General features: G+C 29.1%; 54 protein-coding genes. 16 read left to right on the top strand and 38 right to left on the bottom strand.

Annotation, left to right across the window (positions count from 1 at the left end):
• Positions 1–136: 136 nt before the first annotated feature.
• A complete protein-coding gene (locus HMPREF9309_RS04795) occupies positions 137–1,834 on the top strand; it encodes a Na+/H+ antiporter NhaC family protein (RefSeq protein ID WP_016646793.1) in 1,698 nt (565 codons plus the stop codon).
• A 194-nt stretch (positions 1,835–2,028) separates the two neighbouring features.
• On the opposite strand, the gene abc-f is transcribed toward HMPREF9309_RS04795, so the two are convergent.
• The 7 genes from abc-f to pstS all read right to left on the bottom strand — a co-directional run bounded on the left by abc-f (position 2,029) and on the right by pstS (position 8,936).
• Positions 2,029–3,981, bottom strand: coding sequence for a ribosomal protection-like ABC-F family protein (abc-f, locus tag HMPREF9309_RS04790; RefSeq protein ID WP_016646792.1), 1,953 nt, complete (start codon positions 3,979–3,981; stop codon positions 2,029–2,031).
• A gap of 70 nt (positions 3,982–4,051) precedes the next feature.
• Positions 4,052–4,873, bottom strand: a complete 822-nt coding sequence (locus HMPREF9309_RS04785) for a phosphate ABC transporter substrate-binding protein PstS (RefSeq protein WP_016646791.1) — start codon at positions 4,871–4,873, stop codon at positions 4,052–4,054.
• Positions 4,848–5,327: a nucleotidyltransferase family protein gene (locus HMPREF9309_RS04780; protein ID WP_016646790.1), complete on the bottom strand. Its 480-nt coding sequence runs from the start codon at positions 5,325–5,327 to the stop codon at positions 4,848–4,850. Before HMPREF9309_RS04780 ends, HMPREF9309_RS04785 begins: the two co-directional genes overlap by 26 nt.
• A complete protein-coding gene (pstB, locus tag HMPREF9309_RS04775; protein WP_016646789.1) occupies positions 5,311–6,096 on the bottom strand; it encodes a phosphate ABC transporter ATP-binding protein PstB in 786 nt (261 codons plus the stop codon). The genes HMPREF9309_RS04780 and pstB overlap by 17 nt, the downstream gene beginning before the upstream one ends.
• 3 nt (positions 6,097–6,099) lie before the next feature.
• Positions 6,100–6,957, bottom strand: a complete 858-nt coding sequence (pstA, locus tag HMPREF9309_RS04770; protein ID WP_016646788.1) for a phosphate ABC transporter permease PstA — start codon at positions 6,955–6,957, stop codon at positions 6,100–6,102.
• A gap of 13 nt (positions 6,958–6,970) precedes the next feature.
• Positions 6,971–7,852: a phosphate ABC transporter permease subunit PstC gene (gene pstC / locus HMPREF9309_RS04765; protein ID WP_016646787.1), complete on the bottom strand. Its 882-nt coding sequence runs from the start codon at positions 7,850–7,852 to the stop codon at positions 6,971–6,973.
• Positions 7,853–7,910: 58 nt separating this feature from the next.
• Positions 7,911–8,936, bottom strand: a complete 1,026-nt coding sequence (gene pstS, locus HMPREF9309_RS04760) for a phosphate ABC transporter substrate-binding protein PstS (protein WP_016646786.1) — start codon at positions 8,934–8,936, stop codon at positions 7,911–7,913.
• 118 nt (positions 8,937–9,054) lie between these two features.
• Here pstS and HMPREF9309_RS04755 point away from each other — a divergent pair, with 118 nt between their 5' ends.
• The 6 genes from HMPREF9309_RS04755 to HMPREF9309_RS04730 are packed head-to-tail and all read left to right on the top strand — an operon-like array spanning position 9,055 to position 15,087.
• On the top strand, positions 9,055–10,266 hold the full coding sequence (locus HMPREF9309_RS04755; RefSeq protein ID WP_081634530.1) for an MFS transporter: 1,212 nt from the start codon (positions 9,055–9,057) through the stop codon (positions 10,264–10,266).
• Positions 10,254–10,919, top strand: a complete 666-nt coding sequence (locus tag HMPREF9309_RS04750; protein WP_016646784.1) for a response regulator transcription factor — start codon at positions 10,254–10,256, stop codon at positions 10,917–10,919. Before HMPREF9309_RS04755 ends, HMPREF9309_RS04750 begins: the two co-directional genes overlap by 13 nt.
• Complete coding sequence (locus HMPREF9309_RS04745; RefSeq protein ID WP_016646783.1) at positions 10,913–12,253, top strand: sensor histidine kinase; 1,341 nt, start codon at positions 10,913–10,915, stop codon at positions 12,251–12,253. The genes HMPREF9309_RS04750 and HMPREF9309_RS04745 overlap by 7 nt, the downstream gene beginning before the upstream one ends.
• A 41-nt stretch (positions 12,254–12,294) precedes the next feature.
• Positions 12,295–13,620 (top strand): MATE family efflux transporter, encoded by a 1,326-nt coding sequence (locus HMPREF9309_RS04740; RefSeq protein WP_016646782.1) that lies wholly within the window; start codon positions 12,295–12,297, stop codon positions 13,618–13,620.
• A gap of 35 nt (positions 13,621–13,655) precedes the next feature.
• Entirely contained in the window at positions 13,656–14,462 is an 807-nt protein-coding gene (panB, locus tag HMPREF9309_RS04735) for a 3-methyl-2-oxobutanoate hydroxymethyltransferase (RefSeq protein ID WP_016646781.1), read from the top strand.
• Positions 14,422–15,087 (top strand): M48 family metallopeptidase, encoded by a 666-nt coding sequence (locus HMPREF9309_RS04730; RefSeq protein WP_016646780.1) that lies wholly within the window; start codon positions 14,422–14,424, stop codon positions 15,085–15,087. Before panB ends, HMPREF9309_RS04730 begins: the two co-directional genes overlap by 41 nt.
• Here the strand turns inward: HMPREF9309_RS04730 and HMPREF9309_RS04725 are convergent.
• The 7 genes from HMPREF9309_RS04725 to HMPREF9309_RS04695 form a co-directional block, all read right to left on the bottom strand.
• Positions 15,077–16,258, bottom strand: a complete 1,182-nt coding sequence (locus HMPREF9309_RS04725) for a PDDEXK-like family protein (protein ID WP_016646779.1) — start codon at positions 16,256–16,258, stop codon at positions 15,077–15,079. The genes HMPREF9309_RS04730 and HMPREF9309_RS04725 overlap by 11 nt on opposite strands.
• A 9-nt stretch (positions 16,259–16,267) precedes the next feature.
• Positions 16,268–17,149 (bottom strand): carbon-nitrogen hydrolase, encoded by an 882-nt coding sequence (locus tag HMPREF9309_RS04720; RefSeq protein ID WP_016646778.1) that lies wholly within the window; start codon positions 17,147–17,149, stop codon positions 16,268–16,270.
• 40 nt (positions 17,150–17,189) lie between these two features.
• Positions 17,190–18,083 carry a cation diffusion facilitator family transporter gene (locus HMPREF9309_RS04715; protein WP_016646777.1) on the bottom strand — a complete coding sequence of 298 codons (894 nt, stop codon included), beginning with the start codon at positions 18,081–18,083 and terminating at the stop codon, positions 17,190–17,192.
• 101 nt (positions 18,084–18,184) lie between these two features.
• Entirely contained in the window at positions 18,185–18,751 is a 567-nt protein-coding gene (locus tag HMPREF9309_RS04710; RefSeq protein ID WP_016646776.1) for a DedA family protein, read from the bottom strand.
• The gene (locus tag HMPREF9309_RS04705; protein WP_016646775.1) at positions 18,751–19,341 is read right to left on the bottom strand and encodes a lipid-binding SYLF domain-containing protein; all 591 of its coding nucleotides are present in this window, start codon (positions 19,339–19,341) and stop codon (positions 18,751–18,753) included. Before HMPREF9309_RS04705 ends, HMPREF9309_RS04710 begins: the two co-directional genes overlap by 1 nt.
• 9 nt (positions 19,342–19,350) lie before the next feature.
• Positions 19,351–20,904 (bottom strand): ribonuclease Y, encoded by a 1,554-nt coding sequence (gene rny, locus HMPREF9309_RS04700; protein WP_034907711.1) that lies wholly within the window; start codon positions 20,902–20,904, stop codon positions 19,351–19,353.
• Positions 20,837–21,454, bottom strand: coding sequence for a 5-formyltetrahydrofolate cyclo-ligase (locus tag HMPREF9309_RS04695; protein WP_155827331.1), 618 nt, complete (start codon positions 21,452–21,454; stop codon positions 20,837–20,839). The genes rny and HMPREF9309_RS04695 overlap by 68 nt, the downstream gene beginning before the upstream one ends.
• Before the next feature lie 70 nt (positions 21,455–21,524).
• Here HMPREF9309_RS04695 and HMPREF9309_RS04690 point away from each other — a divergent pair, with 70 nt between their 5' ends.
• The 4 genes from HMPREF9309_RS04690 to HMPREF9309_RS04675 are packed head-to-tail and all read left to right on the top strand — an operon-like array spanning position 21,525 to position 25,420.
• Positions 21,525–22,103, top strand: coding sequence for a TlpA family protein disulfide reductase (locus tag HMPREF9309_RS04690; RefSeq protein ID WP_016646772.1), 579 nt, complete (start codon positions 21,525–21,527; stop codon positions 22,101–22,103).
• Positions 22,100–22,969 carry a signal recognition particle-docking protein FtsY gene (ftsY, locus tag HMPREF9309_RS04685; RefSeq protein WP_016646771.1) on the top strand — a complete coding sequence of 290 codons (870 nt, stop codon included), beginning with the start codon at positions 22,100–22,102 and terminating at the stop codon, positions 22,967–22,969. Before HMPREF9309_RS04690 ends, ftsY begins: the two co-directional genes overlap by 4 nt.
• Positions 22,969–24,309 carry a DNA repair protein RadA gene (gene radA, locus HMPREF9309_RS04680; protein WP_016646770.1) on the top strand — a complete coding sequence of 447 codons (1,341 nt, stop codon included), beginning with the start codon at positions 22,969–22,971 and terminating at the stop codon, positions 24,307–24,309. Before ftsY ends, radA begins: the two co-directional genes overlap by 1 nt.
• A gap of 46 nt (positions 24,310–24,355) precedes the next feature.
• On the top strand, positions 24,356–25,420 hold the full coding sequence (locus HMPREF9309_RS04675; protein ID WP_016646769.1) for a GGDEF domain-containing protein: 1,065 nt from the start codon (positions 24,356–24,358) through the stop codon (positions 25,418–25,420).
• A 100-nt stretch (positions 25,421–25,520) separates the two neighbouring features.
• Here the strand turns inward: HMPREF9309_RS04675 and HMPREF9309_RS04670 are convergent, their stop codons facing one another.
• The 11 genes from HMPREF9309_RS04670 to HMPREF9309_RS04620 all read right to left on the bottom strand — a co-directional run bounded on the left by HMPREF9309_RS04670 (position 25,521) and on the right by HMPREF9309_RS04620 (position 37,438).
• Complete coding sequence (locus tag HMPREF9309_RS04670; RefSeq protein WP_016646768.1) at positions 25,521–25,958, bottom strand: Dps family protein; 438 nt, start codon at positions 25,956–25,958, stop codon at positions 25,521–25,523.
• Between the two features lie 95 nt (positions 25,959–26,053).
• Complete coding sequence (locus HMPREF9309_RS04665; RefSeq protein WP_016646767.1) at positions 26,054–27,262, bottom strand: glucose-6-phosphate isomerase; 1,209 nt, start codon at positions 27,260–27,262, stop codon at positions 26,054–26,056.
• On the bottom strand, positions 27,249–28,097 hold the full coding sequence (gene galU / locus HMPREF9309_RS04660; protein WP_016646766.1) for a UTP--glucose-1-phosphate uridylyltransferase GalU: 849 nt from the start codon (positions 28,095–28,097) through the stop codon (positions 27,249–27,251). The genes HMPREF9309_RS04665 and galU overlap by 14 nt, the downstream gene beginning before the upstream one ends.
• A 167-nt stretch (positions 28,098–28,264) precedes the next feature.
• Positions 28,265–29,482, bottom strand: coding sequence for a PstS family phosphate ABC transporter substrate-binding protein (locus tag HMPREF9309_RS04655; RefSeq protein ID WP_016646765.1), 1,218 nt, complete (start codon positions 29,480–29,482; stop codon positions 28,265–28,267).
• Positions 29,483–29,499: 17 nt separating this feature from the next.
• Positions 29,500–31,050 (bottom strand): class I SAM-dependent methyltransferase, encoded by a 1,551-nt coding sequence (locus HMPREF9309_RS04650; protein ID WP_016646764.1) that lies wholly within the window; start codon positions 31,048–31,050, stop codon positions 29,500–29,502.
• A gap of 15 nt (positions 31,051–31,065) precedes the next feature.
• Positions 31,066–32,349 (bottom strand): histidinol dehydrogenase, encoded by a 1,284-nt coding sequence (gene hisD / locus HMPREF9309_RS04645; protein ID WP_016646763.1) that lies wholly within the window; start codon positions 32,347–32,349, stop codon positions 31,066–31,068.
• Positions 32,346–33,209, bottom strand: coding sequence for a hypothetical protein (locus HMPREF9309_RS04640; RefSeq protein WP_016646762.1), 864 nt, complete (start codon positions 33,207–33,209; stop codon positions 32,346–32,348). Before HMPREF9309_RS04640 ends, hisD begins: the two co-directional genes overlap by 4 nt.
• Complete coding sequence (locus HMPREF9309_RS04635; RefSeq protein ID WP_016646761.1) at positions 33,199–34,239, bottom strand: OmpA family protein; 1,041 nt, start codon at positions 34,237–34,239, stop codon at positions 33,199–33,201. The genes HMPREF9309_RS04640 and HMPREF9309_RS04635 overlap by 11 nt, the downstream gene beginning before the upstream one ends.
• A 14-nt stretch (positions 34,240–34,253) precedes the next feature.
• Positions 34,254–35,534 (bottom strand): MotA/TolQ/ExbB proton channel family protein, encoded by a 1,281-nt coding sequence (locus HMPREF9309_RS04630; protein WP_016646760.1) that lies wholly within the window; start codon positions 35,532–35,534, stop codon positions 34,254–34,256.
• A gap of 8 nt (positions 35,535–35,542) precedes the next feature.
• The gene (gene fbaA, locus HMPREF9309_RS04625) at positions 35,543–36,607 is read right to left on the bottom strand and encodes a class II fructose-bisphosphate aldolase (protein WP_016646759.1); all 1,065 of its coding nucleotides are present in this window, start codon (positions 36,605–36,607) and stop codon (positions 35,543–35,545) included.
• Between the two features lie 9 nt (positions 36,608–36,616).
• Complete coding sequence (locus HMPREF9309_RS04620) at positions 36,617–37,438, bottom strand: peptidylprolyl isomerase (protein ID WP_016646758.1); 822 nt, start codon at positions 37,436–37,438, stop codon at positions 36,617–36,619.
• Positions 37,439–37,528: 90 nt separating this feature from the next.
• Here HMPREF9309_RS04620 and HMPREF9309_RS04615 point away from each other — a divergent pair, with 90 nt between their 5' ends.
• Complete coding sequence (locus HMPREF9309_RS04615) at positions 37,529–38,161, top strand: endonuclease III domain-containing protein (RefSeq protein ID WP_016646757.1); 633 nt, start codon at positions 37,529–37,531, stop codon at positions 38,159–38,161.
• 9 nt (positions 38,162–38,170) lie between these two features.
• Here the strand turns inward: HMPREF9309_RS04615 and HMPREF9309_RS04610 are convergent, their stop codons facing one another.
• Both HMPREF9309_RS04610 and HMPREF9309_RS04605 read right to left on the bottom strand, forming a co-directional pair.
• Complete coding sequence (locus HMPREF9309_RS04610) at positions 38,171–38,716, bottom strand: hypothetical protein (RefSeq protein ID WP_196799664.1); 546 nt, start codon at positions 38,714–38,716, stop codon at positions 38,171–38,173.
• A gap of 52 nt (positions 38,717–38,768) precedes the next feature.
• Positions 38,769–40,049, bottom strand: a complete 1,281-nt coding sequence (locus HMPREF9309_RS04605) for a M20/M25/M40 family metallo-hydrolase (protein ID WP_016646755.1) — start codon at positions 40,047–40,049, stop codon at positions 38,769–38,771.
• 60 nt (positions 40,050–40,109) lie between these two features.
• Here HMPREF9309_RS04605 and cmoB point away from each other — a divergent pair, with 60 nt between their 5' ends.
• Entirely contained in the window at positions 40,110–41,018 is a 909-nt protein-coding gene (gene cmoB, locus HMPREF9309_RS04600; RefSeq protein ID WP_016646754.1) for a tRNA 5-methoxyuridine(34)/uridine 5-oxyacetic acid(34) synthase CmoB, read from the top strand.
• Here cmoB and HMPREF9309_RS04595 read toward each other — a convergent pair.
• From HMPREF9309_RS04595 to HMPREF9309_RS04585, 3 genes are read right to left on the bottom strand one after another with little or no spacing between them, the layout of a single operon-like run.
• Positions 41,008–41,589: an NUDIX domain-containing protein gene (locus HMPREF9309_RS04595; protein ID WP_016646753.1), complete on the bottom strand. Its 582-nt coding sequence runs from the start codon at positions 41,587–41,589 to the stop codon at positions 41,008–41,010. The genes cmoB and HMPREF9309_RS04595 overlap by 11 nt on opposite strands.
• Positions 41,590–41,607: 18 nt before the next feature.
• On the bottom strand, positions 41,608–42,987 hold the full coding sequence (gene mgtE / locus HMPREF9309_RS04590) for a magnesium transporter (protein ID WP_016646752.1): 1,380 nt from the start codon (positions 42,985–42,987) through the stop codon (positions 41,608–41,610).
• Positions 42,988–43,016: 29 nt separating this feature from the next.
• The gene (locus HMPREF9309_RS04585; RefSeq protein WP_016646751.1) at positions 43,017–44,189 is read right to left on the bottom strand and encodes a peptidoglycan DD-metalloendopeptidase family protein; all 1,173 of its coding nucleotides are present in this window, start codon (positions 44,187–44,189) and stop codon (positions 43,017–43,019) included.
• Between the two features lie 142 nt (positions 44,190–44,331).
• Here HMPREF9309_RS04585 and HMPREF9309_RS04580 point away from each other — a divergent pair, with 142 nt between their 5' ends.
• The 3 genes from HMPREF9309_RS04580 to HMPREF9309_RS04570 all read left to right on the top strand — a co-directional run bounded on the left by HMPREF9309_RS04580 (position 44,332) and on the right by HMPREF9309_RS04570 (position 47,454).
• Positions 44,332–45,054: a plasminogen-binding N-terminal domain-containing protein gene (locus HMPREF9309_RS04580; RefSeq protein ID WP_016646750.1), complete on the top strand. Its 723-nt coding sequence runs from the start codon at positions 44,332–44,334 to the stop codon at positions 45,052–45,054.
• A 3-nt stretch (positions 45,055–45,057) separates the two neighbouring features.
• Positions 45,058–46,437: an FAD-linked oxidase C-terminal domain-containing protein gene (locus HMPREF9309_RS04575; RefSeq protein ID WP_016646749.1), complete on the top strand. Its 1,380-nt coding sequence runs from the start codon at positions 45,058–45,060 to the stop codon at positions 46,435–46,437.
• Positions 46,438–46,638: 201 nt separating this feature from the next.
• Positions 46,639–47,454, top strand: coding sequence for a YihY family inner membrane protein (locus tag HMPREF9309_RS04570; protein ID WP_016646748.1), 816 nt, complete (start codon positions 46,639–46,641; stop codon positions 47,452–47,454).
• Here HMPREF9309_RS04570 and HMPREF9309_RS04565 read toward each other — a convergent pair.
• The 8 genes from HMPREF9309_RS04565 to HMPREF9309_RS09040 all read right to left on the bottom strand — a co-directional run.
• The gene (locus HMPREF9309_RS04565; protein ID WP_016646747.1) at positions 47,401–48,660 is read right to left on the bottom strand and encodes a ComEC/Rec2 family competence protein; all 1,260 of its coding nucleotides are present in this window, start codon (positions 48,658–48,660) and stop codon (positions 47,401–47,403) included. The two genes, HMPREF9309_RS04570 and HMPREF9309_RS04565, sit on opposite strands and share 54 nt — an antisense overlap.
• A 65-nt stretch (positions 48,661–48,725) precedes the next feature.
• Complete coding sequence (locus HMPREF9309_RS04560; RefSeq protein ID WP_016646746.1) at positions 48,726–50,810, bottom strand: RNA degradosome polyphosphate kinase; 2,085 nt, start codon at positions 50,808–50,810, stop codon at positions 48,726–48,728.
• A gap of 99 nt (positions 50,811–50,909) precedes the next feature.
• Entirely contained in the window at positions 50,910–51,353 is a 444-nt protein-coding gene (locus HMPREF9309_RS04555; protein ID WP_016646745.1) for a glycine zipper 2TM domain-containing protein, read from the bottom strand.
• A gap of 52 nt (positions 51,354–51,405) precedes the next feature.
• Positions 51,406–53,205 (bottom strand): ATP-dependent DNA helicase RecG, encoded by a 1,800-nt coding sequence (gene recG, locus HMPREF9309_RS04550; RefSeq protein WP_016646744.1) that lies wholly within the window; start codon positions 53,203–53,205, stop codon positions 51,406–51,408.
• 21 nt (positions 53,206–53,226) lie between these two features.
• Entirely contained in the window at positions 53,227–54,444 is a 1,218-nt protein-coding gene (locus HMPREF9309_RS04545) for a M16 family metallopeptidase (protein ID WP_016646743.1), read from the bottom strand.
• Positions 54,441–55,502, bottom strand: coding sequence for a dehypoxanthine futalosine cyclase (locus HMPREF9309_RS04540; RefSeq protein ID WP_016646742.1), 1,062 nt, complete (start codon positions 55,500–55,502; stop codon positions 54,441–54,443). The genes HMPREF9309_RS04545 and HMPREF9309_RS04540 overlap by 4 nt, the downstream gene beginning before the upstream one ends.
• Positions 55,503–55,570: 68 nt before the next feature.
• A complete protein-coding gene (locus tag HMPREF9309_RS04535; protein ID WP_016646741.1) occupies positions 55,571–56,107 on the bottom strand; it encodes an LOG family protein in 537 nt (178 codons plus the stop codon).
• A gap of 143 nt (positions 56,108–56,250) precedes the next feature.
• A partial coding sequence (locus tag HMPREF9309_RS09040) for a YadA family autotransporter adhesin (protein WP_016646740.1) occupies positions 56,251–57,671 on the bottom strand: 1,421 nt, incomplete at its 5' end.

Below are 57,671 nucleotides of genomic sequence, written 5' to 3'. Positions count from 1 at the left end.
CTCCATTAATTTTTATTCTAAGATTTTATAAAATGTAATTTAGCATAAATTTAATAAAAAAATAATGAAAAAGCAGTTTTTACAAATAAATTTGTTATAATGCGAAATTTATTAAATTAAAAAGAAATGGTTTTACATGAAAAGATTTATTTTTACGATTTTTTTATTTCTTCCAATACTTATGTTTGGAAATGAGTTGGCTGATTTAAACGCTCAAAAATTTGGAATTTTAACACTCATTCCTCCAGTTGTTGCAATCACATTGGCTTTTATTACAAAAGATGTTATTTTTTCTCTTTTTATAGGTGTTTTTAGCGGAACATTTATGATGTTTATAACACAAGATAATATTTTTAGTGCTTTTATAAAGGGTTTTGTAAATGTTTGTAATAGAATGGTTCACTCAATGGCAGATCCTTGGAATGCAGGAATTATTCTTCAAGTTTTAGCGATTGGTGGTGTTGTTGCACTAATTACAAGAATGGGTGGTACAAAAGCAGTCGCTGAGTGGCTTGCAAAAAAAGCTAAAAACCATAAATCATCACAAATTTCAACTTGGCTAATGGGACTTTTTGTTTTCTTTGACGATTACGCTAATGCTCTTATTGTCGGACCTGTAATGCGCCCAGTTACTGATAAATTTAAAGTTTCAAGAGAAAAACTTGCTTTTATTATAGACGCAACAGCTGCTCCTATTTCTGGAATAGCTATAATCTCAACATGGATTGGGTATGAGCTTTCTGTTATAAAGTCTTCTTATGAAATCATTGGAATGACTGATGTAAATGCATTTGCAATATTTCTAGAGACACTTCCGTATAGATTTTATAATATATTTATGATAATTTTTGTTTTTGCTACAGCCATTACAGCAAGAGAATTTGGCCCTATGTATAAAGCTGAGATAAGGGCTAGAACAACAGGCATAACAACATCTAAAAACCATATAAAAATGGATGATATAGAGGATAAATCAATTCTTCCTAAAGCAGGTGTTAAGCTTCAAACATCAAATGCAATAATTCCAATTTTAGTTTTAATGTTTGGTGCTATTTTAGGTTTTTATCTAAATGGCCTTGGAGCATTAGAAGGTGAAATTTTAGAACAAGTCAAAGCTGATCCTTTTTCACTATTTGCTTTAAGAGAAACTTTTGGTAATGCTGATGCTTCGGTTGTGCTTTTTCAAGCTGCGCTTTTTGCAACTGTAGTTGCTATTTTTATGGGTGTTTATAGAAAAATATTTACAATTAGCGAAGCAATTAGTGTTTGGGTAAAGGGTTGGAAAACTATGATAATCACAATAGTTATTTTACTACTTGCATGGTCGCTTAGTTCAATTATTAAAGATTTAGGAACTTCAAGATATTTGGTAGGAATTTTATCAGATTCAGTTCCACTTTGGGTTCTTCCAACAACTATTTTTATACTAGGATCATTTATCTCATTTTCCACAGGAACAAGCTATGGAACAATGGGTATTTTAATGCCACTTGCCATACCTTTAGCTTTTGCAATAGGCGGATACAATGGCTTAACAGAACACGCGCTTCACTCATATATGATAATAAATATTGGCTCTGTATTAACAGGTGCGATATTTGGCGATCACTGTTCACCGATATCAGATACGACAATACTTTCTTCAATGGGAGCAGGATGTAACCACATAGATCACGTCTCAACACAGATGCCTTATGCGTTATTAATAGGTGCAATTTCTATAGTTATTGGCTATTTACCTGTATCTTTTGGACTACCGGTAGTGTTTTCATTGGCACTTGGAGTAATTTTTATATTTATTATCTTAAAAATAATTGGTAAAAAGGTTGAGTAAATTTAGGGTGTAAATTTACACCCTTTAAATTTTAATAATTTAATTATTTAAACACTTTTTTGATTCACTTGCACATTACGATTTAGAAATTAATAAAATCTTTGCTCAAATGATTAATACATTAAAAAAGATAAAAGTCAAAAAATAGTATTATATTTTTATATAAGGATATTAAAAAGCAAATCTAAATAAATTTAGTTTTTAAAACTCTCAGCCAACGCTAAAACTTCAAAATACTCATTTTCCATATTTGTTAAAATTCCCTTTTTTTCTTCTAGTTCTTCAAAAAGAGATTGAATCCCTACTTCTTTATAAATTTCAGGTGTTGAAAGTGCGTGATTTAGCTCTTTTATACGGTTTTCAAGTCTTTCTATTTCAGCTGGATACTCATTTAAAATTTTATTTTGTTTAAAGCTTAGTTTTGTTTGAGTTTTTGGTTGTAAGCTTTTTTGAGCTTGTTGCTCATTTGCTTTTTCTTTGGCATCTTTTTCTATTTCATCAAGCTCTTCGATCTCATCTTCAAGTTCTAAATACTCACTATATGGCATGTATGTTTGATTAATATTTCCGCTATTTTCAAAAATCCAAAGCTTATTTGTAACTTTATCTACAAAATATCTATCATGGCTTACGATTATAACAGCACCTTCAAAGCTCATTAAATACTCTTCTAAGATATTAATTGTAGCAATGTCAAGGTCGTTTGTAGGCTCATCTAAAATTAAGCAATCATACTCTTTTGTAAAAAGTAAAGCCAAAGCTACCCTATTTTTTTCTCCTCCACTTAAAGAGCCAACCTTTTGAGTTAAAAACTCTTTTGGGAAAAGAAAGTTTTTTAAATAGCCATATACATGCATATATCTGCCTCTAACCCAAACATGGTCCCCGCCATTTGGGCAAAAAACTTCTATTAAGCTATCATCGTCGTTAATGCCTTCTCTCATTTGATCGAAATACCCGATTTTTAATTCACCTTTTTTTATAACTCCACTATCAGGCGAAATTCGCCCTAAAAATGTTTTTAAAAGTGTGCTTTTTCCACTTCCGTTTTTTCCTACTATCCCAATCCTCTCACCTTGCAAAACTCTTGTATTAAAATTTTTAAAAAGTGTTTTTCCACCCAATGCTTTTGTTAAATTTACACACTCAAAAAGCATTTTTTTTCTATTTTGCCCAAGTCCACCATGATTAAAACTAACGTTTGCTCTTTCTAGCTCAAGTTTTACTTTTCGTATAATTCCAGGATTTTTCTTTGCAGCTTCTCGCATTTGAATAACGCGTTGTTTTCTTCCTTCATCTCTTTTTAGTCTAGCTTTTACTCCGCGCCTAAGCCACTCTTCTTCACTTTTTAAAGTTTTTATTAAAGTTTCGTAGCTTTTTTGCATAGAAGATAGCATTTCTTGTTTTTTAATTAAATAATTTTCATATCCACCATCAAAACTTTGAATTTCACCATCTTCTATTTCAATACAGCGATTAGCAAGGCGTTCTATAAAATATCTATCATGACTTATAAAAACTATTGTTTGGTTACTAGAAATAATCATTTCCTCTAAAAATTTAACCATATAAACATCAAGATGGTTTGTTGGCTCATCCAGTAAAAGCACATCTGGTTTTTTTAGTATTAGTCCGCCAAGCGCGACACGCCTTATCTCGCCACCACTTAAAGTTGAAATAGCTCTATCTTTAAACTCATCAAGTTCGAAATGCTCAATTACACGAGTTATTTTATTTTCTATATTCCACGCATCGTGTGTATCTATAAATTTGCTAAGTTCGTTTTGCTTTTGTATTAAGTCTTTATTTTGAGGATCATCGGAAAGTAAATTTAAAGTTTTTGTATATTCATCAAGTGCACTATATATCTCTTTAAGCTCTGATCTTATGGCTTGTTCAACTGTAAAATGAGATTTGAAATTTGGAGCTTGTTCAAGATATTGCACATTTATACCATTTTGCGTAACAACCCTTCCCTCATCAGGTGTATAAATTCCAGCAATTATTTTCATAAGAGTTGATTTTCCGCCACCATTTTTTCCAATAATGGCAATTCTCTCTTTATCGTTTATAGTTAAATTTGCATTATTTAAAATACTTTTTGTACCAAATTTCTTTTTTACATCTATTAAATCAACAAGTGCCAATAAATTTCCTTATAATAAATTTTATTATTCTATATCAAATAAGTTAAATTTATAATAAAATAGCTTGATTTTAGTCAAAATAGCTTAATTTATCATCTTTTGGATTGTAATTTTGTTTTATAAATTTAATAAATTTTTCAATATTCTCTTTTTTTGAACTATCTTTTTTATATATAAAGTAACTATAATTTTGCAAAGGGTAATTATCATCTTTTGGATGAGAAATTGTACCTTTATATTGCAAATAAACTGAGTTTAAATTTCGCGTGTAGTAGTAGCTTGCATATCCGATAGAATAAGGAGTTTGTTTTATAAAAAGAGCTATTTCTTTATTTCCTTTTTTTCCAATTCCTAGCTTAAAATTTATAAACTCACTGTTTTGCAAATTCCAAAAATCACTATTGTTTTTTAAAAAAGATGATATTGTAAATGTAGTGCCAGATCCATCATATCTATGAAAAAAAATTATTTTTTCATTTGGCAGATTTAAATTTGGATTTAAAAGAGCTATTTCTTTATCATTCCAAAACTTAATTTTTCCTATAAAAATTTTAGATATCAAATTTGGAGTTAAAACCAAATTTGAAATATTTGGTAAATTGTAACTTATGGAAATTGGACTTTTTATAAATGGTATAAACTCTAAACTATCATCTTTAAAAGCTATATCAACTATTGCAAAATCAGCTTTATTAAGCAAAACTTGTTTTATTCCACCACTTGATCCAATTGGAAAATATGAAATTTCATTTTTAGTTTTTAATTTATATAAATTTGAAAGTTCAACCACTTTATCACCTGCAAAGGTTGCACCATATCCTTTAAGCTCATAAGCATTTAATAAATTTATACATAAGAATATAAAACTAAATTTCACTATTTTTCTTAGCATCGCTATCCTTAATTCCAAAACATTTCATAAAAATAATTTTAACTTTTTGCATAATTTTATCAAACCAACTCTTTTTTTGAAGTAAAATTGAGATATTTATCCCATCTTTTTTTGTATAAATTCTACTAGCTCCATCAAAAACAGAAGTGTAAAACTCATCTTCATCTAAAAGTTTTTCTTCAACTAAATCTTTTGTATCTATAAAAAGATCTATATCAATACCATATTTTTTTCCTAGCTTATTTAGCTCATTTCTTAAATTTACAATATCTTCGTGAAAATCTTTTTTTATCTTTTTTTTAATCACAAAAAGATCTATATCACTACTTGGCTTTGGAGTTCCTTTAGCATAACTTCCAAAAATCCAAATTTCTCTTGGTTTTAATGATTTTAGTTTTTTAATTAACTTATCTTGAATGCCCTTTGGCAAATGAGTATTATCCAAATTTTCCACCTACATACTCTTGTAAAAGTTTTTCTCTTGGGTTTTTAAATATTTGCTCGGTTTTGCCAAATTCTATTAAATCTCCTAAATACATAAATGCTGTATAATCACTAACTCTTAGAGCTTGTTGCATGTTGTGAGTTACAATGACAATTGTGTAGTTTTCTTTTAGTCTATGCATAAGCTCTTCAATAGCTATTGTAGAGATTGGATCAAGTGCTGAAGTTGGCTCATCAAAAAGCAAAATATCAGGACTTACTGCAATAGCTCTTGCTATACAAAGTCTTTGTCTTTGACCGCCCGAAAGTCCGCCTGCATCATCATTTAATCTATCCTTTACCTCATCCCATATATTTGCACCTTTTAAGGCACTTTCAGTGATTTGAGACAGTGTTTTTTTATCTTTTATGCCTTGAAGTTTTAAGCCATATTCAACATTATCTTTTATGCTCATTGGAAAGGCAGTAGGTTGTTGAAAAATCATACCGATTTTTATCCTTAAATTTATCAAATCAATATTGCTACTTAAAATATTTTCACCACAAAAAGAAATTTCGCCTTCGTAGCGATTTCCTGGATAAAGATCATGAATTCTATTAATTGACCTTAAAAGAGTTGATTTACCACATCCTGATGGCCCTATCAAAGCAGTTACTTTTTTATCAGCCACTGGCATGTTAATTTTATTTAAATTTGGTTTCTTGCTTCCTTGATACCAAAATGAGAAATCTTTTATGCTTAAAGCAAGATTTTCTTTAACTTCTGTTATTGTTGCCATAAATTATCCTTTATTTTTCTTTGTTTTTATTAAAATTCTTCCAATTATATTTACACCTAAAACCACAACCGCTAACAAAAACGCTCCCGCCCACACAACTGAGTTTAAGTCTGCATCAGGACTTTGAGTAAATTCATAAATTGTATTTGTCAAACTTGGCATTGGACCAAATGGATTTAAAGTTAAAAAATCCCACGCACCTGAAGTAAATAAAAGCGGTGCAGTCTCACCTGAAACTCTTGCTACAGCCAAAATAACTCCAGTCAAAACTCCATTTTTGGCCGCACGAAATACAATTTGCATTGTAACTTTATACTTTGGTGCACCCAAAGCAAACGCTGCTTCTCTTAAACTTTGTGGAACCAAAGTTAGCATATCATCAGTTGTTTTTAATACAACTGGTATCATCATAACAGCCAAAGCCAAAGCTCCAGCAAATCCATTATAAGAACCAAATGGTGATACCACAACAGCATAAATAAATGCACCAATTACAATTGATGGTGTACTCATCATAATATCACTCATATTTCTTATAAAGTTTGATTTTCTATCATTAGCTCCGCCATATTCACTTAGATATGTTCCAGCCATTAGTCCAATTGGAATTCCTATAATTGAGGCAATTCCTACTAAAATAGTATGTCCAATAAGAGCATTTCTAAGCCCGCCAAAAACAGTATCATCTATAAAAATAGAACTACTAAATCCAGCTATTCCTTTAACTATCAAAGTTACCATTATCCACACTAAAAAAAACAGTCCCAAAACTGCAAAGAAAATAGAGACATAATTTACTATTTTATTTATTCTTACTCTTTTTGCAGCGGCTTTTTCTCTTATGGCTATAAATTTTTTCATTTTGATGCCTTTTTCATTTTATTACCCTTTTCTTTCTAAGTAGTGCAAACTTTGCAACTGCAATCGTAATAAAGCTAATAACAAATAAAATAAGCGCTAAATAATACATCGAACTTTCATAAACTCTCATTCCCATTGCCTCGCCAAATTGCAAAGCAAGTGTTACTGGGATACTTGTTGCTGGATCTGAAATATTATCAGGGATTACAGAAATTCCACCAAGCAAAAACGCAACAGCCATAGTCTCACCAAACGCTCTACCTAAAGCTAAAATAATTGAACCAATAATTCCTGCTTTTGCATATGGAAAAATAACATTTTTTATAACATCAAATTTTGTAGCACCTAAGGCATAAGCTGATTCTTTTAAAATGGCTGGAGTTGTCTCCATACTATCTCTTGTAACTGAGGCAATAAATGGCAAAATCATAATTGATAAAACAAGTCCACCAGTTAAAAGCCCAAGCCCAGTTCCTCCAAAAAGCTTTTGAACAAAAGGAACAAAATATAAAAAACCCCACATTCCATAAACAATAGAGGGAATTGCCGCTAATAATTCAATATTTACACTAAAAAAAGTCCTAACTTTAAATGGAGCAATTTCTGTTAAAAATATAGCTATACCAATAGCAACAGGCGTAGCTAAAAGCATAGCTATAAATGTTGAAACTATCGTTCCAAATATAGCAGCTGCACCGCCAAGACGCTTATTTGCCACATCCCAAGTAGAATCAAATAAAAACCCTAACCCAAATTCACCTATAGCAGGAAGTGCTCTATAAAAAAGTGTTAGAAAAATAATAAGTAAAATAATTAAAACTAAAATTGAAGACAATTTTGCAAAAAATGAGAATATTTTTTCATTTCTTAAAGCATGGCGCTGAAAACCTGTCATTATAAACCTTTTTGTGAGCTTATAGTTCTCTGCGAGAATTCGCAGAGAGTTTTTAAATTTAGTTATTTGGTTGAATGTCGTATTTTTTCCAATACTCTTCAATCATCTTAACAGTATCATCAGGAAGTGGTAAATATCCCAAATCAGCAGCTGCTTTTTTAGCCTTTTGGCTTGTAAATGCCCATTTAAAAAATTTAGTTACTTTTTTACCATCTCCAGCATTATCACTTGGCAAAACGATAAATGTTGCTGCAACTATCGGATATGATTTCTCACCAGCACTATATGCTAAAACATCATAAAAATGCTCATCAATGCTGAAATTTGAGTTTAATGCAGCACGGTCAAAGTTTTCTTTTGTTGGCTCAGCCCAGTCACCATTTTTTGTTTTTAGAGTTGCTGCAGCTAAGTTTTCTTGAACTTTATAAGCGTATTCAATATATCCAATTGAGTTTGGAGTTTGCTTTATTGTCTTTGCAACAAGAGGATTTCCTTGAGCTGGAGTTACTTTTGCGCCCCAATTAATTGTTTTTGCAGCACCATAATTTTTAGCCCACTCTTTATCTGCTCTTGCTAAATAGCTTGTAAAGTTAAATGTTGTTCCACTTGATTCACTTCTTACAACTGGAACTATGTCTGCAGCAGGAAGTTTTAAATTTGGATTAAGCTCTTTTAAGTATGTATCATCCCATTTTGTGATTTTTCCACTAAATATTCCTGCAACTGCTTTGCCATCAAGCTTTAATTCATGATCTTTTATACCATTTATGTTATAAGCTAACACAACACTTCCTGTAACTCCTGGAAATTGTAAAAGTTTTTTATCTTTTAACTCTTCTTTTGTTAAAGCTGCGTCAGTTCCACCAAAATTTCCATTTCTATCAGTTATAGCACTTACTCCTTTTCCACTTCCACCACCACTATAAGTTACTTGATTTTTTGTATCTTTGTAGTATAGTTTTGCCCACTCTTTATAAACAGGCATTGGAAAAGTTGCACCTTGACCTGAAATTTTGTCATTTGCACTCAAATTTGAAAAAACAAATGCCGAAGCGACTGCTAAAATAGCTAATTTTTTTACCATTTTTTATCCTTTTTCTAAAATTTGAAGCAATTGTAAAAAAACTTTATAACTTTTTGGAAACTTTTATAAGGCAGATAAAATTTAGACTAAACTCATAAAATTTAGCTATACTTTCACCATGAATAAACCTAAACCACTTGCCTCTTTAAAATTTAAAAACTTCAAAATTTATTGGATTGGGATGAATGTCTCGCTAATTGGCTCTTGGATGCAAAGTATTGCTCAACCTTGGCTAGCCCTTAGCATTACAAATAATGCATTCTTGGTAAGTTTGGTTGCCGTAGCTCAGTTTTTACCGCCACTTTTTTTAACTCTAATCTCAGGAGCTTTGGTTGATAAATTTGATACAAGAAAACTGCTTTTTATCTCTCAAACAGGACTTATGGTAGTAGCTATTTTATTTACTTTAATGATGACAATTTTTGAAATTTCATTTTTAATGATAATGGTGCTTTCTTTTTTAAATGGAATATTTTTAAGTATTGATGCTCCAGCTAGACAAAGTTTTGTATATGAGATAATAGAAGATGATAAATTTATACCAAACGCAGTTGCCCTAAACTCAATGAGTTTTAATGTGGCAAGAATTTTAGGGCCAGGACTCGCCGGACTTGTAATAGCTAGTTTTGGTATAGAGTATTGTTTTTTAATAAACTCAGTTAGTTTTGCGGCTATTATAGTAAGTCTATTTTTTATAAAAAATAGGAGAATTTTATCAAAAAACAGATCTAAAAATATGCTTTATTCCATAAGAGATGGACTAATTTATGCTAAAAATAATCTTGTTATATCAAGCATGTTATATTTACTTTTGATAATGGCTCTATTTTTACCACATTACAATGTAACAATTTCTGCATTGGCGAAATTTGAACTTAATGGAAATGAGAAGACATTTGGATATTTAATGAGTTTTTTAGGGATTGGTTCATTTTTGGGTGCACTTTTTATAGCAAGTTTTGGAAAACTTAATTTTAAAATGATTTTTGCTGCCCCAATATTGGCTTCTATTTTCTTAATCTTAACAGGATTTAGTTCAAATTTCTATATAAGTGGGCTGTTTCTTTTAATGACAGGATTTTTCTTTGTTGTTGCAAGTTCTAGTATAAACTCAACCATTCAGCTAAAAACTAAAAATGAATATAGAGGAAGAGTTATGAGTATTTATTCACTGTTTTTTCAAGGAAGCATACCATTTGGTGCAATTTATAGTGGTGTTTTAGTTGATGTCTTTAAGCCAAGATATGGAATTTTAATGTGTGCTTTAAGTGCAGTAATTTGCATAATTTTACTTATTAGATTTAAAAAGGTTTTGTTTTGGAAAGTTTAATTGTAGTAATTGATGATGAAGAGGATATGCTAGATCTTCTTGAGTATAATCTTACAAAAGCAGGCTATGAAGTGCTTGGTTTTTTAAACACTTCTAAAATTGAGCAACTTTTAAATGAAGAAAATGTTGATTTGCTAATAGTAGATAGAAACTTACCAGGCGTTGAGGGAAGTGAGTTTATTAAGAATTTAAGACTTAGAGGATATAACAATTCAGTAATTTTTTTAAGTGCTAAAACTTCTATGGATGAACAGCTTGAGGGTTTTGAAGCAGGAGGCGATGACTATATAACAAAGCCTTTTGAAATAAATAATCTACTTGCAAGAATCAAAGCCGTTCTAAAAAGAACAAAGAAAAAAGCAGATATTTATAAATTTAAAGATATTTTTATAAATTTAACAAATGCCAAAGTTTTAATTGGCAACAAAAATGTTGAACTAACTAAATTAGAAACAAATTTACTTGTTGAGTTTATAAAAAATAAAAATATTTTACTCACAAGAGACTATCTTTTAAGCGCTATTTGGAATGATGAAAACTCAAGCGAAAAAACAGTAAATATTGCTATAAAAAGACTTCGTGAAAAAATTGATCCAACAAGAGAAAAAAAATATATAAAATCAATTAGAGGCGAAGGATATATGCTTTGTTAAAAATATATCAAATTTTTTTTATAAATTTCATAACTATTTTTTTGATTATGTTTTTTAGCTTTTCTTACCTTATATACAAGGCTGATAAAGAGAGAAGCTATGAAAAAGCAGTAAATAAAATTGATACTATAAAAGAAATTTTAAGCATAACTCCAGGAAATTTATCAGATGATTTTATAAAAACTCTAGCACTAAAAACAGATACCTATATTGCGGTTTTTGATGAAGATTTGGGTAAATTTACACTAAGTAACAATGAAATAATAAAGCTTGATATTTTTTTAGGACTTAAAAGCGTGATAAATAAAACCGATTTTGACTATATAGATAAACAACCAATAATATATGAAGCAAGTAGCGTTAAAATAGCAGATAAATCATATATAATAGTTGTTGCTACAAACCTAGAAAATAGCTATATAAATTTAAAAAATCTTTTTTTAAAACTATTTTTAATTTTCATTATTTTTTTAATTTTAACATATTTAATAAATAGAACTTTTAGCAAAATTATAGGAAAAGAGATAGTAAATATAAATTTCTTTTTAGATAAAATTTCTAAAAAAGATTACTCCTTTAATATTTCAAACTCATTTATAAAAGAGATTGACTTAATATATAAAAAACTCAATCAAGTTAAAATTGATATAATAAAACTTGATAAAAAATTAAATCAAAAAGCTGCTAAAATTCGTCTTAAAAACACTCAGCTTGAAGGAATACTAAGTGCTATTTCGCATGAGTTTAAAAACCCAGTTGCCATTATAAAAGCTTCATCTGATACTTTAAAAAATGATCCCTTAATGAGTGAAGAGTTTAAAAACAAATTTATAGAAAAAATCATAAAAAACTCACAAAAAATAGTAAATTTAGTTGATAAGATAAAACTCTCCTTTACCCAAAAAGAAATTATTTTAAATATCAGTGAGTTTAACTTAAAAGAGATTGTAAAAGATGTTAAAAACGAGCTTTTAGAAAAGTATAAAGATAGAAACATTTTAATAAGCGGCAACGATACTTTAATAAAAGCTGACAAAATTCTAATAAAACAAGTTATATTAAATCTAAGTGAAAATGCTTTGAAATACTCAAATGATGAAGTTATTTTACAGATAAATGAACACTCTTTTTTTGTACAAGACAAAGGAATAGGAATAGAAGAAGAAAACTTAAATTTAATAACAAAAAGATATTTTAGAGTTAGTAAAAATAACTGGGATAACTCTCTTGGATTGGGACTTTACATAGTAAAGCAAATTTTAAAAGTACATAATTTTAATTTTATAATTAAAAGTGAATTTAATAAAGGCTCAAATTTTGGTTTTGAGTTTTAAAAATTTGATATAATCTTTTTTCATAATAAAGGATAAATTAAATGGAAAAAGAAGTTACTCTTAAAAACTTATTCATACCAATATATCTAAATATGCTTTTATCGCTTTTAACCATTATTATAAATACATACATGATAAGTTTGATAGAGCCTCATTTAGTAGCGGCTATGGGAGCTGGAAATCAAATATTTAATCTAATGGTAAATGTTTTTAACCTTCTAGCAGTAGGTTGCTCGGTTGTTGTAGCTCAAGCAATTGGTGCAAGAAATAAAAAACTTGCCATTAGAAGCGTTCATGTAAGCATAGCATTTAACGCAGCTCTTGGATTAGTTGCTGGGATTTTTGTTTTTAGCTTTGCTAGAGTTATCTTAAAACTTATGCAAATTCCAAGTGAAATTTTTGATGAAAGTTTAATCTATCTAAGAGTTATTAGTGTTGTATTTTTTATAGATGCGGTTGCTATAGTTTTAAGTGCCGTAATTAGATCTTATGGATATGTTTCTTACACAGTAATAGTATCTGTTTTTATGAATGTTTTTACAATATGTGGAAACTATATCGCACTATTTGAGCCATTTGGACTTTCATATTATGGTCTTTTTGGAGTTGGAATTTCAACTGCTTTGGGAAGATTTTTTGGTGTTTTTATACTATTTTTTATCCTAATAAAAGTTGTTAAAATTCCAATATTTATATCACTTTTTTTTAAGGCTCAAAACTATGTCTTGAAAAAAATTCTTTCAATAGGACTTCCAAGTGCTGGAGAAAATTTCATCTGGACTTTTCAATACATAGTAGCTTTTAGTTTTGTAGCAAGCATGGGAGCAAATAGTCTTACAGTTCAAACCATATTTTTTCAAATTTCAGCATTTATATTTTTTGCAAGTAGTGCAATAGGCATCGCAAATGAAGTAATAGTCGCTAGAATGGTTGGAGCTGGTAAAAACGAACTTGCTTATAAAGAGAGTTTTAAAAACTTAAAAATAGGCTTTTTAGTAACTGCTGGATTTTTAATTTTAGTGTTTTTTAATCAAGATTTTATAATGAATTTATTTCATCTAGATAATGATATAAAAAGCATTATGAAGCCTCTTTTTATACTTTCGCTATTTTTAGAAATAGCAAGAACACAAAATGTAATAATGGTAAATGCAATTAGAGCTAGTGGGGATGCTAAATTTCCATTTTACATGGGAGTTATCTTTATGCTTGGAGTTTCACTTCCAGTCGGATATACTTTAGGAATTTATTTAGGAATTGGAATACTTGGTGTTTGGATAGGATTTTTAGCTGATGAGAGTTTAAGAGGCTTGGCAAATACTTTTAGATGGAAAAGTAAAAAATGGCAAGGTAAAAAAGTGGTATAATCGACTTTTTAAGATTATCAAAAAAGGACAAATTTATGGATAAACATGAAAAAAAAGTAACAATTAATTATCTAAAATCACAAAAAGGCAAATCAAAATTAACTATGATAACTGCGTATGATGCACTTTTTGCAAATATTTTTGATGGATTTGTTGATATGATTTTAATAGGCGATAGCTTAGAGATGAACTTTAATGGACGAGATGATACATTAAAAGCCACAATGCAAAATATGATTTATCACACAAAAGCAGTTTGTAGAGGTGCAAAAACCTCATATATAATTGCTGATATGCCATTTGGTAGCATAAAAGATGAAAAATCGTCTTTAAAAAATGCTATTTTATTCTATAAAAAAACAAAAGCTGATGCAGTTAAAATAGAAGCAAACACCATTCCTCTTAGCATTATTAAAACTATTGTAAACAACGGAATTGCAGTAGTTGCTCACATTGGCTTAACTCCTCAAAACTCACGCGATGAGGGTGGATATCATGTAAAAGCAAAAGAAGAAAATGAAGCTAAAATGCTAATTCAAAAGGCAATAGATTTAGAAAACGTGGGAGCTTCGATATTAGTAGTCGAAGGAACAATAGCAAGTGTTGCTGAAAAAATCACACAAAGTGTAAAAATACCAGTTATTGGCATTGGAGCAGGAAACAAAACTGATGGGCAAGTTTTAGTTTTTAGCGATGCATTTGGATTTTATGATAAATTTAAACCTAAATTTGTAAAAAGATTTTTAAATGGAAAAGAGCTTGTTCAAAATGCCTTATTTGAATATATAAATGAGGTAAAAAGTGGCAAATTTCCAGATCAAGAACATAGCTACAATGGATAGCAAATTTATAAAATTTGATGAATTTGACATAAAAGTTACTAAAAAGCGTGTAAAATATGCAAGACTTAGGGTTGATAGAAATGGCGATATACATCTCACTTTGCCAATTTTATTTCCTAAATTTATGGTTTTAGAGTTTTTAAACAAAAATAAAGCTTGGATTGAAAACAGAGTTAATTTTATAAAAAGTAAATCACTTCCAAAAAATAAAACTATGCTTTTAGGTCAAATTTATAGTTTAAAATTTGATGAAAGTTTTAAAAAAACTAAGATTTTGGGTAATGAAATAAGAGCTTTAAATTTAAGTGAATTTATAAAATTTAAAAGAGATTTTGCAAAAAATGAGTATATGAAATTTATAAATTTATATTTGCCAATTATAAATAAACCTATCAATAAACTAACAATTCGCGATATGAAAACCAGATGGGGAAGTTGTAATTTTAAAAAAGGATATATAAATCTAGCTTTAAATTTAGTGGAAAAAAGTCCTGAATTAATCGAATATGTGATTCTTCACGAACTAACTCATCTAATTTTTCCACATCATCAAAAAAGCTTTTATGACTATATTGCCAATTTAATGCCTGATTTTAGAGATAGAGAAAAAAGGCTTAAAGGCTAATATTTTTATTTAATTTATCTAATTCGTTTGAATATTGGTTAACCATATTTATTAAAATGCTGGAGAAATATTCAGGTGTTATATTATTTAACATTATATTATTAGCTAAATTTTCTTTTCGTCCATTATCATTTTTACCTAACCATTTCCATATAACCCACCACTCAGAAACACTAAAACCATTTTTTCCGCTAAACTCTATTTTTCTACAATCAATATTTTCGCATTTTTTATCTTTTTTTATACCATAGTACAAAAATCTCTGTTTGCTATCATCAAATTCAAAACAAAAATATAATTTCCAATCATTTTTCTTTATTATCAAATCCTCGTTATATCTACCATTAATTTTTTTATACTCTATTATAAATTCATCAGATAGCCTTTCTTTTGCTATTTCATATGTTTTTTGAGTAAATTCATCAACTATTTCTTTTTCTGTTTGTTCAAAATCTTCATAAATAGCTTTTGCTATCTCATAATTTTCTTTTATGATATTTCTTACATCTGTACTTACCATCTTGTATTCTCCATATAGTTTTTTTATAACTTTTTCATATTCCGTAATGTAAAAATTTAAATTTGTTAAATTTTCAACTTCATTTTTACACTCCTTTAACCATTTTGTAATTTCTAGCTTGTAAGTAAAAATATGTAATTTTATTTTTTCATCATTGTTTATTAAAAAATTATTTTTTATTTTATAATTCCCTAAACTATATTTATTTGGAAATTCCCTATCTAAACTAAGATATATAACCTCTATATCTTTAAAATTTGCATCTTTATCTATTTTTATAGTTTTTACATATCTTTCTATTTGCGCCTCTTGATCACCTGCATAAATTTTATTTTCTAAAATAACATGTTTATTTCCATCCGTTATATAAATATCTATATGTTTATACTCTTTAAAAACTTCAGCATTTTCATAATTAAAATCTCTTATATCGCAAATTTCTAAAAATTTTTTTAAAAATAAACTTTTTTGATAATGTGTGCCTGCTGGATTTAGAAGAGAATATATAAAACCTGAATGAAGTCTAACTTCATCATTTTGATCTAAAAGCTCGGTAAAAATATTATAATCATTAACTCCGCGAAGCTTTCTTAGCTCAGATTCTTTTTTAGCTATACTAACATCTTGAATTAGCTTATTAAAATTTATCATTTTTATCTTTCAATCAATAAATCTCTTAGTCAAATCACCATAACTATCAATTCTTCTATCTCTTAAAAATGGCCACCAACGCCTTACATTTTCACATCTTTGTTTATCAATCTCAACAACTTCACAAAGTTCACTTTCATTATCACTTCTAAAAAGCTCTTCGCCTTGCGGTCCAAAAACAAAGCTATTACCCCAAAACCTAATGCCATCACTAACGCCACTTTTATCTGGCTCAAAACCAACTCTATTTACTGCAACAACTGGAAGTGTGTTTGCTACGGCATGACCTCTTTGAACACTCACCCAAGCTTCAAGTTGGCGGTATTTTTCATCCTCTTCATCACTATCAAACCAACCAATAGCCGTTGGGTAGATCAAGATTTCTGCTCCTTTTAAAGCCATTAATCTTGCAGCCTCAGGATACCACTGATCCCAACATACCAAAACACCAAGTCTTCCAACACTTGTATTTATTGGCTCATATCCTAAATCTCCTGGTGTAAAATAAAACTTTTCATAAAAATTTGGATCATCTGGAATGTGCATTTTGCGGTATTTTCCAGCTATTTCTCCATCTTTTTCAAAAACAACAGCAGTATTATGATAAAGTCCAGCAGCTCTTTTTTCAAACAAAGATGTTACTAAAACAACACCATTTTTCTTAGCAACATCACTCCAAAATTTAATATCATCTTCATAAGAATTAGCATAATCAAATAAGTTAACATCTTCATACTGACAAAAATACTCACTTTGGTGAAGTTCTTGCAAAACAATTAAATTTGCACCTTTTAAAACTACTTTTTCTATCAAATTTACTGTTTTTTGTCTAGTTTGGTCTTTTGAAATTTCAAATTTTTGTGAAATTATGCCTACTTTTAAATCTTTCATATCTTACCTTTTAAAATATATTTTAAAAATTATAGCAAATTTAATCTTTTTTAGAGTCATCAACTGGATCAAAATGAATATCTATGTCCCACTCAAAATTTGGATAACTGTTTTTTATATAATTAATCAACACTTCACCCTCATCGTGAGCATTTTGTAAAGAAATATCTTTTCTAAAAACCAAATCAATGTTTAAATAAGCTTTATCTACACTTTGCCTAGTTTTTAAATTATGATAACTAAGAATTTGGTTTCTACTTTTTATAAAACCAACTATATTTTCAACTATATTTTTATCAATAGCCCTATCAAGTAGTATATTTCCACCCTCTTTCATGAGCTTTATAGAACTTATGAAAATATAAACACTAACGATAATGCCAAAAAGAGAATCAATTAAAACAAAACCTGTAAAATATATAATTATAAGAGCTAAAATAGTTGCTATATTTGTGTAAAGATCACTTTTATAGTGCAAAATATCGGCTTTTACAATTAAAGAACTTTTTTTCTGCAAATGAAGATAAAAAACTAAAAGTCCAGTGGTTAAAGCCGAAATAACCATAACCAAAATTGCGATATCAGTTTTTATCTCACCTTGAGAATAAAATATATTTTTAACGCTTGAATAAAATATAAAAAGCCCAACTCCAAGTATAAAAAGCCCTTCTAAAAATGCCATTAAAGCTTCAAGCTTGCTAAGTCCATAGTTAAATTTAGAATTTGCTTTATCTTTTGATTTTTTTAAAGCTGCATAGTTTAATCCTGAAATGATAGAGTCAAGCATCGAATCAATCGCCGATGCCATAACAGCAATTGAGCCACTAAAAAGTCCTGCAGTTAGCTTAAATATAGCTAAAACAAAAGCAGTAACTCCTGCAACAAGCGGTGGACTTACTTTAAAAAGTATAGTTTTATTTTCTAAATTTGACATTTTTAGCTTTCCTTTTAATTATCAATAAAATAACTTATTGATAATTATAGGACTAAAATCTTAATTTGTTCTTAATATTTAAAACACTATAGAATAAAAAGTTATTTAGATTTTTTCTTAGTTGCTTGTTTAAAATAAAGTATAATTAAACCAATTATTATAAGTAAAATAAATGGCATAATTAATGGATTTTGCTTTATGAGGCTGAATAAATTTATAAGTATATCACCTGAAAAATAACTTAAAAGTCCAAGACTTAAAGCCCAGATAAAAGCACTTATTATATTTATAATGCTAAATTTATAAAAACTATATTTTGTAAGTCCAATGGCAAGTGGAACTAAAGTTTTTAAACCATATATGTATTTTTTAAATAAAATTATTTTTCCACCATGTTTTTTAAATAGTATTTGAGCTAAGGCTAAATTTCGTTTTTGTTTTTTAAAATATGGCATAATTTCTTTTTTGTTATATCTACTTAAATAAAAAAGAAGAGTATCTCCCAAGGCATTTGAAATAGTTGCTATAATTATAACAAGAGTTAGATTCATGCTTCCAGCATAGCTTAAAACTCCAGCGGCAATTATCGCAACCATACCACCACCAAGTGTGTATAAAAATAAAATAATATATCCATAAGTAGAAAGTGAAGTTAACATTTCACTCATCAATAGACCTTTTTTATAGTTTTTACTAAATTTTCAAATGCATAACTATTTTGATTAAAAATCTTACCAGTATCGATATTTACTACAAATCCACCTATATTCACACCGGCAAAAGCTCCGGCTTTATTAACAAAAGCATAAACATCTTTATCGAATACACTAACAGCTCCAACGCTTGCACTAGCCTTATACAAAGAAACTGTTGCATCCACTCCAAGTTTAATATCTGCATTTATCATAGAATTTAAAATTTCATCATTCATAACAAAAAGCACCATGTAGTTATCTTCATAGCCTATTTGAAAGCCAATACTTCCATTTGATATACTTGCTTCATATGCATTAAAATTTAAGCCATTTTTTATAAGAGCAACCCCGTTTCCATACATTCCTCCAACTATAAAGCCAACTTTTTTAACACTTGGAAATATTAAAATAGCTTTTGAACTATCCACTAGACTTTTCTTATCAACATTTGCCTCTCTCATAGTAAGCTCATAGGCATTTGATGCGTTTAATAAATCCTCATCTTTTGCATGCGAATTTAAAGCTAAAAAAAATAAACTTAAAATAATTAAAATTTTTTTCATTAAAAATCCTTATTTTGCATATTCAGTAACTCGTGTTTCTCTTATAACACTTACTTTTATTTCTCCTGGATATTGAACATTAGCTTTTATATCATCAGCTATTTCTTTTGCAACTAAAACAGCCTCATCATCATTTATCAAATTTGCATTTACCATAACTCTTATTTCTCTACCAGCATTTATTGCGTATGCTTGCTTTACCCCATTTTTACTAGTAGCTATCTCCTCAACCTCAGAAACTCTTTTTAAGAAACTTTCAAGCACTTCGCGTCTAGCTCCAGGTCTTGCAGCACTTAGCGCATCAGCTGTACAAACTGCAGCACACTCTATGCTTTGTGCTTCCTCATGTCCATGGTGAGCATATATCGCATTTATAACAACTGGGTGTTCTTTATATCTTTTACAAATTTCAGCCCCTAAATCCACATGACTTCCCTCATATTCATGAGTTAAGGCTTTACCAATATCATGTAAAAGTCCAGCGCGTCTTGCTAAATTTTCATCTCCACCAGTTTCAGCTGCGATAATTCCAGCTAGATGAGCAACTTCAAGACTATGAGCAAGAGCATTTTGTCCATAACTTGCTCTAAATTTAAGCTTTCCAATTAATTTTATGATTTCTGGATGAATTCCGCTAAGTCCTAAGTCCATAACGATATTTTCACCCTCTTCTAAGATGCTTGCTTCAAACTCTTCACATACTTTTTTATGAATTTCTTCAATTCTAGCGGGTTGAATTCTTCCATCTTCAACTAATAGTTCAACAACTCTTGTTGCAATTGCTCTTCTATAAAGGTTAAAGCTACTTAAAATAACTGCGTGTGGGGTATCATCGATTATAACATCAACGCCTAAAACCATTTCTAGGGTTTTTATATTTCGCCCCTCTTTGCCGATAATTCTACCTTTTAAGTCATCATTTTTTATATCAACAACATTTATAAGTCGCTCTGCTGCATACTCACCGGCAAATCTAGTTGTGGCTTGAGCTATGATATAGTTTGCTCTTTTTTTTGCCTCTTTTTTTGCTTCTTCTTCATATTTTCTGACAATATGGGCAATGTCTCCGCGGCTTCTTTCTTCAACTCTTTTTAAAATTTCATCTCTTGCCTCTTCTTCTGTTAGACCTGCAGAATGTTCTAAAACTTTTAATGCCTCTTCTATTTTGGCTTCATAGTTTTTCTTTAATAGCTTTCCCTCATCATACATATTTTTGGCATCTTTATGAAACTCTTCAATTTTTTTAGTATTGGTATTTAGAGTTTGCTTTTCTTCAACAAGTTCTTTTTCTTTTTTATCAAGTTCAGCTGTTTTTGAATCAAAATCTTTTTGAATTTTTAAAACTTTATCTTCATACTTTTTTTTAGCATCAAACTCAGCTTCTTGGATAGTTAATTTTGCATCTTTTAAAATACTTTCAGCTTCATATTCAATAGCTTTTGCTTTTGCTTTTGCCTGCTCTACAAAGATATTATAATTTGCTTCATTTATTTTTTTAGATATTAGATATCCTGCACCAACTCCCACTGCACCGGCTCCTAAGCCTAGAATTATTTCTATCATTTTTTCCTCTTATTATGTAATTTTTCTTTGGAGTTAAGTAAATATCACATTTAATATCATGTTTTTGTGAAATAATCTCTTTTATATACATATCACAAATCTCCACAAAAATAATTAAAGGCTTATAGTTAAGACTGTCAAAAAATCTATCATAAAAGCCCATTCCATGACCAATTCTAGCCATTTTTCCATCAACTCCAATAACTGGAACTACAGCTAAATCTATTTTTTTCTTAAAAACATTTTGAGATCTATTTTCCAAGATGCCAAAACGAGACTTATAAAAAGGTCCTCTTAATTTTACCATTTCAAAGCTAAGATTTCGCATAAGCGGGATAAAAATTTCATTACTTTTTACTAATTTTCTTCTTAAAAGCAGCAAATTAGGCTCATTTGCCGTTGGCATAAAAAATAAAATTTTCTTAGAATTTGTTGTTTTAATTATCTTTTTTAGATTTCTTAAAATTTCATAATGGCTACACTTAGCTTTTGTTTTGGCAATAAATTTAAGCTTTTTTTTAGCTTTTTTTCTAAATATTTCTTTTGTCATCATTTAACGGTTATTTTATTAAATTTATGTATAATTTTAGATTAAAAAAGATTTTAAATAGAGGAATTTTATGAAATTTATCAAATTTATAGTACTATTTTTGATTCTTTTTTTTGCAGGTTGCGATAAAAAAGATGATAAAAAATCAACTTCCATGTTTAAAGATAGCAATAAAACTTTAAATTTAGAACAAAATGAAGCTATTTTAACAACCAACCTAGATGCGCCAATTACAATTAAATTTAATAATGATGATCTTATAAGCGTTACTAAAACTGACGATGGAGTAAATATAGAAAATAGCGATAAAGCTACAATTTTTTTCTTTTTCACACCTTGGTGTCCTCCTTGCTTGGTTCAAATACAAGTACTTAATAACTTAGCTAATAAATTTGAAAACGATATCAATATTTACGGAATTGTTGTAAAAAATGATGAAAACCCAAGCGAAAATAAAATAAGTCTAGAAGATATAAAGTTTCAAATAAGTCAAAGCTTGGAAAATGAAACTTTGATGGATGCAATAGGTGGAATTAAAAATATACCTTTTATGAGTGTTTATAAAAAAAGTGGAAAGCACTATAAAGACTATTTAGGTATAATACCCGAAGAAATGCTTGAAATAGAGATTAAAAAGGCTATAAAATGATAAATTTTTTTAAAAAAGGTTTGCAAAAAACAGTTGAAGCAATGAAATCTGCCAAACCTAAAAATGAAAAAATTTCAAAAGATATTTTAGAAGAAATGCTTCTAGAAGCGGATGTGGATTATGAAATAGTTGAAGAGATAATTTATTATCTTCCACCACAAGATGAAGTTTCAAGAAAAGATTTAGAGCGTGTTTTAAATACATATTTTATGTATGAAGATAAAAATATATCAAAAGAAAAACCTTTTGTTGAGTTAATTTTAGGTGTAAATGGTGCCGGAAAGACAACATCAATTGCAAAATTAGCAAATTTGTATAAAAAAAGTGGAAAAAAGGTAATTCTTGGAGCTTGCGATACTTTTAGAGCAGGAGCTATCGAACAGCTTAGACAATGGTCAATAAAACTTGATATTCCTATAGTTGCATCAAATCAAGGTCACGATCCAGCAGCTGTTGCATACGACAGCATAAGCTCAGCAGTTGCAAGAGGATATGATAATGTTTTAATTGACACAGCAGGAAGACTTCAAAATCAAAAAAATTTAGCAAATGAGCTAGAAAAAATAGTTAGAATTTCATCTCGCGCCATGCCAAGTGCACCACATAGAAAAATTTTGGTTCTTGATGGAACGCAGGGAAATAATAGCGTTAAGCAAACTTACGCTTTTAATGAAATTGTAAAACTTGATGGGGTAATAATTACAAAGCTTGATGGAACTTCAAAAGGTGGAGCACTTTTTGGAATAGCAAGAGAGCTTGAACTTCCGATTTTATATATCGGAGTTGGTGAAACAATGGATGATTTAGTCAAATTTGATGCAAAGGAATTTGTAAATACGCTTTTGGATGGGATTTTTGAAGAATAATGGCTAAAAAAAAGACAGTTTTTGAATGTAGTGCATGTGGAAACAAACAAGCCAAATGGATGGGAAAATGTCCTGAATGTGGTGCTTGGGATAGTTTTGTAGAACTAAATGAAGAACAAATTAAATTTATAGAAACTTCTTCAAAAATAATAACTACTCCAAATAAAGCACAAGAAATTTGTGATATAAAAATAGAAGATGTTAAAAGAGTCTCAACAGAAGATAAAGAGCTTGATTTGGTTTTAGGTGGTGGGATAGTAGAAGGCTCGCTTGTGTTAATTGGTGGAAGTCCTGGGATTGGCAAATCAACGCTTTTGCTAAAAATAGCTTCAAATTTGGCAAAAAAATCTTTAAAAGTCCTCTATGTAAGCGGAGAAGAAAGTCTTAGTCAAATAAAACTAAGAGCAGATAGGTTAAATGCTGTTTCAAAAAATTTATATCTTTTGGCTGAAATTTCACTTGAAAATATCAAAAATGAACTTTTACAAAATGAGTATAAATTTCTAGTTATAGATAGTATCCAAACTCTTTATAGTGATGCTATCACATCAGCTCCAGGATCTGTTTCACAAGTAAGAGAAATAACATTTGAGCTAATGCGAATAGCTAAAGAAAAAGGAATTTCTGTTTTTATCATAGGTCACATCACAAAAGAAGGCTCAATTGCAGGTCCTAGAGTGCTTGAACACATGGTTGATGTGGTGCTTTACTTTGAGGGGGATTCTAGTAAAGAATTAAGAGTTTTAAGAGGATTTAAAAACCGTTTTGGCTCAACAAGTGAAGTTGGCATATTTGAAATGAGCGATAAAGGCTTAATAAGTGCAAAAGATGTAGCAAGTAAATTTTTTACAAGAGGATCTGCTGTAAGTGGAAGCGCAATAACAGTTATAATGGAAGGTTCTCGCCCATTAATAGTAGAAATTCAAGCCCTAGTTTGTGAAAGCTCATATCCAAAAAGAAGTTCAACTGGATATGATAAAAACAGACTTGATATGATAATAGCCTTACTTGATAGAAAAATGGAAATTTTACTTGGACATTATGATGTTTTTATAAATGTAATTGGCGGTGTTAAGATAAGTGAAACTGCTGCAGATTTAGCCGTAGTTGCGGCAATTGTAAGTAGTTTTAAAAATCGTCCAATTAGCAAAGAGAGTATATTTTTAGGCGAAGTTAGCTTAAATGGTGAAATTCGTGATATTTCAAACCTAGATCTTAGAGTAAAAGAAGCTAAAATGCAAAATTTTAGAAATGTTATAGCCCCATCTTTGCCAATTGAAGAAAAAGGGATAAAAATATTCAAAACAAAAGAAATAAGGCAAATTTTAGATATGATGTAAATGTTTTATGGTATAATATCTTAATTTATAGCAAAAAGGTTATGTTATGAAAAAAAGTGATGAAATCATAAAAGATATACAAAATAGAAACAATAATTATTTAATTATGATAAATGACTTTGGTGTAAGCTTGGCTAAAAATAGCTTATCATTTTTTGAAGTTCAATCTTTTTTTAAAAATTTAGCAAATTATGCAGCACATCAATTTGATGATTTAAGACAAATTTTTGATGAGTTTGAAATAGACAAAAGACAAGTTGAATCTCATATTAAAAATCAAAAAACATTTTTAAATGAAGTCAATTATATGTGTTCATATATAAATGATGATATTTACAAAATAAAATCACTTTTTAATTTTTTGATATTTTGGTCAGAAATTGAAGTAAGTAACCAAAATTTCTTACTCTTTAAGCAAGTTGAACTTATAAAAAAAGGAATGACTCCAAATGCTGCTTACGAGCTAATGAGCCTTTATGATAATACAAGCTTTGCAAGAACTATTAATAATTTTATAAATACATTAATTCAAAAAAATGATGAACTTTCACAAAGCAATGCGGCACTACAAATAAAACTTAATAAAACAACAAAAAAATTGGATGCTTTAAATAAAGAACTTGATGCTTTTCCAGTAACAGATTCAGTTACAAATTTACCAAATAGAACTCAAGCTTTAAAGGCTTTAAATATTTTATTTAAAGAAGAAAATAAAAATGCGGGGGTATTATTGTTTTCTCTAACAAGTTATAATGACATGATAGATCAACTTGGATACGAAGTAACAAATAATATATTTTTAGCAATCATAAGAATTATAAAAAACTCAATGCGAAGTGATGATTTAATTTACTCTATGAAAAAAGATGAACTTATGATAATTTCCCAAAATTTAAATGAAGCAAGTGCAATTAATATATCAAATATACTAATAGAAAGAATTACAAAAAACACCGTTTTAAATACACTTCTTGGAAGCTTTGATAAACTTAGTGTAAATATTGGCATAGCCTTATTTCAATCAGTTTCAGATATTGATGATTTACTAATTTTAGCAGATAGAAAACTTAAAAATGCCAAGACTATGGGAAAAAATAGAATTGAAATTTAGATAAATTTTATAAAAAATATTTATTGAGATACAGCTTAAAGTGTTTTAATAAATAAAATCCTAGAAAATATAAAATTTGGTGCATTTAGCACCAAATTTATTAAGCAAGTGTTGCAGAAAGCATCCAAAGAGTTTTTTCGTATTTGCCAATGTAGTCATCGCAAATCGCTCCTGTTGCTCTATCTCCTGCCTCATCACTTAATTTTGCTAATTTTTTGAACTCACCTAGTAGATACTCATAATCTTTTTTAATTAATTCAACTACTTCTTTACAAGTAAAAGAATCTTTTTTTACTTTTGGAGTTTTTGATTTTTCAATTATATCTTTTGGACAAACTATTGCTTTTCCACCAATTTGGATAGCCCTTTCGGCTGCCTCATCAAATAATTCACCCATATCATCATAAGCTTCTTCAGTATATTTATGGATATCTAAAAATTGGTTTCCTTTTACATTCCAGTGATAATTGTGAAATTGAATGCTTAAAGCTAAAGCGTCTGCTTGAATTTGGTTAAGTTGTTCTACGACTTTATTCATATTATTCTCCTTTATTAAAATAAATTATGAGAATGATTATACTCTAAAAAGTTAAACAAATAGCCTTAAAACATAAAAATATTTAAAAATAAAAATTATTTAGAAATTAAAGTTTTTAAAATTCTTTTACCAATCTCAACCCCTGGTTGATCATAAGTATTTATATCAAGCATAACCCCAACTGCGCTTGTTAAAAGCATATAGTAATAAAGCAAATATCCAACATGCCACTCATCAAGCTTGTTTAATTCTATTAAATCAACGCTAATTCCCTCATTTATCACAGCTTGCATTGTTGACTCACACTGGAGATTTAAAATTTCACTCATAGAGTATCCATTTACAAAATCGCAGCTTTCTAGATATTTTAAACCTAAATTTATTTTATTTTTATCGATTTCTTCTTCTAAAACTCTTATAAAAGTTACAGTTTTATCCTTTATGCCATCCATAATAAGCTGTAAAAATGAGTGCTGATCCCTACTTCCAATCAATGCAACAGGTGTTAAACCAAATCTTTTATACTCTTTTTTCTTACCAAGACTTTCAGCCCAAAGTTGCACATACCAATTATTAAAGCTTTTAAAACGATCCAAGTAACTAAAAAGTACATTTATTTTTGCTTTTTTATGTGTTGCGTAATGATATGCTTTTTGCAAAATAGTATCATCTTTTTCTATAAAAAACTCATTTGCACATTTTGAAGCACCATTTAAAAACTCTTTTACATCGTATCCTAAAATCTCTAAAATAACAGTTGTTGATGGACTTAAAACACTAAATCGCCCACCTACGTTTGATGGTATATTAAAAACTTTAACATCAAGATCTTTTGCGAGTTTTTCCAAATTTGAACCATGATCTGTTATAAAAACAAAATTTTTACTAAAGGTTTTAACCTCAAATTTGGAAATAATTTTTTTAAATATAGTAATTGTTTCTATTGTGGTGCCTGATTTTGAAACAATAAAAAAAAGTGTTTTATCAAATTTTAAAGAATTTACAATATTCGAAAAACTATAAAAATCTAAATTATCTAAAAAATTTATTCTTATTTTTTTATTTCCTAAAAGTTTGCAAACTGCCTTTGTTCCAAGTGATGACCCACCCATCCCAACAACAACCAAATCATCAAATTCTTTATTTTTTATAAATTCTTTAACCTCATCTAAAACATCAAGTCCAGTTTTAGGAAGATGGAAATAGCCAATATTTCCCTCTTTAAATTCTAAATTTATCCGTTTTGCATACTCTTCAATTAAATTTCTATCAACTTTACTGAATTTTAAACTATTTACCACCATTTGAGCTTTTACCATTTTTTAATTTATTATAAAAATAATTTGTCGCCTCAACAAAGCCATCCAAAGAGCCACAATCAAATCTTTTACCTTTAAATTTGTATGCTAAAACAATGCCTTCATTGGCCTGCTTTAAAAGTGCATCTGTTATTTGAATTTCACCATTTTTACCAGGTTTTGTAGCCTCTATAAAATTGAAAATATTTGGCGTTAATATATATCTTCCAATAATTGCAAGATTGCTTTTTGCCTCTTTAGGATCTGGTTTTTCAACCATGTTATTTACTATTAATAAATCATCTTCAATATATCTTCCCTCGATAATTCCATATTTATCTGTGTCTTTATTATCCACTTCCATAACAGCAACAATCGAAGCGCGGTATTTTTCAAATACGCTAAGCATTTGAGCCATTACTCCCTCGCCATTTTCATTTATACATAAATCATCAGCTAAAACTACACCAAAAGGCTCATCTCCAACTAAAATTTTACCTTTATTAATGGCATCTCCTAGCCCCCTCATCTGTCTTTGTCTGGTAAATGAAAATCTACAATTTTGCATCAAATCTCTAACTTCTTTTAGCAAATGCTCTTTACTTGTGCCTGAAATTTGATCTTCAAGCTCATAGCTTAAATCAAAATAATCTTCCAAAGCTCTTTTACCGCGCCCTGTTACAAAAGCCATATTGCGCATTCCAGCCTCTAATGCCTCATCAACTCCGTAATGAATTAGTGGTTTTGTAAGTATAGGTAACATTTCTTTTGGAAGTGATTTTGTAGCTGGCAAAAATCTAGTTCCATAACCAGCTGCTGGAAAAAGACAAGTTTCTATCATGATTTAACCTTTTTAAAATATATTGTTTAATTATATCAGATTTATAATTCAAATTTGATAAAAAATGAGCTACTTTCTAAGCTCATCATCTTGTTTTTTAGAAATATGATAATAAAATAAAGCTACAATTATAAATAAAATAATAATTAAAAAAGTCATTTTTATCTTTATAGTGGCGTGTAGCCTGTCTTTTGAATTATGAGTTTTGCTTCACTACTTTTTAACCACTCTAAAAATTCTTTAACGCTTTCTTTTTTATTTTCTTTTAGTGTTACTGCATAAAATTTACCAACAAATGGATAAGTTTCATTTAAAATGCTTTGCGAGTTTGGATAAACTCCATTTATTTTAAGTAGTTTTATATCCGAGCTTTTTATCATTTCTTTAGTAAAATACAAAAATGAAAATCCTAAAGCGTTTTTATAATTTTTATAAGTTCCAACACTTTTAACTATGCCAACCATATCACCAACGACATTTGTAGAAGGTGCTTGCATAAGCTCTTTGCCAGCCATTATCTTTTCAAGCATAGTTTGAGAACCTGAGTTTTTATCTCTTTGAAATGCTAAAATTTTAGCATTTTTTCCACCAACTTCTTTATAATTTGTAATTTTGCCTGAATAAATTTTAACGACCTCATCAACGCTTAAATTATCCAAACTATTTTTTGAATTTACAAAGAAAACAAAAGCCTCTTTACCAATTTCTAAAAACTCCATAGTAACATTTTTATCTTTTGCCAAATTTAGCTGTTCGTTAGAAGCACCTGCAACAAAAATAATATCAACTTTTTGATTGATTAAATTTTCATACGCTCCAGTTGTAGTTGAACATTTTGCTATGCTATCTTCAGCATGGCAAGGATAATATTTTAAACTAGAAGGATAAATGCTTTCAACAAAAGCAGCATAAATTGGGTAAAGTGCAGTTGCACCATCGATTAACGGTGGATTATCTTTAAATTTAAAATCACTTTTTATAGAGGCCAAATTTGGATTGTGTAAAGTTATTTTATCTTTTAAGTTTGACTCACTTAAATGCATTAAATTTGGATTATTAATGTCAATGAATGGGACAAATTTACCTAAATTAATCCTAGTATTAACCTGTTTTACATGCAGATCTTTTTCTAAAAAATATGTATAAACTCCAAAAGATAAGGAAATCAAAAGGCAGATAAAAAGCGGTTTTTTATAGTTTTTACCAGTATCTAGGAGGTTAAAGAAAAATTTCATAAAAAATAACCAAATAAGTAAAATAATTAAGGCATAAACAATACCTTCATAATCACCACTACTATAAACAAAAACATAAAGCCCAAAAAATACAAAACAAATTCCAAAAGATAAAATTCCAGCAATTATTAAAATCAAAAGTTTTATCAAATTTATGCCTTTTTATGCTACTCTAAAATACCAATATTAAACAGAGTATCAATTTTTTCTTTGGTATATCTTTTTGCCATTAAATTTACCATTTTTTTAGAATTTACAACACTTCCTTCTAGGACAAATTTAAATTTACCACTATTTTCAAGTTTTATAAGCTCATTTACAAGATCATTTTCATCTTTTTTACCATCAAATAAAGGTAAAAAATCATAATCTACATCTTTGTTAATTTCTATATTGTCATAAAATTTATTGAAAAACCCAGTGGTGTGACCATTTGTTTTTGTAAAATCTAAAAGTTTTAAAAATATAGTATTTAGTTTTGGTTTTTCTTTTATGCTCTTATCAAAAGTTACTTTTTCAAAACTAAATGCTAACTCTTTTGAGATTATGAGATATGCTAAGTTTAAATAAAAATTACTAACATCATCATCACTATGAGTTTTTCTATACTCTTTCATAAACTCAGCAACATTTAAATTTGATGGATATATTGCGCTTAATTCTTCAAATAATTCAAACATATTTTTAGGCATAAAAGCACCACTTTTTAAATTTATATATAACCCTTTATCTGCGTCATATTTAAAATTTCCACTTACAAATAAGCTATCTAAATCTTTAAATTTAATGTTAAAATTTGTATCTATTTTTTTTGAAAACTCATGTTTTACAAACAGGCTTCTTCTAAAAGTCCTATCAATAATAAAATCAATAAATTGCTCAAACCTAACTCTATCACCATTACATTCACTATTTAAAGCTTTTTTTAGTTCATCTGTAATTGGTGGAAAGATAGAGTTTTTAAAATTTGCTTCAGATAAAAACTCTAAATTATGTTTTTTAGCACTATTTACAACTTCATAAAAATAATTTGGCCTATTTGTCTCTTCAAAATACTCATGTAAAATATAACTTTTACTTCTTAATTTTAAATCATCATAATACTCATCAATAGCTGTTTTTGCGATGCCTGGAACTGAATTATTTTTAAGAAAAGCTAAGGTATCAAAACCAAGCTCAAGTTTTAAGTCTGGGTTATTTTGCTCTTTATCTTCCATTCTATAAAGCATAATATCTCTTAAAATTTCTTTTCCTTTCCAGCCAGGATAGGTATTATAAGATAAATACGCAACACCATTTGGTGCTAAACACTCATCAAAAATTTGTAAAATTTTGTCTTTTATATCATAACTTACCCAACTATAAACACCATGAGCTATGATATAGTCAAACTCACCAAAGCTTTTATCAATATCCAAAATATTTTTTTCATAAAATTCTATATTTGCAATATTTAATTCATTTGCTAAATTTTTAGCTTTTTGAATATGAATACTTGAAATATCAACGCCTACAACTTTTGCATTTTTATGATTTAATGCAAAAGGTATGATATTTCCTCCCATTGAGCATGCCAACTCTAAAACTCTAGCAGAGCCTATTTCTGGCATCTTTAAACCGTATAAAAGTCCTGCTAGATATGAATTTTCAGGTAAACTTTCTTTATAAACTTTTGACATATAAGGCACATCATCGTATGATTTTTTAACATCTTGCATAGTCTTTTTTCTCCTCTATTTTAGTCTTTTTTTAACTGAGAGTTTGTGAGCCTCTAAGCCTTCAGCCTCAGCCAAACTCATGCAAATTTCTGAAATTTCATTAAAGCCTTTTTCACTCATTGAAATTATTGAACTTCTTTTTAAGAAATTATATACCCCAAGTGGAGAGAAAAATCTAGCACTTCCACCAGTTGGTAAAGTATGGTTTGGTCCAGCTGCATAATCACCCATTGCCTCAGGTGTAAAATGTCCTAAAAATATCGCTCCAGCGTGTCTTATGTATGGTAAATAACTATTTGCATCAGTTGTTTGAATTTCTAAATGCTCAACCGCTAAATCATTTATTAATTTTATAACTTCACACTTATCTTTTGCTACTATGATAGCAGCTTTTTGCTCAATGCTTTTTTTAGCAATTTCATATCTTTTTAAATTTGGTAAAATTTCATAAATTTCATTTTTAACTTTTTTGGCTAAATTTATAGAATTTGTTACTAAAAAACTACTTGCAAGTTCGTCGTGCTCAGCTTGAGAAAGCATATCTATAGCTACTAAATGTGGATCTGAGCTATCATCTGCAATAACTCCTATCTCGCTTGGTCCTGCTATCATATCGATATTTACATCGCCAAAAACAAGTTTTTTTGCAGTTGCAACAAAGATATTTCCAGGGCCAGTTATAACATCGACTTTTGGAATAGATTTTGTACCATAAGCCATCGCTCCAATCGCACTTGCACCGCCAACTTTAAAAGCTTCTTTTATATCAAGCAAATACATTGCAGCAAGCAAAAGATCATTTACTTTCCCACCAACTGCTGGAGTGCAAACTACTATTTCTTTAACACCAGCTACGATAGCTGGGATTACATTCATTAAAAGTGAGCTTGGATATGCTGCCTTTCCTCCAGGTATATAAAGACCTGCTCTATCAACAGGTGTTATTTTTTGACCTAAAATAGAGCCATCGTTTTCAAAATTAAGCCAAGATCTCTCAAGCTGTTTTTCATGGTATGACTTAATCCTATTTTTAGCTTTTTTAAGAGTATTTTTCATATTATCATCTAAGTCATCATAAGCTTTTTTCATGCTTTCTTGTGTGATTTTAAGATTGTTTTTTACTTCCCATTTATCAAATTTTAAAATTTGCTCTTTTAGGGCATCATCACCATCAGTTTTTACCTCGTTGATGATGTTTTTAACTATTGCCTCAACACTATCCATATCCAAATTTGATCTATTTACAAGTTTATTAAACTCAAAATCAAAATCTTTGTCCATACTATTTAAAAATTTCATAATAATCCTTTGTATTGATATCTTTTTATTTGTGAAATATTTCCTAAAATTCCGCCTTGATGAATGTATAAAAGCGGATTTTTAAACTCATTTAAATTTGATAAAACCGTTAAAAAACCAACTGGATCATAAATAAGATCAAATTCTACACCAGTTTCATTAAAAAGTTCTTTATAAATTTCAAAAAGCTCTTTTTTTGGCTTTGCGAAATGATACTTTCTTGAAGGATTTAAAATAGTTAGGTTTTTTAAATTTCTTAAATTTAAATTTCCAAGCTGTTTTTTAAGATACTCTTTATCCCCAGCACATGGGCATGTAAAAACATCAAACTCGCTATTTTTTGCTAAATATCCTGCACTTGTTCCAGTTCCACTAGGCAAAAAAATATCAAATTTAATATCATTATTTTTAGCAAATTGACTTATATCTTTGGCTTGGGAAATAAAACCAATTTCTGCTTCTTTTTGAGCAACTCCCTCTTCGATAAAAATAGTTTTTTTATCAACTAAACTAAGAGCAAAATCACGACGATTTGGTGATATAAAATACTCCATTCCATTTTCTAGTGCAAACTTAAAATTTCCAACTGGATTTTTAGCTAAATTTGAGTTTAAATAACTTATCACATATTTAAACTTTAACCCTTTAAGCTTTGCAAAAACTGAAAGTGAATACATTGCATTTGATTGAGAGGAGCCATTTGAGATAATCGTATCATAATGGCTTAAATCTGCATGTAAAAAATACTCTAATTTTCTTGCTTTGTTGCCGTTAAATTCATCACATAAATCACGTCCAAGCAAATCATCTCTAAGTAAAAAAAAATCTAAATTTTTAAATTTTACCTTTTCAATTTTCATATTCTAAAATCTTTTGAATTTCATTAATTGTATTTTTATTAGATAATACAAATTTTATCTCAATTCTTCTACTTGCATCTTTATCTTCAACACCATCTTTCATCACTGGCGACATAAAGCTTCTTCCACTTGCTAAAAGATATTTTTTTAACCTTTCATCTTCGTTCCAAGAGGCTATAAACTCCATAACCGAAAATGCTCTAAGCTGAGAAAGCTCAAGATTAAAAAGATAACTTCCATCACTATCTGTGTGTCCTTCAATGATAATTGTGTCTAAATTTTCTCTAATTTCATCGTTTTGCATTAAAACTTCGAAATATTTGCTTAGGGTATTTTTAAGACTTTCTTTTGCTTCATCTTTTAAAGCATATGATCCCTTATCAAACAAAACAGATGATGAGAGTCTTAAAGCTCCAGTATTTGGATCGATACTTACGTTATTTCCAAGTTTTTCTTTAATATCAGCTATAACTCTTACGCTAATCCCACTTAAATTTTTTATACGATTTTTTGTAATATTTAAATCATTTAAAATTTTGTTAATACTTGCATCTTTTAATGAAATTTGCTCCATTAAATAAGCTATTTTAAGCTCATTTTCATTTAGAGTATTATTTAAGTCTTTATTTAAATCACGCTCTTTTTCATAATCTCCATAAATTTGATGAAGAGTTGCATTAAGATCTGATTTTTCATCTTTTAAGCTATCAATTATTTTTTTTAAACTCTCCATTTCAACTATAAAAAGTGAGTTTTTTTCTTTTAATTTGTTAGTTTCTATATCAAGCTCATTTAATCTATTGCTAAAAATTTTATTTAACTCCTCAAGCTCTGAGTTTTTTTGCTCTTGAGTTTTTAAACTCGCAAGTGTGCTTAAAAAGTCAGCTTCTTTTTCTTTAAGACTGCTTTGAGTTAAAACATATTTTACAATAATTCCACCTATTAAAAGTATAAAAACAAATAAAAGCCCCGCCATAAGATCGGCATACGCTATCCAAAAAGTATCATTTTGCTCTTTTTTTATTTTCATCTGTTTTTCTTCTTTTATTTTTTAGAGTCTTTTTTCTCCACATTATCAAGTGAAATTTTAAGCTCTTCTATAATATTTGTATTAGTATTTTTTTCTTTTTTTAAGCTACCCACAACTTTTTTTATCTCATCAACGCTTTTTATAACACTTTGTTTAAATATGTTTTGTGTTTCATTTTGCTCGTTTAAAATTTTCTTGTTAAAATTTTCCAAGCTAGTCTTAAACTCCTCTAAACTATAAATAAGCTTATCGGCTAAATCTTGCAAATTTATATCACGCTTATCATTAAACGATAAAAGCTTTTCAAACTGTACTGACAAATTTACATAAATTTCATTTGTATCATCGACTAATTTAGAAAATGAGTTTAACATCTTTTCAAAGTCTTTATTGATATTTTTTGAAATTTCACCAATATTTGTAAATAGCGAAATTGTTTCGTTTAAATTTGATGAAGTTATTTTTAAAGAGTTTTTTTGCAATTCAAGCATCTCTTCAAATGTGTGAAAATTCTCTTTCATAGCGGTGCGTAAATTTTTAGTAAATTCAGTATTGAAAACAGTTTCAAAACTATTTGCGACTTTTTCATTTTGATTTAGTATTTCACTCATAAGACTTTGCGAAATTTCATCTTTTTCCCAAAAGAAATTCTTAGTCACATTTTTATATCTATAAATAATACTTTCAAATCTACTTAAACCTTTTTTTTCAAAATATATCCACCACAAAGCCAAAAATATACCATAAATAGAAACATAAAAAGCTGTTCCAACTCCTCCTAGAAGCTGAGCTATTTCTGCTTCAAGTGAGTTTATATTGGTTGATGAAAAATGTGGCATTGAGATGGCTATACTTATAAAAGTTCCTAAAATTCCAAGCATAGGAAAAACGCCAGCTGCAACAGAGGCGTAGTTTTCATTTCTTAAATTATTTGTAAAGCTATCGCTAAAACTCTCAAAAGGTGCGTTTGATTTTTTTCTATTTCCAACGACCATTAAATGGCTCATTATGTATTTTTTAAGCTCATCTTTGAAAATATCACTTCTGCTTTCAAATAAACAACATCCATATTCTGCATTATGCCTTGCAAAAATCAAAGCTATGAAAAGTAAAAATCCAAGCATAATGATAGAGTGAGATTCTACTTTTAAGCTTATATAATTTAGATATCCTGATAGAAAAATTAAAAATACTAAAACAGGAATAAAAACTATTTTTATATAAACTCCAAAAAGAGATCTTTTAGACTCTTTTAATAGACTAAACTCATCAGTTATTTCATTTTTACTTTCCATATTTTACCTTAGTTTTTATTTATACAATTTAAATCTTCAAAGGCTTCCATCAGTCTTTTTACCATACTTTCCTCACCAGCTCTTAACCATTTTCTAGGATCGTAATATTTTTTATTTGGGCTATGTTCACCTTCTGGATTTCCGATTTGTCCTTGTAGATAATCTCTATTTTTAAGTTCATATTCTCTAACACCATCCCAAAAAGCCCATTGAGTGTCTGTGTCGATATTCATTTTTATAACACCATAACTTACGGCATCTTTTATATCTTTTATATCACTTCCACTACCACCGTGAAATACAAAATTTACCGGCTTATCGCATTTTGTATTGAATTTTTCTTTTACAAATTTTTGGGAATTTTTTAAAATTTCAGGTCTAAGCACTACATTACCAGGCTTATATACACCATGAACATTACCAAAACTTGCCGCGATTGTAAATTTATCGCTTATTTTACCAAGTCTTTCAAATGCTTGAGCAACATCTTTTGGCTGAGTATATAAAAGTGCATTATCAACATTTGTATTATCAACACCATCTTCTTCTCCACCAGTTACTCCAAGCTCAATTTCCAAAGCTATGTCTAATTTGCTTAAAACTTTAAGATACTCTTCACAAGTACTTAAATTTTCATCCAAACTCTCAACACTTAAATCAAGCATGTGAGAAGTAAAAAGTGGTTTTTTAAAAAGCTTAATATTTTCCCTGCTAGCTTCAATCAAAGAATCAATCCAAGGAAGAAGTTTTCTAGCAGCATGATCAGTATGTAAAATCACAGGAATGCCATAATGTTTTGCTAGCAAATGAACATGTCTTGCTCCGCTTATTGCTCCCAAAACATCGGCTTCTTGGCAGGTTTTTCCTGCCACAAAACCTGCTCCGCCATTTGAAAACTGGACTATTACGGGTGAATTGACTTTTTTTGCGCTTTCTAAAACTGCATTTATAGAATTTGTTCCAACTACATTAACAGCTGGTATAGCAAATCCCTCACTTTTAGCGTAATTATAAAGCTTAATCGCTTCATCGCCACCTAAAACACCTGCATTTACAACATCTAAAACACCCATTTAAAATCCTTATTTTTTATTTTTATATTCAATTTTTGCTTTTGATTTTAAATCTTTTACTTTTTTCTCAAAATCTGCTTGAAATTTCTCTTGTCTTACAATGCTTTTGATATAGTCTTTAACTTCAGCTAGACCAAGTTGTTTTTTATCTTTTGCATCATTTTTAAGTATTACGTGATAGCCAAATTGTGTTTTTACAGGAGTTTTAGTAAGCTCACCTTTTTTAAGCTTATTGGCTGCTTCACCAAACTCAGGAACCATTTGCTCTTTTACAAAATATCCTAAATCTCCACCATTTTGTTTACCACTTGGATCAATACTTTTTTCTTTTGCAATTTCAGCAAATTTTTTCTTTAACTCATCGCCTTTTAGCTTGCTTAAATCAGCTATGATTTTTTTAGCATCATCTTCTTTTTCAACTAAAATATGGCTAGCTGCAATAGCTGCTGGCTCAATAAATTTATTTTTATTTTTATTATAAAAATCCTCTATTTCTTTATCGCTTACTTTTGTGTTGTTAAGCTCTTTTGCTTGCCAAGCTCTTAAAGCAATATCATCTTTTACAATTTCAAGCTGTTTTTTATAAAGCTCATCTTTTTCAATACCACTTTTTTTAGCTTCATTGATTAAAACTCTTAAATCAATTGCTCTATCAATTACTTGATTTTGAATCTCAGCTGGAAGAGCTTCAAAATTAACTCCTGGCATTCCTGCAAGCATAGGTGCAAGATCAACATCAGTGATGTCCTTTCCATCAACTGTTGCAAAAACTTTAGCATTTAAACTCATAGCTACTGCTAAGCTTAAAGCTGTAAATAAAACTTTTTTCATATAAAACCTTTCTTAAAAAATTAAATTATTATATCTAGTAATAGTAAAGAAATGTTGAATTTTTGTAAAATTTAGGCTAAAATCTTTGGAATGAGAACCAAAAAAGAGATAAATTTAATAAAAGAGTTATTTTTAAAGCATTTTGATAAACCAGTTACGGAACTTAAATTTAAAAATCTTTATGAGTTGGTAGTTTGCGTTATGCTCTCAGCACAATGCACTGATAAAAGAGTAAATTTAATAACACCTGCTTTATTTAGCGAATTTCCAGATATCAAGTCTTTATCAAAAGCAAATTTAAACTCGCTTAAACTTCTTATAAACTCATGTAGTTTTTTTAACAATAAAGCCGAAAATTTAATAAAAATGGCAAAATCTGTTATGCAAAATTTTGGCGGTGAAATTCCACTAAATAAAAAAGATCTAATGAGCTTAGCTGGAATTGGACAAAAAACAGCAAATGTTGTTTTAATAGAGTTTAAAGGTGAAAATTTAATGGCAGTTGATACGCATGTTTTTAGAGTTTCGCATAGGCTTGATTTAAGCAAGGCAAAAACGCCAGAACTTACAGAAGTTGATCTAGTAAAAGCTTTTAAAACTGAGCTTAACTACCTTCATCAAGCGATGGTGTTATTTGGAAGATATACCTGTAAAGCGGTTAAGCCAAATTGTAAAGAGTGCTTTTTAAATGAAATTTGTAAAAGCAAAGATAAGATTTTATAACAAGACTCTTTAAAAGTAACAACCTCCGCCAGTTGCACCTTGATCACTTTCAATTATAACCTTATCTTTTACCAAGTGACAATCCATATCTTTTCTGATATTTTCAAGCTCACTAGCCGTAAAAGACTCATCATAAATATTTAAAATTTCTGCACCAATAAAAAATCTACTTATTATAAAGTTAACTCTATTTCCAAATTTTCCAACACTTAAATAATTTAGCGATTTTAATTCTTTTTTAATTAGTTCCAAATCCTTATCGCTAAAATATTTGTTTAATAGTTCTTTTGATATTTTATCATCATAATAATACTGTGTGCTATTTGCATCGCCAACAACAAGCCTTTCAACTTTTGAATAATCTCTACTAAACTCTATATCTAAAATTTGATTTTTTTCTGCGATATTTTTATATAAATTTACAAAATTATAAATTTTAACTTCATTTTGATAAAAATAATCTATGCTTGATTTTTGAGATTTTCCACTTAATGGTAAAGAAGAATAAACTACCAATGCAAACAATAAAATAATCACTAGGGCAAAAAAATACAAAAGGAGTTTTAAAACTCCTTTGATTAAAAAAATGATTAAATTTTGTCCATTTTTAAGCATTTTTTACAATTTCATCAACCACTTTATAGATTAAATCAGCAGATTTTATTTCTAGTTTTTCATTTATGCTATGTGGTGCAAAAATATTTGGTCCAATAGAAGCAACCTTCAAATCAGGCTGTTTTGCTAGAAAAACTCCACATTCAAGTCCAGCATGAACAGCTACAAATTTTGCATTTTTATTATATTTTTGCATATTTTTTAAAATAAATTTAGCAAATTCGTTTATTTCTGGTCTCCAAGGCGTAGTTTGATTTTCAGTTTTTGTGTCAAAATTAAAACTTTTTGCCAAAGTCAAGGTTTCAAATTTGGAGTTTTCAAGTCCTTTTGCACTCATTGATCTTGCAAAAAATAAAACTTCGAATTTATTATCTACTTCTTTTGCGGTTGAGAGATTTATACTATCTTCTGGAGTATTAACTTCTGTATTAAAAGCCCTTACTCCTTGTGAGAAAATACAAAGCATATTTAAAAGATCATCACTAAATTTATAAATTTTACTCTCTTTTTTACCTATAAAATCAGCTTTTATAAAATTTGGAATTTCTTTTAACTCTTTAGAAAATATAACTTTTGCATCTACTTTTGCAGCAATAGAGTTTCTTCTTTCTCCACCGTTAAAATAGGCTATTTTGCCACCATTTTCTTTTATAAATCTAGCCATGGATTTAATAGCATTAGGAATATTTTCATGTATTTGTATGCCACTATGTCCGCCTGGAAATTTATCATTATCATCTATTTTTAACTCATATAAAAAACCATTGCAGTCTATTTTCTCTAAATTTCTAAACGCATACATATCAACGCTTCCTGCGCACCCAATTGATACTTTATCATCTTCTTCGCTATCTAAATTTAGTAAATTTGGACTTTTTATAACTGCGTTAAATCTTGCAACACCCCAAAGCCCAACTTCTTCGTTGTTAGTAAAAACAACTTCAAAATTATCATATTTATCCATCATACTCATCATCATGGCTACTCCGATACCATTATCGGCTCCAAGACTTGAGTTTTTTGCCATTAAAAAACCATCTTTTTCAAAAGTTTGAATATTTGGAGCTTCACCTACACAAACCATATCATAGTGACTTTGCAAACAAATTCTTGGATTTCCTTTGAAAGCATGTATATTTCCAGCCTCATCAACGCTTACTTTAAAGTCATTTTTTTCACAATGTTTTATTAAATATTCTTTCATTTTATCAGTTTCAAAACTACCATGAGGAATCTGACAAATTTCGTCAAAATACTCCATATAACTTTTCATTTTTTAGTCCTTTTAAATAAAAATTAAGGTATTATACCCTAATTTATTTAGGATTTAATGATGAATTTAGACGAAATACGAGCAGATAAATTTAAAGAATTAGATTTAAAAATTTATAAAAATATTTGGGAAAAAGTTTCAAATTTAAACACTGATTTTGATATAAAATGTAAATTTGAAGATATTGTTGATATTGAAATTTTAGATAAAAAAGTAAATTTAGATGAAATTTTACAAATAGCTCTTATGCTTAAACCTTGGCGAAAAGGTCCTTTTAAAATTCATAATAAATTTGATGAAATTTTTATAGATAGTGAGTGGCAAAGTTTTATTAAATTTAATACTTTATTACCATTTTTAAATTTAAAAGATAAAGTTGTTGGTGACATTGGATGTAATAACGGATATTATCTTTTTAAAATGCTTGAAATGAATGCATCAAAGCTTGTGGGGTTTGATCCAAGCATTAGAACTTTTTTACAATTTGAGTTTTTAAATAAATTTATAAAAAGCAATATTAAATATGAGCTTTTAGGCGTAGAACATCTGCCTTTTTATGAGCATAAATTTGATACTTTATTTTGTCTTGGAGTGATTTATCATAGAAGCGATCCAGTAAAAATGTTAAAAGATATAAAACTTTCTTTAAATAAAAACGGAGAGATTTTTTTAGATACAATGTATTTAGAAATGGATGGTGAGTTTGCTTTGGTGCCAAAAAATAGTTATTCAAAGATGAGCAATGTTTATTTTATCCCAACTATTAAGGCTTTGCAAAATTGGTTTGAAAAAGCTAAATTTAAAGATTTTGAAGTACTTACCACAAAAACAACTGATTTAAACGAACAAAGAAAAACTAAGTGGATAGACGGCGAAAGCCTAGGGGATTTTTTAGATCCAAACGATAGCTCTAAAACTATCGAAGGCTATCCAGCACCTAAAAGAGTTTATGTTAGGGCTAGTATTTAAATCTATCAAAAAACCACATAAAACAAAATGCTAAGCTTGCTGGTTTTGGGATATTTTCATCATAAATAAACTCTTTTGCCTCTTTTATAGGCAGATAAAAAATCTCTATTTTTTCATCATCTATACCACCTCCAGCAGACACCTTCACTTCATCTGAAACCTCGGTATAAAAAAATGTCTGTTTAGATGCCGCAGTTCCTAAGCTACCATAAAATGAAGCTATTTTTTCTACACTATCAACCCTGTATCCGCACTCTTCTAAAATTTCTTCTTTTATTGTATCTTCTTCACTTAAGTTTTTATCCATTATGCCAGAACAAAGCTCATAGCTTATTCCATTTTCGCTTAAATTAATACTATCTTTTTCACATTTTAACAAAAGTGGAATGCGAAGCTGTTTCACAAGAACAAAAGCTTTTTTATCTGCATCAAACAGAAGAACTGAAACACTATCATGAACACTTATACATTCCCATTTTAATAGTTTTTTATCAAGCTCATACTCAACTAAAAATGGTTTTATAAATTTAGGATTTTTCAAACTTTTTATATTTTTTATTTTATAACTCATTTTAAATTTTTGCAAATTTTATAAAAGTATCCAAGACGCAAGCGCTAAGAAACTAAAAAAGCCAATTATATCAGTTCCTGCTGTTAAAATAACTGATGAGCCAACGGCTGGATCGATATTAAATTTCTTTAATGTTAAAGGGATTATAGCTCCTAAAAGCCCAGCGCAGCCCAAAGTTATGAACATAGCAAGAAATATAACAACTCCAAGCATAGGTTTATTAAACCAAATATATGCGATAATGCCAACTAAAAAGGCAAAAGTAATTCCATTTATCAAAGATATCGTAAACTCTTTTTTAATAACTTTTTTAGCATCTTTAAACTCAATATCCCCCAGTGCTAAACGTCTAACTGTAACAGTTAATGCTTGCGAGCCAGTATTTCCTCCAAGAGAAGCGACTATTGGCATTAAAACAGCAAGTGCTACAAATGATTCAATAGTTGAATCAAAAATTCCTATAATAAAAGATGATAAAAATGCAGTGATTAGATTAAAACCTAGCCAAACAGCCCTTGATTTACTAGCTTTTAATGCACCATAATCATCTTCTTCAACTTCATCATCAACACCAACAAGGTTATAAATTTGTTCAGTTGCACTTTCTCTTACAAAGTCATGAATATCATCAGGCGTAATTCTTCCAAGCAAAATACCATTTTTATCAACAACTGGCAAAACTGATAAATCAAAATCTTGGAAAAGTATAGCTACATCTGAAATTTTATCTGTATCTAAAGCAAATTTTGGCTTAAAAGCATCAGGTTTTGCACTTTTAACAACTTCATCTATAGTTAGACTGAAATTATAAATTATAAGATCCGATAGTGGGATACAGTATTTTAAAATTCCTTTTTCGTCAACTGCACAAAGCTGATAAGCCATCTCTATTTCGCCACTGTGTCTTAAGTCTCTTAATCTGTCAACCGCCTCCATAACAGTTTCATTTAAATTTGCTTTAAAAACTTCAAGTTGCATATAGCTTCCTGCTTCATCATCCTTATAGGCAGAAAGTTTTAAAATATCTTTTTTATCTTCATCGTCAAGTTCATTAAATATTGTTTTAGCTTTTATTTCATCTATGTCTTTGATATAGTCTAAAAGCTCAAATTGATCATCACTTTCAAGTTCTTCTATAGCATTTACAAGTTTTTCTTTTGGAATGTTTTCAAGAACGTCTTTAAGCATATGCTCAGGCATTTCAATCGCAGAAGTCGAAAGACTTTCTAAATCAAGCTTGTGTAGATATTTATAATATAAATCTTCATCTTCTTTTTTTAATATTTTTAAACATTCAGCTATATCATCAGGGCTTAACTCTTCTTTATTTAAACTACTTAAATGTTCATCAAGTCTATTTTGTGCTTCTAAAAGCTCTTTATTTTCTATATTTTCCATATTTGCCCTTTTTTATAATTTTATAACCACTAAAACTCTATAAAATTTTCAAAATCAATAAATTTGGAAGGATTGTGATATCCGCCCATTGCTATTTGTAAAATTTCATTTTGAGATTTTATATATTTTTTAAATCTTTTCTTCTCTTCTTTTTCAAGTTCTATATTTTCCTTAGCAACTTTTACAACTTTTTCAAAATCCATTGCTTTGTTATTTTTATAAAGTCCAAGATGCAGGTGTGGTCCTGTACTCATACCTGTATTTCCAACAAAAGCAACGATATCTCCTTGTGAAATTTTTCTTCCTTTTTTCATTCCTTTTGCAAAACCGTTTAAATGAGCATATAAAGACTTATAGCCATTTTGATGTTGAATTTCAAGTGTTTTACCATATCCGCCCTTAACTCCAACAAAAACCACAGTTCCACTTCCAACTGCTTTTATAGAAGTTCCTCTTGGAGCTGCGTAATCTGTGCCAAGATGAGCTCTATATCTTTTTAATACAGGATGATATCTTTTTGGAGTAAATTTTGATGAAACTCTAGCTCCTGGAATTGGAAGTTTAAACAAAAAATTTTGACTTATTTTACCATTTTCATCATAAAATTTAGATTCGAAGTAATAAATGTAATTGCTTTTTTTATTTTCTTCTATCATAGCTGATAAAATTTGAGGACTTCCATAAGGTTTTCCAAGTCTAAATCTTTGAGTATAATTTATAGCGATTTGATCACCTTTTTGAAGACGCGAAAAATTTACTCTTCCTTTAAAAGCATTTGTAAAAGAAGCAGCAAGCTTGCCATCTCCAGTTGCATTGTTTATGTCTAAATATGGCATGGTTTCGACAGTTAAACCCAAAGTATTATCTGTTTGTGTAAAAATTGTTGGAGTAAAAGTAAGATTAAATTTATTTTTTTCATCTTTGTAGATGTGAATTTGAAGCTCTTCTGTTATTGGTATTAAAATTTGTTCTAAATTTCCATCTTCATCTACAAGTTTCTCACACTCTATATCAGCACCTATTTCAGTGGCTAGTTCTTTGTCATCTTGCGATAAATCATAATAAAGACTTAATGGTAAGTTTGAATCTTCTAAAAAATGTAAAAATGTTTTTCCGTTTGGCCAGTTAAATTTTTGCATAGTGCTAACATTTGCAAACAAGCTTAAATTTAAGATAAAAAAAATAAATACTTTTTTAAACATAATTCCTCTTTTTTGAAATTTTGACTAACTTTTTATAATACTATATTTTTTTTGACAGCTGGTAAATGATTAAAAATTTATACTTTCTCAAACATTAACTAAAAATTTAGTATAATGATTTAATTTTTTTCAAGGAGTAATTTTGAGATATCTTATAACTATTTTTGTTTTTATACTTTCACTTGCAAGTGCGGCAAATTTTTCCATGCCAACCTATACTTCAAATTTGACATCTGTAAAAAATGGCTACGGTAAAGTTATCGATAGTCCTGATATTATAATTGGAAGTAGCGGAATTGTAATGCATACTTTTAATAATGGTGAAAGTTCAATCATCGCAAGAGCAGTAGTAACTGATAAAAGTGCAGGTTTTGCAACTGTAAGATTTGAAGTATTTCAAGCTCTTAGCCAGCCAGCTCTTCCAGTTCCTGGAATTTTACCAAAAGTTGGTGATAAAGTTATACTTAATTATCTTTACAATAGAGCAGTAATTGTCGTTCCAAATGAAGAAATTTACACTCAAATTATAAACTCATTTCCAAATATTCATTTTATAAACCCAGATCTTGCAGCATCACACTTAAATGCTTATAGAAAGCCAAATCCTTCTAGAGATGATTTTAGAAAAATTTGTGCTCAAACTGTTGCGGGGCTTATTTTTATAGCTATGGATAAAAAGGCAGTTTTTGCTGATTGTGGAAGTTTTAAAATACTAAAAAGCTTTGAAACAGGCGAAGTTAAAAACTATCAAGTGCCATTTTTTAGTAATGTTTATGGCATCTCACCTGCTTGGTGGAAGTGGGATAGTGCTTATATAGCAAATTATAATAAACATTATAAATTTTTATTAGATATTAAGGACTAGGCTTTGGAACAAACTCATATAAATTTTTTTAAAAAACTTTTAGGCGAGGATAATGCTTATTTTGATGAGGCACATAAGCTTGCATACTCTTATGATGCCACAAGAAAAGTGTTTAAGCCAGATGCTGTTTTATTTCCAAAAGATGAAAATGAAGTAAGTAAAATTTTAGCATACTGTAATGATAACTTACTACCAGTTATCCCAAGAGGTGCTGGAAGCGGCTTTACAGGTGGAGCATTGGCAGTTAGTGGTGGAGTTATAATTTCATTTGAAAAACATATGAATAAAATTCTTGAAATAGATCTTGAAAATATGGTCGCAGTTGTTCAACCAGGTGTTATTAACATGGACTTGCAAAAAAAGGTTGAAAAACTTGGACTTTTTTATCCGCCTGATCCTGCAAGCCAAACATACTCTACAATAGGTGGAAATGTAGCTGAAAATGCAGGTGGAATGAGAGCTAGTAAGTATGGCATAACAAAAGATTATGTTATGGCTTTAAGAGCTGTACTTCCAAATGGAGAAATTATAAGAGCTGGTAAAAAAACCATAAAAGATGTAGCAGGATATAACCTAGTAGGCATTTTAACAGCAAGTGAGGGAAGCTTGGCTGTAATTACAGAAATTACTCTTAAATTAATAGCAAAACCAAAGCTTAAAAAAACAGCTTTTGGAGTTTTTAAAAGTGTAAATGAAGCTATGAATGCAGTTTATAAAACTCTTTCAAGTGGAGTTAAGCCAGTAGCAATGGAGTTTTTAGATAATTTAAGCATAAAGGCTGTTGAGGAAAATTTCCACAAAGGGCTTCCAAAAGATGCTGGGGCTATTTTAATAACTGATGTTGATGGGGATTTAGAAATTTCACTAGATAAAGACTTAGAAATTATAGAAAAAGTATTTAAAGAAAATGGTTGCTTTAATTTTATAGTTGCAAAAGATGAAAAAGAAAGTAACGACTTATGGTTTTCTAGAAGAAATTGCTCTCAAGCAATTACATGTTATGGAAGTTTAAAAATAAATGAAGACATCACAGTTCCTCGCTCAAAACTCCCTGCTCTTTTAGAAAAAATAAATGAAGTTTCTAAAAAATATGATGTTTTAATCCCTTGTTTTGGGCATACTGGCGATGGAAATGTGCATACAAATGTAATGGTTGATAAAGATAATGAAGATGAAGTTAAAAAAGGATATGCTGCTATTGAGGAGATTTTTAAGATTACAATAGATCTTGGAGGAACTCTAAGTGGAGAACATGGTATAGGAATTTCAAAAGCACCATATATGAAGCTTGCTTTTAGTGACGCTGAAATGGAGCTTTTCAGAGCTATTAAAAAAGCTTTTGATCCAAATAATATCTTAAATCCAAATAAAATGGGGCTTTAAATTTAGTCCCATTTTAAATTTATGAGCAAAATGAAATTTAATAAATTTACAAATTTTACTTTTTAGCTTTTTATTTTCGCTGCTAGCTAAAAGTTCGCAATTTATTTTTAATGCTGTATTTTTAAATAGATGCTTTTAAATACAACTGGTGCAGTGCTTGGAGCTATGTTTATAAGCGTTTTATTAAATTAAAGGAAAAAAATGATAAAAAAAATAAAAGATTTTTATAATAAATTTTATGACAGAGATTTAGTTCATTTTGCCGCAAGCCTTAGTTTTTATACTATGCTTTCTATCATTCCACTTTTACTTTTATCATTTACGATTTTTACCCAACTTCCAAGTTTTGATGAGTATTTAGATAGGATAAAAGGTTTTATTTTTGAGAGTTTGCTTCCATCACATCAAGAGATAATTTCACAATATTTAGAGCAGTTTTTATCAAATAGTTTAAATTTAGGACTTATTGGTTTTGTTGCGATTGTATTTTCAACAACAGCTTTTTTTGATAACTATAAATATGTAGTTAAAAAGCTAACTACATCTTCGGCAAGTGGGTTTTGGCAAGATTTTAGCAAATACTGGACTTTGATAACTCTTGCTCCACTTGGACTTGGACTATCATTTTATTTAACAGCTAAATTTCAAATTCTACTTAATCAAACAGATCTTACTAAATGGATAAATTTAGCCATTTTTTTACCATATATCATTATTTGGGCGATTTTTGCCATAGTTTATAAAATATCAATCAACAAGCAAACTTCTAATAAATTTATTTTATTTTCATCATTTATAACAAGCCTTGCATGGAATGCCTCGAAATTTGCTTTTATAAAATATACTTTTTATAACAAAACTTACACCAGTATTTATGGCTCATTTAGTATTTTACTCTTTTTTCTTTTATGGATTTATATAAGTTGGATTATATTTTTATATGGATTTAAAATTTATACCCTCTTAGATGAAAAAAATGGGAACGATACCAAAAATGGGGAGCAAAACAGCTACTAATCTACTTTTAATAGCTACAAAATTTAGTAAATTTAAACTATAAAAAAGCATTGGTGGTATGAAAATCTTATAAGTTTTAATATTGTAGTTTAAAAAATTAAGCAACAACTCATCCATTAAATTTCCAGCTCCAAAAATATGCAAAAATAAACTCAATGGATAAAAAATAGTAAAAATATATCCTATTGGAATAACTGCAATTTGCGAAAAAGCAAAAGTGTTAAAATAATAATAAACAGGTATATTCATCGCAAAAAATACATAAATATTAAAAACTAAAATATGTTTTAAAATGCCTATTTTAGTGCTTTTAAATAAATTTTTAAAGTGATGCAGATACAAATAAATATAAAAAACTCCAAGACAAGAAAAGTAAAATCCAATCGAAAAAACCAAATTTGGCATAAAACAAATGCTTATAATTATCGTTAAAAACAGTGTCCAAAATGAAAAAACCTTTAAATTTTTAACTAAAAATAAAAACGCTAAAGCACTCATTAAAAGTGAGCGTAAAAATGCAGGTGTAAAATCAAGTAAAAAAAGATAAAAAACCATTAGTAAAAACGCCACTAAGCTTATATCAAAATACCTACTTCTATAAGGGAAAAATCTATTTTGAAAAAAACGATATATCGGAGTTATAAGTAAAAAAATAGTTGTAAAAATTATGCCAAGATGAAACCCGCTAATCGAAACAACATGAGCAATCCCCCACTTTGTAACATCGTTTCTTAACTCCTTTGAAATGGGCGTTGCAAGATAAAGTGTAGAGTAAAGTTCTTTGATTTTGTCATTTTCATGCTGATTTGAGATGAAATTTATTAAATTATTTTTAAAATTTGGACTATTTTGTAGTTTTTTTATATTAAAACTTTTTAAATAAAAACTTTTTTTAATATACTCTTTAAATGTTATTTTATCAGTTATAACTCTAAGCTTAATATTATCATATCTCTTTAGCTCATTTTCCTTTTTTGTAGTGGTGTAAAAGCTAAAATCATCATTTTTAAGCTTTAAAACTCTGTAAGTCTTATCATTTTTTGTTTTTAAATATGACTGCTCCACTACAGCTTCAACATATCTAAATTTCAAAGCTTTGAAATCTTTAAATTTATAAAACTCATAACTTAAATTTAACCCAAAAATTATAAAAGCAACTATAAAAAATAGTAAAAGCTCTTTTTTTGAGTTAAATAAGTTATTCATTTTGTTATTTAATAAGTCTATTTTTAAATTCTAATCACAAGATAAAATTTAAAAACTTTTATTATCTAGCTATCCTCTAAAAGCTTACTTACTAAGATATTGCTTGTATCTTTATGTTTTCTTATGTTTTTAGCAAGCTTGTTATAATACTCTTCTAAAAACTCTTGGCTATTTAGAGGATTTTCAGAAGTTAGCTTTACATACTCTCCATCATTTTGAAGCTCAAACGCTAAAGATGTGTCATTTAACTGAACATTTAATATATCAATCATCTTATTTTTTAAGCTTTCATTAAAAATAGGAGTCATCAACTCAAGTCTTCTTTCTAAATTTCTAGGCATCCAATCAGCACTTGAGATATAAATTTCAGGACTTGAGTGTTTAAAATAAAAAATTCTTGCATGTTCTAGGTATTTACCAACTATAGAAATTACTCGTATATTTTCACTGATTTCAGGAATTCCTGGTCTCAAACAACAAATTCCTCTAACAATAAGCTCTATTTTTACGCCTGCTTTACTTGCACTGCTTAAAGCTTTTATCATATCAGAATCAACCAAAGCATTCATTTTTGCAATTATATGCCCATCGCTTCCTTTTTTTTCTTCTACTTTTATCATCTCAATTAAGCGCTCTTTTATCTGCATTGGCGACATAGAAAGCGTTTGTAATACTCTATTTTTATTATATCCTGATAAAATATGGAAAAAAGTTGTAGTATCTTTGGCAAATCTCTCATCAGTTGTAAAAAAACTTGCATCTGTGTAAATTTTTGAACTACTTCCGTTATAATTTCCAGTTCCAAGATGCATATAAAATTTTAGTTTATCACCACTTTTTCTAATTATTTGTGTTGATTTTGCATGAACTTTAAATCCTGGTATTCCATAAACCACATGAGCTCCAGCACTTTCTAGTGATTTTGCCCAGTGAAGATTATTTTCTTCATCAAATCTTGCTTTTAACTCAACCATTACAGTTACTTGCTTGCCATCATTTGCGGCATCTATTAAAGAAGCTACTATAGGAGAGTTTTTTTCAACTCTATAAAGTGTCATTCTAATTGATACGACATTAGGATCTTTTGAGGCTTCTTTGATGAGCTGTTCAACTGGGTTAAAACTTTCATAAGGATGATAAATTAAAATATCGCCTTTATCCATTGTCTCAAAAATTGACTCATTTTCATTAAAAGGTGGCAAAATTTTTGGAGAATACGGCGGAAGTGCTAGATTAGAAAAATTTTTATTCCCAACAACTCCCCAAAGACCATCAAGTGAAAGTGGTATATCATACTCAAAAATATCTTTATAAAAAACATTTATATGCTCATTTAAAAACTTAGTTATATCAGCATCTGCATTTTTGGCTATTTGAAGCCTGACAAATGCACCTTTTCTGCGAAGTTTTAGTCCTTGTTCAAGTATCATCATAAAATCATCAGCTTCTTCTTCCTCTATTACAATATCGGCATTTCTTGTAACCCTAAAAGGAGCTGAACTAATTAGGCTATAGCCTGGAAAAATTTCTTCTGCATGACGATGAACAATTGTTTCAATTGGTGTATAAGTATCAGTGCTAACTTGAACAAATCTTGGAATTACTCTAGGAATTCTTATCATTCCAAATTTAAAGCCTTGAGAGTCGTTTGTGTCTTTTAGCTTAACAGCTAGAGCAAAGCTAAGGTTGTTTAAATGTGGAAAAGGATGAGTTGAATCAACAGCTATTGGCACGATGATAGGCAAAATATTTGAGAAAAAATACTCATCTGCTTTTTGTCTTAACTCATCATTTAAATCATCATAATTTTTAATATAAAAACCCTCATTTGCTAAAGCTTCAATGGTTTGTTTATAATAAATTTCTAAGCTATTTTTCTCATCATGCAAATACTCTCTTATTTTTCTAAGTTGATCAAGTGGTGTCATCTCATCACTTCCACTAGCTGTAATACCTGCTATGAAAAGTTGTTTTAACCCAGCTACTCTTATCATATAAAACTCATCTAAATTTGTTGAGTAAATCGCTAAAAATTTAAGCTTTTCAATAAGTGGAATATCTTTTTCGCACTGAGCCAAAACACGAGTATTAAACCTAAGCCAAGAAAGCTCTCTGTTTAAAAAAATAGAACCATTTTTTAAATCTTGCATATTTAACCTTTAAATTTTTATATGTAATTATAGCTTAATTTTTCATCTGTTTTATAAAACATATTTGTAAAAATTTGAGTTAATTTAAAATAATAAAATTTATTTTACTTCTATTCTTATTTTAGATTGTTTTTCTTCTGTGATTTTTGAGTATTGCTTTCCTTTGTAATATCCTATATTTCTATATCCTACAAGTACTTTTCTATCAACTTTTTGCTCTTTATACTCACAACCACTTTTTTGGTTTCCTTTGATATTTCCCTCAACCCTATTTCCTGCGTATCCTCCAGCTATAGCTCCTGCAACGGTTGCTAGTTTTTTACCACTTCCACCGCCAAATTGATTCCCCACAACTCCACCACCAACCGCTCCAATTGCTGTTCCTAAAAGATTGTAGTCGCTTATAGAGTTATTGCAGTTTTCAACATACTGAGTATCAGCTTTCATCTCATAAATAGGTTTGTGCTCTACAACATCTATAACCACACTTCTTGCAAACGCAAATCCTACAAAAGCCAATGATAATAAAATAATTTTTCTCATAAAATCTCCTTTTTATTTAAATTTTAATCTATTATAATTTAAATTTTTAAATTTATCTTAAAATTTCTAATCTTTTTTTAGCCGCGTCCGCAATATCTTCTTCATAATCATAAAATTTAAATGTCGCACCATGCTGGATACTTCCATCAAGCAAATCCCCACTTTGGCGGTTTTTAAGATCAATCCCAGCAACTTTAAATCCATCCAAAGTTTTAGCAAATTCTAAAAGTCTTGAAGGTGGCTCTTTTAATTTTGTAAAAAGATAGCACCAACCACTTCCTCCATTTCTCCCAACCCGGCCACGAAGTTGATGTAAAGTCGCAAGTCCCATCCTCTCAGGCGCAACTACAACAATAATGCTAAGTCTAGGAAGTGAAATTCCAACTTCAACAACCGTTGTTGTTAAAAGCAAATCCCCTTTATCTCTAAACTCTTTTAAAATTTCTTCTTTTTCTTTATCGCCGCCGTGAGTTAAATAGACATTGTTAAAATTTTTATACCAGTAAGTGCTTCCTTCATTTAAGCTTTGATAGTTTGAGCTTTGGCTTTCTTCAACAAGTGGATATACGATAATTGCCTGTTTTCCTTTATTTATCTCATCTTTTATATGCTTTATCATATCAAAAAAACCATCTTTATTTATAATAATTGTTTTTATATCTTTTTTAAATGGCATTTGCTTTAAAAAGCTTTGTTCTACAATGTTTGATTGTATTAGTGAAAGCGTTCTAGGGATTGGCGTGGCGGAAAATTGTAAAAAATGAGCTTTAAATTTGCCATCTTTTGTGAGATTATTTATCTTTTGTCTTTGATTTGAGCCAAAGCGGTGCTGTTCATCAACCATTATTAAATTTGCTTTTGGAAGTGGTTGAAAAAGCAGTGCGTGAGTGCCAATTATCAAATTTATATCTTTAAAATCTAATTCTTTATCTCCACTTTTTACAAGCATAATTTTCATAAATTTTGGTAAAAGTTTTAAAGCTTCATTATAAATTTGCTCAGCTAAAATACTAGTTGGAGCCATTAAAACAGCAGTTTGTGGATAAATCATAAGAGAAGCCCCAAGCATAATTAAGGTCTTTCCACTTCCAACATCGCCCATTACAACTCTTCTTTTGGCCACGCAACTTAAAAGATCGTTTTTAATATCATTTAAAGCATTAATTTGATCATTTGTTGGAGTAAAAGGCAGAGTTTTTATCCAAGAACTTATATCATAAATTTCTATTTTTTTAGCAGGGAAATTAAACTTTTTTTTACTAAGTTTTTTCATATAGTTAAAAATTTCTATAAATTTAACCATTTTTAAAGAGTTGTTATCTAACTCCAAATTTTTAACAAGCTTTATGCTTTCTTTACTTTTTTGATGAAGACTTAGTAAAAACTCAGCTTCAAACTCATTTAAGCCCTCACTTAAAAGCCCATCTTTATTTAGGTATTTTTCTATTAAAGATGTGATTTTATCATCTTTTAGGCTAAGTTTATATTTTGGTAAAATTTCACCTATTTTTGTTATAATTTTTGGATTTGTAAATTGCCAAGTAGAGTTATAAAAAGAGCTTTTTCCAGTAATATAGATTTTTTTACCATTTTTAAAAGCACCATAATGCCATGGTCTTGCATTAAAAATAATTATTCTAATGTCTAAATTCCAAGTTATGCAAAATGCAGTTATGCTTAAAAAACTTCCTTTATTAAGCATAAATTTACACTCAATTAAAACTGTATTATCGCCCTCGTTTGGAACCTCGCTCAAAGTTAAATCTTCAAAGTTTTTAGGCAAAATTAAAGCTAAATCAATAATAGTTTTTACTCCAAGTTTATCAAGCTCTTTTTTGTCTAAAACTTCCATTTTTCTTACTTTTATCTATTTTTAACTTCCACTAACCACTGAAAAACTTAAATTTAAAATTTCATCATGAGCTTTTATGAATTTGTTTAAATCATCTAAATTTAAAGCTTTTATTTTTTCTAAGGTTCTTTCAAACTCACCAAATTCCTCGCCCATATAAAACTCTTTTTGCTTGATATTTATACGACCAAACATAGTTTCTTTTTGTAAAACAACACTTCCAAGCAAGAAATTTTTAGCATTATTTAGCTCATCTTGGCTAACTCCATCTTTTACAAATTTTAAAAACTCAGATTTTATAACCTCGATGGCATCATCTTTGCTTTCATTTTTTGTTTGCATATATCCCCAAATTTTAGAGCTACTTAAACCAAAATCAACTCTTGCATAAATAGAATAAGCAAGCCCTCTTTTAACGCGAATTTCTTCCATTAGTCTACTTCCAAAACCACTGCTTCCAAAGATAAAAATTGCAACATTAGCTTTAAAAATCTCATCTTTTTTTACATTATATGGTGCACCAAAATAAATATAGGCTTGTTCTACTTGCTTTTTTACAAAAGAGAGTTTTTGCTCATCGCTTGTTTTTATAAAAGGAAGATTATTTTTATTTCCATTTTTAAAACAATTTAAAAGTTCATTTAAATCTATATTTTCTTTTATATCTCCAGCTAAAACAATAAATAAATTCTCTAAAAATAAAGCGTTAAAAAACTCTTTTACTTCATTTAAGCCAATCTCATCAATACTTTCTAAAGTCCCAATTTGTGGATATTCTAAACTTGTATCTTCATATAAAAGTCTATTTAGCTCAGTCCTTGATAAATAGTCAAAATCTGTATTATTTGAAGCGATTTCACCTTTTATTAAAGTTTTAATCTTATCAAGTGTTTTTTGTGTAAAATTTGGATCTTTTAGTAGACTTATAAGCAAATTTAAACCGTAGTTAAAATTTTCTTTTAAAGTATTTATCTCAAAACCAAATGTTTCAAAACCTGAAAATACACTTAAATTTACAGCCTTTAACTCAAGTAAATTTGCAAACTCGCTAACTCCAAGCTTTGAAGTTCCTTCATTTAGCATTTTAGCTACTAAATTTGCTAAGCCTGGGAATTTGTCATTTGCCACGCTTCCACTTGCTTTAAAGATGAGTTTAAAATTTACTACTGGCATAGAATTATCAAACTCATAAAGCAAAGGAATGTTTAAATTTTTATACTTTAAATCTATTTTTTTCATTTGTAAATTTCCAATATATCATAATTTGTATTTCTTTTAGCAGGGATTTCACCCACGTCTTTAATTAAATTTATTAACTCATCTGCATTCATTCTAAAATTTGCTCCCGCGGCTTTTACAACATTTTCTTCCATCATTGTTGAGCCCATATCATTTGCTCCAAATTTTAAAGCAAGTTGCCCGATATAGCTTCCTTGTGTTACCCATGAACTTTGTATATTTTTAAAATTATCTAAAAAAAGTCTTGAAACTGCAAGAAGTCTTAAATAATGGTTCGATGAAGCTTTCATAATTTCAGGATGCTCTTTTAAAAGACGAGTATTTTTTCCTTGAAAACTCCATAAAATAAAAGCTCTAAACCCACCAGTAATATCTTGCAAATCTCTTAAAAATTTCCAATGCTGCACTATCTCACGAGTTGTTTCAACTGTACCAAACATCATTGTAGCTGTTGTTTTCATACCAATTTCGTGTGCTTCTTTATGGATTCTAAGCCAAGTAGCGGTATTACATTTTTTAGGTGCTACTATGTCTCTAACCCTATCGCTTAACACTTCTGCTCCGGCTCCTGGTATTGAGTAAAGACCTTTTTTTTGAAGTCTTAATAAAACTTCTTTTGTTGAAATTTTGCTAATTTTTGCAATATAGTCAATCTCAATAGCAGAAAATCCATGAATTGTAATGCTTGGATAATTTTTAGCGATGTATTCTACCAAGTCTTCATACCAGTCAATTTTAAGTTTTGGATGAACGCCACCTTGAAATAATATCTGCGTTCCGCCTATTTGAATCAATTCTTCTATCTTTTTACCAATTTCTTCGAAACTTAAAACATAAGCATCATCTTCATTTACATGGCGATAAAACGCACAAAATTTACAATCCACCCAACAGGCATTTGTATAGTTTATGTTTCTATCGATTATAAAAGTTGTGATTTTGTCAGGATGTAAAGAAAGCTTTTTTTCATAAGCCATTTTACCAAGCTCCCAAAGCTCAGCATTTTCTATCAAATTTACAGCTTCATCTACGCTTAATCTTTTATTTATATCTAACATTATTTACACTATAACCTTTTAAAATTTAGTAAAAAATATTATATCAAATTTAGGCTTAATTAATATTTCTAAGCTAAATTTTGTAAATTTTCAATTAGTTTTTTATAATCACTCTCAACTAATACCATATCTAAAAACTTTTTATCTATAAAACCCTCATCGCTTTGAAATTTGACAAACTCAAAAAGCTTATCGTAAAATCCATTTAAATTTAAAAAGCCAATTGGCTTTTTATGATAGCCAATCTGTGCGTGAGTCCATACTTCAAACGCTTCTTCAAGTGTTCCAAGCCCACCAGGAAGTATTATAAAAGCTTCACACATATCATTCATCAAAGCTTTTCTTTCATGCATTGTTTTTACAGTTATTAGTTTTGTTAAATTTTTAGTTGCTAGCTCTTTTTTAAGCAAAAGCTCAGGTATTATGCCAGTTATATTTCCATCACTACTTATAACACCATCAGCCAAAGCTCCCATAAGACCAATTCCACCACCACCATAAATCACATTATGGTTATTAAAAGCTAGATATTTACCAAGTTCAAAGGCTATATTTTTAAAGTTTTCATTTCCTATTTTTGAGCCACAAAATACAGTTACGTTCATAATAATTTCCTTGAAATAAAAAGAAATATTATACCAAATTTTGATATTTTAAAATTTAAAAGATTATAAAAATTTGAAAGATTAAAGTATATTTATAAGTTTTCATAGCGCTTCAAATTTGAAGCGCTATGTTTAAAAAAGTATTAGTTAAAGAAGTATCCTATAGATCCACCAATTGTGGTATTTTCTTGACTATCATAACTAACACCGCCTTTAAATACCCATTTTCCATCATCACTCATTCCTGATAAGCCAATTGCTGTAGCACTTTCGCCTTTGTGGTGACCTACACCAATTGCGATTAAAGATTTTCCAGGGACAGTTGATTGAGGAAGCATACCAAGAGCAGTTGCAGATGCGATGCCAGCTCTTGTTTCATCTCTAAGATCATTCATATCACCATAAACATTAGCTAAGCGATTATTTAAATAATTTAGATTAACCGCATCAGTTCCTTTTACAGGATTTGCGACATTACTTATAGTTCTTTCATGTCCAGGAGCTCCTACTGATACGGTATTGCTTCTACCTTCATCAATTGATCCGCCACCTATAGAAACTGAGTTTTTACCTTTTGCTTCAGGTCCTTTTTTAGCCCATTTATCTTTTTTATCACTTTCTTTTACAACACTAGCACTAGCAGCTACATTTTTTAATTGTCCCACAGTAGCAGCATCACTAGGATCTTCACCAGGAGCTACATTTGTTATTTTATTACCACCATTATTAAGACCTTTATCGGTAAGCGATACTGTTTTATTTGCATCTGGTGATGTGATAGTAAGTCCACCTTTATTAAGTTTGGTGTTTCCTACTTTTATACTGCTATCGTTTTTATCTATCACAACACCACCAACTGTTACTGTATCAAACTTAACATCTTTTGCTGTAGAAACTTTATAAATTTTATTTCCTTTTGTTCCATTTCTTTCACTAACTATTATATTATCACCAGCTTCTACTTCTGTATTGTTTTTAGCTATACTGCTTTGCAAATTCTTGGTAGCTGCTTGAAGTTGATCCTCTGTGGCAGCTCTACCTGATGTGATATTATTCTCATCCCATATTGTATTTGCAAGACCTGTGATAGTTCCACCATTAACAGATATAGATTTATTGCCATCTTTGCCTAGAGTTATTTTAGCTCCTTTGCCTCCATTAGAAATAGATGTAATGTCTTGTAGCTCTTTAGCTAAAGCAACAGTTAAATTTCCATCTGCTGTAGCTTTTGTTTTAATGTTTGTATCGCCACCTATAGTTAAAGTTTTGTTGTTGGCATAGATACTCTTCTCTACTCCATCATCTCCTTTAATCTTGTAACTTCCTAGTGTGCTACCTATTGTGCTGTTTATGTCATTTTTAATGTTAGTTTGAAGTGATAAAAGTTGTCCCTCAGTGGCAGCCCTACTTTTATCATCGGTTGCTCCATTCCAATCTGTGTTTGTAAGACCTGTGATAGTTCCTTTATCTCCGTCTATAGTAACTGTATGGTTGCCATTTTTATCAGCTATATTTATAGAGTTACTTGCAATTGTAACATTACCATTTTTAATCTCTTTATCTG

The organism is Campylobacter ureolyticus ACS-301-V-Sch3b (assembly GCF_000413435.1).
Lineage (GTDB): Bacteria > Campylobacterota > Campylobacteria > Campylobacterales > Campylobacteraceae > Campylobacter_B > Campylobacter_B ureolyticus_A.
Note: the sequence above shows the minus strand (reverse complement) of the source record. Positions and strands in the feature narration are given on the sequence as shown.

Bases quoted from the DNA above. Each gene is read 5' to 3' on its own strand.
- HMPREF9309_RS04795 (WP_016646793.1), top strand. From the start codon at position 137: ATGAAAAGATTTATTTTTACGATTTTTTTATTTCTTCCAATACTTATG.
- HMPREF9309_RS04785 (WP_016646791.1), bottom strand. From the start codon at position 4,873: ATGCTAAGAAAAATAGTGAAATTTAGTTTTATATTCTTATGTATAAAT.
- pstB (WP_016646789.1), bottom strand. From the start codon at position 6,096: ATGGCAACAATAACAGAAGTTAAAGAAAATCTTGCTTTAAGCATAAAA.
- pstA (WP_016646788.1), bottom strand. From the start codon at position 6,957: ATGAAAAAATTTATAGCCATAAGAGAAAAAGCCGCTGCAAAAAGAGTA.
- pstC (WP_016646787.1), bottom strand. From the start codon at position 7,852: ATGACAGGTTTTCAGCGCCATGCTTTAAGAAATGAAAAAATATTCTCA.
- pstS (WP_016646786.1), bottom strand. From the start codon at position 8,936: ATGGTAAAAAAATTAGCTATTTTAGCAGTCGCTTCGGCATTTGTTTTT.
- HMPREF9309_RS04755 (WP_081634530.1), top strand. From the start codon at position 9,055: ATGAATAAACCTAAACCACTTGCCTCTTTAAAATTTAAAAACTTCAAA.
- HMPREF9309_RS04740 (WP_016646782.1), top strand. From the start codon at position 12,295: ATGGAAAAAGAAGTTACTCTTAAAAACTTATTCATACCAATATATCTA.
- panB (WP_016646781.1), top strand. From the start codon at position 13,656: ATGGATAAACATGAAAAAAAAGTAACAATTAATTATCTAAAATCACAA.
- HMPREF9309_RS04725 (WP_016646779.1), bottom strand. From the start codon at position 16,258: ATGATAAATTTTAATAAGCTAATTCAAGATGTTAGTATAGCTAAAAAA.
- HMPREF9309_RS04720 (WP_016646778.1), bottom strand. From the start codon at position 17,149: ATGAAAGATTTAAAAGTAGGCATAATTTCACAAAAATTTGAAATTTCA.
- HMPREF9309_RS04715 (WP_016646777.1), bottom strand. From the start codon at position 18,083: ATGTCAAATTTAGAAAATAAAACTATACTTTTTAAAGTAAGTCCACCG.
- HMPREF9309_RS04710 (WP_016646776.1), bottom strand. From the start codon at position 18,751: ATGAGTGAAATGTTAACTTCACTTTCTACTTATGGATATATTATTTTA.
- HMPREF9309_RS04705 (WP_016646775.1), bottom strand. From the start codon at position 19,341: ATGAAAAAAATTTTAATTATTTTAAGTTTATTTTTTTTAGCTTTAAAT.
- rny (WP_034907711.1), bottom strand. From the start codon at position 20,904: ATGATAGAAATAATTCTAGGCTTAGGAGCCGGTGCAGTGGGAGTTGGT.
- HMPREF9309_RS04695 (WP_155827331.1), bottom strand. From the start codon at position 21,454: ATGACAAAAGAAATATTTAGAAAAAAAGCTAAAAAAAAGCTTAAATTT.
- HMPREF9309_RS04690 (WP_016646772.1), top strand. From the start codon at position 21,525: ATGAAATTTATCAAATTTATAGTACTATTTTTGATTCTTTTTTTTGCA.
- ftsY (WP_016646771.1), top strand. From the start codon at position 22,100: ATGATAAATTTTTTTAAAAAAGGTTTGCAAAAAACAGTTGAAGCAATG.
- radA (WP_016646770.1), top strand. From the start codon at position 22,969: ATGGCTAAAAAAAAGACAGTTTTTGAATGTAGTGCATGTGGAAACAAA.
- HMPREF9309_RS04675 (WP_016646769.1), top strand. From the start codon at position 24,356: ATGAAAAAAAGTGATGAAATCATAAAAGATATACAAAATAGAAACAAT.
- HMPREF9309_RS04670 (WP_016646768.1), bottom strand. From the start codon at position 25,958: ATGAATAAAGTCGTAGAACAACTTAACCAAATTCAAGCAGACGCTTTA.
- HMPREF9309_RS04665 (WP_016646767.1), bottom strand. From the start codon at position 27,262: ATGGTGGTAAATAGTTTAAAATTCAGTAAAGTTGATAGAAATTTAATT.
- galU (WP_016646766.1), bottom strand. From the start codon at position 28,097: ATGATAGAAACTTGTCTTTTTCCAGCAGCTGGTTATGGAACTAGATTT.
- HMPREF9309_RS04650 (WP_016646764.1), bottom strand. From the start codon at position 31,050: ATGCAAGATGTTAAAAAATCATACGATGATGTGCCTTATATGTCAAAA.
- hisD (WP_016646763.1), bottom strand. From the start codon at position 32,349: ATGAAATTTTTAAATAGTATGGACAAAGATTTTGATTTTGAGTTTAAT.
- HMPREF9309_RS04640 (WP_016646762.1), bottom strand. From the start codon at position 33,209: ATGAAAATTGAAAAGGTAAAATTTAAAAATTTAGATTTTTTTTTACTT.
- HMPREF9309_RS04635 (WP_016646761.1), bottom strand. From the start codon at position 34,239: ATGAAAATAAAAAAAGAGCAAAATGATACTTTTTGGATAGCGTATGCC.
- HMPREF9309_RS04630 (WP_016646760.1), bottom strand. From the start codon at position 35,534: ATGGAAAGTAAAAATGAAATAACTGATGAGTTTAGTCTATTAAAAGAG.
- fbaA (WP_016646759.1), bottom strand. From the start codon at position 36,607: ATGGGTGTTTTAGATGTTGTAAATGCAGGTGTTTTAGGTGGCGATGAA.
- HMPREF9309_RS04620 (WP_016646758.1), bottom strand. From the start codon at position 37,438: ATGAAAAAAGTTTTATTTACAGCTTTAAGCTTAGCAGTAGCTATGAGT.
- HMPREF9309_RS04615 (WP_016646757.1), top strand. From the start codon at position 37,529: ATGAGAACCAAAAAAGAGATAAATTTAATAAAAGAGTTATTTTTAAAG.
- HMPREF9309_RS04605 (WP_016646755.1), bottom strand. From the start codon at position 40,049: ATGAAAAGTTATATGGAGTATTTTGACGAAATTTGTCAGATTCCTCAT.
- cmoB (WP_016646754.1), top strand. From the start codon at position 40,110: ATGAATTTAGACGAAATACGAGCAGATAAATTTAAAGAATTAGATTTA.
- HMPREF9309_RS04595 (WP_016646753.1), bottom strand. From the start codon at position 41,589: ATGAGTTATAAAATAAAAAATATAAAAAGTTTGAAAAATCCTAAATTT.
- mgtE (WP_016646752.1), bottom strand. From the start codon at position 42,987: ATGGAAAATATAGAAAATAAAGAGCTTTTAGAAGCACAAAATAGACTT.
- HMPREF9309_RS04585 (WP_016646751.1), bottom strand. From the start codon at position 44,189: ATGTTTAAAAAAGTATTTATTTTTTTTATCTTAAATTTAAGCTTGTTT.
- HMPREF9309_RS04570 (WP_016646748.1), top strand. From the start codon at position 46,639: ATGATAAAAAAAATAAAAGATTTTTATAATAAATTTTATGACAGAGAT.
- HMPREF9309_RS04565 (WP_016646747.1), bottom strand. From the start codon at position 48,660: ATGAATAACTTATTTAACTCAAAAAAAGAGCTTTTACTATTTTTTATA.
- HMPREF9309_RS04560 (WP_016646746.1), bottom strand. From the start codon at position 50,810: ATGCAAGATTTAAAAAATGGTTCTATTTTTTTAAACAGAGAGCTTTCT.
- HMPREF9309_RS04555 (WP_016646745.1), bottom strand. From the start codon at position 51,353: ATGAGAAAAATTATTTTATTATCATTGGCTTTTGTAGGATTTGCGTTT.
- recG (WP_016646744.1), bottom strand. From the start codon at position 53,205: ATGGAAGTTTTAGACAAAAAAGAGCTTGATAAACTTGGAGTAAAAACT.
- HMPREF9309_RS04545 (WP_016646743.1), bottom strand. From the start codon at position 54,444: ATGAAAAAAATAGATTTAAAGTATAAAAATTTAAACATTCCTTTGCTT.
- HMPREF9309_RS04540 (WP_016646742.1), bottom strand. From the start codon at position 55,502: ATGTTAGATATAAATAAAAGATTAAGCGTAGATGAAGCTGTAAATTTG.
- HMPREF9309_RS04535 (WP_016646741.1), bottom strand. From the start codon at position 56,107: ATGAACGTAACTGTATTTTGTGGCTCAAAAATAGGAAATGAAAACTTT.